This window comes from Coprococcus sp. AM11-30B, from assembly GCF_027674365.1.
Taxonomy (GTDB): Bacteria; Bacillota; Clostridia; order Lachnospirales; family Lachnospiraceae; genus Allocoprococcus; species Allocoprococcus comes.
The window spans coordinates 285-45,529 of the sequence record NZ_JAQDVB010000028.1 but is presented as its reverse complement, the minus strand read 5'-3'; the positions used below and the strand labels follow the sequence as shown (position 1 = coordinate 45,529).

General features: G+C 47.9%; 62 protein-coding genes. 56 read left to right on the top strand and 6 right to left on the bottom strand.

The window, feature by feature from the left end:
* Nucleotides 1-68: 68 nt before the first annotated feature.
* From PGU50_RS15850 to PGU50_RS15835, 4 genes are all read left to right on the top strand, one after another.
* Complete coding sequence (locus tag PGU50_RS15850; RefSeq protein WP_055260894.1) at nt 69-947, top strand: GIY-YIG nuclease family protein; 879 nt, start codon at nt 69-71, stop codon at nt 945-947.
* Nucleotides 948-1,037: 90 nt separating this feature from the next.
* Nucleotides 1,038-1,325 (top strand): hypothetical protein, encoded by a 288-nt coding sequence (locus PGU50_RS15845; RefSeq protein WP_330672582.1) that lies wholly within the window; start codon nt 1,038-1,040, stop codon nt 1,323-1,325.
* Between the two features lie 128 nt (nt 1,326-1,453).
* Nucleotides 1,454-1,951: a YaiI/YqxD family protein gene (locus PGU50_RS15840; RefSeq protein ID WP_270247394.1), complete on the top strand. Its 498-nt coding sequence runs from the start codon at nt 1,454-1,456 to the stop codon at nt 1,949-1,951.
* Entirely contained in the window at nt 1,948-2,379 is a 432-nt protein-coding gene (locus PGU50_RS15835) for a flavodoxin family protein (RefSeq protein ID WP_270247393.1), read from the top strand. Before PGU50_RS15840 ends, PGU50_RS15835 begins: the two co-directional genes overlap by 4 nt.
* Nucleotides 2,380-2,925: 546 nt before the next feature.
* Here the strand turns inward: PGU50_RS15835 and PGU50_RS15830 are convergent.
* Nucleotides 2,926-4,194 (bottom strand): tyrosine-type recombinase/integrase, encoded by a 1,269-nt coding sequence (locus PGU50_RS15830; protein ID WP_158571924.1) that lies wholly within the window; start codon nt 4,192-4,194, stop codon nt 2,926-2,928.
* Between the two features lie 404 nt (nt 4,195-4,598).
* On the opposite strand from PGU50_RS15830, the gene PGU50_RS15825 reads away from it, so the two are divergent.
* The 3 genes from PGU50_RS15825 (at nt 4,599) to PGU50_RS15815 (ending at nt 6,573) form a co-directional block, all read left to right on the top strand.
* Complete coding sequence (locus PGU50_RS15825) at nt 4,599-5,762, top strand: DUF3102 domain-containing protein (RefSeq protein WP_118372781.1); 1,164 nt, start codon at nt 4,599-4,601, stop codon at nt 5,760-5,762.
* A 206-nt stretch (nt 5,763-5,968) separates the two neighbouring features.
* The gene (locus tag PGU50_RS15820) at nt 5,969-6,151 is read left to right on the top strand and encodes a type II toxin-antitoxin system HicA family toxin (protein WP_008370780.1); all 183 of its coding nucleotides are present in this window, start codon (nt 5,969-5,971) and stop codon (nt 6,149-6,151) included.
* Between the two features lie 23 nt (nt 6,152-6,174).
* Nucleotides 6,175-6,573, top strand: coding sequence for a type II toxin-antitoxin system HicB family antitoxin (locus tag PGU50_RS15815; RefSeq protein ID WP_118218867.1), 399 nt, complete (start codon nt 6,175-6,177; stop codon nt 6,571-6,573).
* Nucleotides 6,574-6,642: 69 nt separating this feature from the next.
* On the opposite strand, the gene PGU50_RS15810 is transcribed toward PGU50_RS15815, so the two are convergent.
* From PGU50_RS15810 to PGU50_RS15800, 3 genes are all read right to left on the bottom strand, one after another.
* Complete coding sequence (locus PGU50_RS15810) at nt 6,643-6,786, bottom strand: hypothetical protein (protein WP_158571922.1); 144 nt, start codon at nt 6,784-6,786, stop codon at nt 6,643-6,645.
* 147 nt (nt 6,787-6,933) lie between these two features.
* Nucleotides 6,934-7,185: a helix-turn-helix domain-containing protein gene (locus PGU50_RS15805; protein WP_118218865.1), complete on the bottom strand. Its 252-nt coding sequence runs from the start codon at nt 7,183-7,185 to the stop codon at nt 6,934-6,936.
* Nucleotides 7,185-7,619 (bottom strand): RNA polymerase sigma factor, encoded by a 435-nt coding sequence (locus tag PGU50_RS15800; protein WP_118372780.1) that lies wholly within the window; start codon nt 7,617-7,619, stop codon nt 7,185-7,187. The genes PGU50_RS15805 and PGU50_RS15800 overlap by 1 nt, the downstream gene beginning before the upstream one ends.
* A 364-nt stretch (nt 7,620-7,983) precedes the next feature.
* Between PGU50_RS15800 and PGU50_RS15795 the strand changes: the two genes are divergently transcribed.
* From PGU50_RS15795 to PGU50_RS15560, 48 genes are all read left to right on the top strand, one after another.
* Complete coding sequence (locus PGU50_RS15795) at nt 7,984-8,226, top strand: hypothetical protein (protein ID WP_118372779.1); 243 nt, start codon at nt 7,984-7,986, stop codon at nt 8,224-8,226.
* 23 nt (nt 8,227-8,249) lie between these two features.
* Complete coding sequence (locus tag PGU50_RS15790) at nt 8,250-8,921, top strand: hypothetical protein (protein WP_118372778.1); 672 nt, start codon at nt 8,250-8,252, stop codon at nt 8,919-8,921.
* 558 nt (nt 8,922-9,479) lie between these two features.
* A complete protein-coding gene (locus tag PGU50_RS15785) occupies nt 9,480-10,148 on the top strand; it encodes a DNA-processing protein DprA (RefSeq protein ID WP_118372777.1) in 669 nt (222 codons plus the stop codon).
* Nucleotides 10,149-10,250: 102 nt separating this feature from the next.
* Nucleotides 10,251-10,640: a DUF2493 domain-containing protein gene (locus PGU50_RS15780; RefSeq protein WP_118218855.1), complete on the top strand. Its 390-nt coding sequence runs from the start codon at nt 10,251-10,253 to the stop codon at nt 10,638-10,640.
* A 61-nt stretch (nt 10,641-10,701) separates the two neighbouring features.
* Nucleotides 10,702-11,148: a hypothetical protein gene (locus PGU50_RS15775; protein ID WP_118218852.1), complete on the top strand. Its 447-nt coding sequence runs from the start codon at nt 10,702-10,704 to the stop codon at nt 11,146-11,148.
* Between the two features lie 65 nt (nt 11,149-11,213).
* Complete coding sequence (locus tag PGU50_RS15770) at nt 11,214-11,741, top strand: hypothetical protein (RefSeq protein WP_270247390.1); 528 nt, start codon at nt 11,214-11,216, stop codon at nt 11,739-11,741.
* A 417-nt stretch (nt 11,742-12,158) separates the two neighbouring features.
* Nucleotides 12,159-12,428, top strand: coding sequence for a hypothetical protein (locus PGU50_RS15765; RefSeq protein WP_118218847.1), 270 nt, complete (start codon nt 12,159-12,161; stop codon nt 12,426-12,428).
* Nucleotides 12,429-12,689: 261 nt separating this feature from the next.
* Complete coding sequence (locus tag PGU50_RS15760; protein WP_270247389.1) at nt 12,690-13,322, top strand: hypothetical protein; 633 nt, start codon at nt 12,690-12,692, stop codon at nt 13,320-13,322.
* A 118-nt stretch (nt 13,323-13,440) separates the two neighbouring features.
* Nucleotides 13,441-13,713 carry a hypothetical protein gene (locus tag PGU50_RS15755; RefSeq protein ID WP_118218843.1) on the top strand — a complete coding sequence of 91 codons (273 nt, stop codon included), beginning with the start codon at nt 13,441-13,443 and terminating at the stop codon, nt 13,711-13,713.
* Between the two features lie 150 nt (nt 13,714-13,863).
* Nucleotides 13,864-14,019: a hypothetical protein gene (locus tag PGU50_RS15750; RefSeq protein WP_182451001.1), complete on the top strand. Its 156-nt coding sequence runs from the start codon at nt 13,864-13,866 to the stop codon at nt 14,017-14,019.
* 70 nt (nt 14,020-14,089) lie between these two features.
* Entirely contained in the window at nt 14,090-14,377 is a 288-nt protein-coding gene (locus PGU50_RS15745) for a hypothetical protein (protein WP_118218841.1), read from the top strand.
* Nucleotides 14,378-14,496: 119 nt separating this feature from the next.
* Nucleotides 14,497-14,790: a hypothetical protein gene (locus PGU50_RS15740; RefSeq protein WP_118218839.1), complete on the top strand. Its 294-nt coding sequence runs from the start codon at nt 14,497-14,499 to the stop codon at nt 14,788-14,790.
* 419 nt (nt 14,791-15,209) lie between these two features.
* The gene (locus PGU50_RS15735) at nt 15,210-15,392 is read left to right on the top strand and encodes a hypothetical protein (RefSeq protein ID WP_118218835.1); all 183 of its coding nucleotides are present in this window, start codon (nt 15,210-15,212) and stop codon (nt 15,390-15,392) included.
* A gap of 492 nt (nt 15,393-15,884) precedes the next feature.
* Entirely contained in the window at nt 15,885-16,226 is a 342-nt protein-coding gene (locus PGU50_RS15730; protein WP_118218833.1) for a single-stranded DNA-binding protein, read from the top strand.
* 249 nt (nt 16,227-16,475) lie between these two features.
* Entirely contained in the window at nt 16,476-16,994 is a 519-nt protein-coding gene (locus PGU50_RS15725) for a hypothetical protein (RefSeq protein WP_270247388.1), read from the top strand.
* Nucleotides 16,995-17,148: 154 nt separating this feature from the next.
* Nucleotides 17,149-17,436 (top strand): hypothetical protein, encoded by a 288-nt coding sequence (locus PGU50_RS15720; protein WP_270247386.1) that lies wholly within the window; start codon nt 17,149-17,151, stop codon nt 17,434-17,436.
* A 486-nt stretch (nt 17,437-17,922) separates the two neighbouring features.
* A complete protein-coding gene (locus tag PGU50_RS15715; RefSeq protein WP_118218825.1) occupies nt 17,923-18,636 on the top strand; it encodes a DUF2786 domain-containing protein in 714 nt (237 codons plus the stop codon).
* 63 nt (nt 18,637-18,699) lie between these two features.
* Entirely contained in the window at nt 18,700-18,978 is a 279-nt protein-coding gene (locus PGU50_RS15710; RefSeq protein WP_118218823.1) for a DUF5983 family protein, read from the top strand.
* A 366-nt stretch (nt 18,979-19,344) separates the two neighbouring features.
* Nucleotides 19,345-19,566 (top strand): hypothetical protein, encoded by a 222-nt coding sequence (locus PGU50_RS15705; protein ID WP_270247383.1) that lies wholly within the window; start codon nt 19,345-19,347, stop codon nt 19,564-19,566.
* A 28-nt stretch (nt 19,567-19,594) separates the two neighbouring features.
* Nucleotides 19,595-20,005 (top strand): hypothetical protein, encoded by a 411-nt coding sequence (locus tag PGU50_RS15700; protein WP_118218819.1) that lies wholly within the window; start codon nt 19,595-19,597, stop codon nt 20,003-20,005.
* Between the two features lie 111 nt (nt 20,006-20,116).
* Nucleotides 20,117-20,659 carry a hypothetical protein gene (locus PGU50_RS15695; RefSeq protein ID WP_270247381.1) on the top strand — a complete coding sequence of 181 codons (543 nt, stop codon included), beginning with the start codon at nt 20,117-20,119 and terminating at the stop codon, nt 20,657-20,659.
* A 176-nt stretch (nt 20,660-20,835) separates the two neighbouring features.
* Complete coding sequence (locus tag PGU50_RS15690) at nt 20,836-21,384, top strand: hypothetical protein (protein WP_270247380.1); 549 nt, start codon at nt 20,836-20,838, stop codon at nt 21,382-21,384.
* Between the two features lie 143 nt (nt 21,385-21,527).
* Entirely contained in the window at nt 21,528-22,112 is a 585-nt protein-coding gene (locus PGU50_RS15685; protein WP_270247379.1) for a hypothetical protein, read from the top strand.
* A gap of 58 nt (nt 22,113-22,170) precedes the next feature.
* Complete coding sequence (locus tag PGU50_RS15680; protein WP_270247378.1) at nt 22,171-22,347, top strand: hypothetical protein; 177 nt, start codon at nt 22,171-22,173, stop codon at nt 22,345-22,347.
* A gap of 393 nt (nt 22,348-22,740) precedes the next feature.
* Nucleotides 22,741-23,166, top strand: a complete 426-nt coding sequence (locus PGU50_RS15675) for a hypothetical protein (protein ID WP_215634420.1) — start codon at nt 22,741-22,743, stop codon at nt 23,164-23,166.
* A gap of 246 nt (nt 23,167-23,412) precedes the next feature.
* A complete protein-coding gene (locus PGU50_RS15670) occupies nt 23,413-23,565 on the top strand; it encodes a hypothetical protein (protein WP_173826424.1) in 153 nt (50 codons plus the stop codon).
* A gap of 55 nt (nt 23,566-23,620) precedes the next feature.
* Complete coding sequence (locus PGU50_RS15665) at nt 23,621-23,797, top strand: hypothetical protein (RefSeq protein WP_158571920.1); 177 nt, start codon at nt 23,621-23,623, stop codon at nt 23,795-23,797.
* 120 nt (nt 23,798-23,917) lie between these two features.
* The gene (locus PGU50_RS15660) at nt 23,918-24,739 is read left to right on the top strand and encodes a helix-turn-helix transcriptional regulator (protein ID WP_147357708.1); all 822 of its coding nucleotides are present in this window, start codon (nt 23,918-23,920) and stop codon (nt 24,737-24,739) included.
* A gap of 21 nt (nt 24,740-24,760) precedes the next feature.
* Nucleotides 24,761-25,321 (top strand): hypothetical protein, encoded by a 561-nt coding sequence (locus PGU50_RS15655; protein WP_118199879.1) that lies wholly within the window; start codon nt 24,761-24,763, stop codon nt 25,319-25,321.
* Between the two features lie 158 nt (nt 25,322-25,479).
* Nucleotides 25,480-25,701 (top strand): hypothetical protein, encoded by a 222-nt coding sequence (locus PGU50_RS15650; protein WP_118199878.1) that lies wholly within the window; start codon nt 25,480-25,482, stop codon nt 25,699-25,701.
* Nucleotides 25,702-25,771: 70 nt separating this feature from the next.
* Nucleotides 25,772-26,029, top strand: a complete 258-nt coding sequence (locus tag PGU50_RS15645) for a hypothetical protein (protein ID WP_118199877.1) — start codon at nt 25,772-25,774, stop codon at nt 26,027-26,029.
* Nucleotides 26,030-26,338: 309 nt separating this feature from the next.
* Complete coding sequence (locus PGU50_RS15640) at nt 26,339-26,665, top strand: hypothetical protein (protein WP_173826426.1); 327 nt, start codon at nt 26,339-26,341, stop codon at nt 26,663-26,665.
* Between the two features lie 115 nt (nt 26,666-26,780).
* Nucleotides 26,781-27,638, top strand: a complete 858-nt coding sequence (locus tag PGU50_RS15635; RefSeq protein ID WP_173700105.1) for a hypothetical protein — start codon at nt 26,781-26,783, stop codon at nt 27,636-27,638.
* A gap of 108 nt (nt 27,639-27,746) precedes the next feature.
* The gene (locus PGU50_RS15630; protein ID WP_270247376.1) at nt 27,747-29,534 is read left to right on the top strand and encodes a hypothetical protein; all 1,788 of its coding nucleotides are present in this window, start codon (nt 27,747-27,749) and stop codon (nt 29,532-29,534) included.
* Nucleotides 29,535-29,652: 118 nt separating this feature from the next.
* Nucleotides 29,653-30,945, top strand: coding sequence for a DEAD/DEAH box helicase (locus PGU50_RS15625; protein ID WP_270247375.1), 1,293 nt, complete (start codon nt 29,653-29,655; stop codon nt 30,943-30,945).
* Between the two features lie 3 nt (nt 30,946-30,948).
* Entirely contained in the window at nt 30,949-32,295 is a 1,347-nt protein-coding gene (locus PGU50_RS15620) for a hypothetical protein (RefSeq protein ID WP_270247373.1), read from the top strand.
* A gap of 2 nt (nt 32,296-32,297) precedes the next feature.
* On the top strand, nt 32,298-33,764 hold the full coding sequence (locus PGU50_RS15615) for a hypothetical protein (protein WP_270247372.1): 1,467 nt from the start codon (nt 32,298-32,300) through the stop codon (nt 33,762-33,764).
* Between the two features lie 218 nt (nt 33,765-33,982).
* Nucleotides 33,983-34,831, top strand: a complete 849-nt coding sequence (locus tag PGU50_RS15610; RefSeq protein ID WP_173826431.1) for a Fic family protein — start codon at nt 33,983-33,985, stop codon at nt 34,829-34,831.
* A 223-nt stretch (nt 34,832-35,054) separates the two neighbouring features.
* Nucleotides 35,055-35,498 carry a single-stranded DNA-binding protein gene (locus PGU50_RS15605; protein ID WP_173826432.1) on the top strand — a complete coding sequence of 148 codons (444 nt, stop codon included), beginning with the start codon at nt 35,055-35,057 and terminating at the stop codon, nt 35,496-35,498.
* Between the two features lie 259 nt (nt 35,499-35,757).
* Complete coding sequence (locus PGU50_RS15600; RefSeq protein ID WP_195501574.1) at nt 35,758-36,042, top strand: hypothetical protein; 285 nt, start codon at nt 35,758-35,760, stop codon at nt 36,040-36,042.
* Complete coding sequence (locus tag PGU50_RS15595) at nt 36,020-36,793, top strand: ParA family protein (RefSeq protein WP_270247371.1); 774 nt, start codon at nt 36,020-36,022, stop codon at nt 36,791-36,793. The genes PGU50_RS15600 and PGU50_RS15595 overlap by 23 nt, the downstream gene beginning before the upstream one ends.
* A 1-nt stretch (nt 36,794) precedes the next feature.
* Nucleotides 36,795-37,172, top strand: a complete 378-nt coding sequence (locus tag PGU50_RS15590; protein ID WP_044998682.1) for a zinc ribbon domain-containing protein — start codon at nt 36,795-36,797, stop codon at nt 37,170-37,172.
* Between the two features lie 62 nt (nt 37,173-37,234).
* Nucleotides 37,235-37,873, top strand: coding sequence for a hypothetical protein (locus PGU50_RS15585; RefSeq protein WP_173826435.1), 639 nt, complete (start codon nt 37,235-37,237; stop codon nt 37,871-37,873).
* Nucleotides 37,874-37,918: 45 nt separating this feature from the next.
* Nucleotides 37,919-38,353, top strand: a complete 435-nt coding sequence (locus PGU50_RS15580) for a hypothetical protein (RefSeq protein ID WP_118199792.1) — start codon at nt 37,919-37,921, stop codon at nt 38,351-38,353.
* A 32-nt stretch (nt 38,354-38,385) separates the two neighbouring features.
* Complete coding sequence (gene mihF, locus PGU50_RS15575) at nt 38,386-38,697, top strand: integration host factor, actinobacterial type (protein WP_270247370.1); 312 nt, start codon at nt 38,386-38,388, stop codon at nt 38,695-38,697.
* A 1,097-nt stretch (nt 38,698-39,794) separates the two neighbouring features.
* Entirely contained in the window at nt 39,795-40,448 is a 654-nt protein-coding gene (locus PGU50_RS15570) for a plasmid mobilization protein (RefSeq protein ID WP_118218784.1), read from the top strand.
* 130 nt (nt 40,449-40,578) lie between these two features.
* A complete protein-coding gene (locus tag PGU50_RS15565; RefSeq protein ID WP_158571912.1) occupies nt 40,579-41,775 on the top strand; it encodes a relaxase/mobilization nuclease domain-containing protein in 1,197 nt (398 codons plus the stop codon).
* 35 nt (nt 41,776-41,810) lie between these two features.
* Nucleotides 41,811-42,587: a hypothetical protein gene (locus tag PGU50_RS15560; protein ID WP_270247369.1), complete on the top strand. Its 777-nt coding sequence runs from the start codon at nt 41,811-41,813 to the stop codon at nt 42,585-42,587.
* Between the two features lie 112 nt (nt 42,588-42,699).
* Here PGU50_RS15560 and PGU50_RS15555 read toward each other — a convergent pair whose 3' ends face one another.
* Entirely contained in the window at nt 42,700-43,146 is a 447-nt protein-coding gene (locus PGU50_RS15555) for a hypothetical protein (protein ID WP_270247367.1), read from the bottom strand.
* Nucleotides 43,147-43,192: 46 nt separating this feature from the next.
* On the bottom strand, nt 43,193-43,594 hold the full coding sequence (locus PGU50_RS15550) for a hypothetical protein (protein WP_118199927.1): 402 nt from the start codon (nt 43,592-43,594) through the stop codon (nt 43,193-43,195).
* A 294-nt stretch (nt 43,595-43,888) separates the two neighbouring features.
* Here PGU50_RS15550 and tnpB point away from each other — a divergent pair, with 294 nt between their 5' ends.
* Entirely contained in the window at nt 43,889-45,064 is a 1,176-nt protein-coding gene (tnpB, locus tag PGU50_RS15545; protein WP_270247365.1) for an IS200/IS605 family element RNA-guided endonuclease TnpB, read from the top strand.
* Nucleotides 45,065-45,245: the final 181 nt, after the last annotated feature.

Below are 45,245 nucleotides of genomic sequence, written 5' to 3'. Positions count from 1 at the left end.
CGTTGAAGTAGGAATGAAACATAGAAGTTTGTAACTTTTTATAAGTTTTCAGTAACGGAGAAATAGCAATGGCGTATGGAAAGTCTATAGAGCTGTTTTTGGTCAATGGAACAGCGGATAGCTTGACTATAGCGGAGCTGTCAAATTGGAATGGAAAAGCAATTAAGATACCAAGAATTGAAGTGTCTTCGTGCTATAGAGAGGATATTGCTCAAGCGGGAGTATATTTCCTCTTTTGCAAAGAAGATGATGGAACAGATTCAGTATATATCGGAGAAGCGGAAAATGTAAAAGAACGTTTGTTGCAACATTTGCGAGACTATCAAGCTGAAAAAGAGAAATATTATTGGACCACGGCAGTGATTTTTATAGGGAGAGACCTGAACAAGGCATTGATTCGTTATCTTGAAAATCGATTTGTAGACATTGCAAGACAGTGTAAACGGTATCTGGTGCTTACAAAAAACACATATCGAAATACGGTGATGAAGGAATCGCAAATAGCAGTCATGGAAGAATTTATTGATAATGTGAGAATTTTGATAAGTGTTTTAGGATACAAAGTATTGGAACCTGTCAATAAACCAGCAACTATAGAAGAAAATGATGGTAACGAAATTGAAAAAGAAGAAATAAAGTTGCACTTAGAGAGAACGGTGAAGGGAATAGGAAAGATAGAAGCTGATGGTATTCGTACATCTGAAGGCTTTGTAGTGCTAAACGGGAGTCATATTGCTCCAGAGGATGATGAGACGATCTCAGCAGGTATTAAAGAAAAGAGAAATAAAGCTAATATTGTAGAGGGTATTCTACAGGAAGATGTTTTGTTTTCAAGTCCATCTGGTGCAGCAATGTTTGTGGTAGGTAAGAGTGCTAACGGATTGACAAGCTGGAAAAATGCAGACGGTATTACACTTAAAGATATTGAAAGCGATGAAACAAAATGAAACTAATGTTATTGCGAATCGGATGAGAATTGAATGTGACTTTGTTTAAGTTTACGAATGAAATTCTTGGAGTATAGGAGCAAGATGGATGTGTGGAATGACATATATAAGCCTGATTCGATTGGAAGTGAGGGCGGTACGATTATTGCAGATGAGGAATATAAAGAATCGTGCAGGATAACCTTGGAAAGATGTGAAAGGTATGATGCAATTACATGTGGTGTATACGGAAGTATGATGCATACAACTTTTTGTGATAAAAGTCATAGTCAGGAAGTATTTGATAACATGAAAAGAGATCTACAGGAATTTATTGATAAGGATACAACAGCTGAGAAAGAAGATATTTTCTATGAAGAGTTTACAAGTAAATATTGATTGGAAGATTGGTTTGATGACAGGAAAATGGAACAGATTCTGCATCAGAAACCGGTTCAGTTGAAGCGAGAGGCAGAATACGAACAGCAGAGCTTATTCTTATAATGGTTCAGAGGAGGAATAGAAAGATGCAAATATTTGTTGATGCAGATGCCTGCCCAGTGGTTGCAATCATTGAAAAGATTGCAAAAGAAAATAGTATTCCGGTAACGTTGTTGTGTGATACGAATCATGTTCTGTCATCGGCTTATAGTGAAGTGATTGCAGTAGGGGCAGGAGCAGATGCAGTAGATTATAAACTGATCAGTATCTGCCATAAAGGAGATATTGTCGTATCACAGGACTATGGTGTTGCAGCAATGGCATTGGGAAAAGGTGCTTATGCCATTCATCAATCGGGCAAATGGTACACGAATGACAATATTGATCAGATGCTCATGGAACGTCATTTGAATAAAAAAGCCAGAAGAAGTTCCCATAAGAATCATATCAAGGGACCGAAAAAACGAACAGAAGAAGATGATGTAAGGTTTGCACAGTCTTTTGAAAAAATGCTCATGATGGTACAGGAGAAATTTCAAAAGAATACTAAAACAATGGAGACAGGCAGAAAGGAAAACAAATGAGAAAAGCAATCGTATATGCATCTGTACATCATGGAAATACAGAAAAACTAGTAAAGGGCATAGCAGAAGAATGCCAGGTCGATTTGATTGATGCTGTAAAACAGCCAGATGTAGATCTGTGCAGTTATGATATGATTGGATTTGCATCAGGAATCTATTTTTCAAAATTTCATCAGTCGATATTGGGATTTGCAGAGAAGAATCTACCGGACGATAAAAAGGTATTTCTGATCTGTACTTATGGTGGAAGTGCGAATTATAAATCCATAGAGCAGATTTTGGACGAGAAGCGTTCTAAAGTGATAGGAAAATTCGGATGCAAGGGTTATGACACATTTGGTCCATTTAAACTGATGGGTGGTATTGCAAAAGGACATCCGGATGAGGAAGATATAAAAAATACAGTTGAGTTTGTAAAAGGATTATAAGTAGCCCGCAAATAAAAAGTCAAGGTTAAATGGTTGCTTTTTTGTTTGAGTTTCTGTTTGAGTTTCTAAACTTTTATGTGACAAACGTAGCTGTCTGTGATATTATTAAGATAATATAAGCGAAAAAGACTTTTGCGGAAACGAAAGTATCTTCAAATTTTATTTTACGAATGTACTTCCTATAATAAAACTAATTACTTGCAAAATTGATAACTAATATTTTTTCTGCTATTACAGGTACAATAAGAACATGTAATAACAGAAATGAGGTATAGTTACTTGCAGATAGAGAAGTATATCGCAGATGAAATAACATCTTTATGTGAGAAGCGTGATATCAGTAAACACAGATTATCGCAGCTGCCGGGAATTTCTCAGTCGTCACTGAGAGAATCATGACGTAGGAAACAGTAATGTCAATGTTGCGTGGACTTTGGAAGTAGGAGAACAGTTCGAGTATATGTCCCGGCAATCGATAATGGCATATTTCCTTGAAACCCTTGATTTATAAGGGTTTCAAGGAAATATTTTTCCGAACAAACTTGATTACTCTTGATTACTCGATAGTTTTTCAACATCGGTGTTGTCATTATTATTGATGGTCCGCTGATTTATTTTTGAAACCATTTCCAGCTTATAGTCTTTAGTGGAAACATCGTATGTGTAGAAGGTTTCATTTACCAGTTCGGTGTTTCCTATCAGTGCACAGCACATAGCTCTTGGGGCGCCAGAGGCAATCAATTCGGAATTTAAGGTTCTTCTCGCGGTGTGTATGCTTTTTGGGTTTGTGAATCCGTCACCAGATGTGCGGGCGATCATATATCTCGAAATATCCATTTTATGAATTCTGCCGTTGGGTCCAGAAAATACAAATTCAGTTAGATAACCATATTTTGATTCTACCTCTCTGACATTTTTTAGAAGCGCGGCGATCTCAGCTGTAAGCGGGAAGACACGTGTTTTTCCGTTTTTAGGAGTTGAGACGAAAAAAGTTTTTTTCAATGCGTTATATTTTTCACTGTGCTGGATGTTGATGCACTGTCTGGTTTCATCTATGTCCTCCCACATCAATCCCGAAAGTTCACCTACACGCATTCCTGTATAAAGTGCGAGTTCGATTGCATATGGTCGAACATCATCAGGATATTTTTTTAGCTTTTCTTTTAAAGAATTCATCAGTTTGTTTTTTTCAATTTGAGAGAACGTTCGTTCTTCAGCAGTTTTGATAATCGGCTGTCTGCATTTGCTTTTCAAGAGAGGATAATCAATTTTTAAACATGGGTTGTTTTCGATTATCCCGTCTCTAATGGATTTATCGAACGTCCCTCTGAAGTAGCCAAGTAGCTCTTTTAACGTTTGATACCGCACGCTATTTTCTTCAAGTATCTTGTTGAAATATAATTCGAGATATTCTTCGTCAATGGTTCTTATATCCCTATTTTCGATATCATGCCCTTTCAAAAATCGCGCATATTCAGTTTTATATCTGTATAAAGTGTTATCACTAACACCTTTTAGTTTTTGCCGTTCGGCCCAAATCTTAAATCTTTCTTTGAAAGATAGTTTTGAATGTTTCATCCAATAATCTATTACTGTCTTTTCAAGATCATCCCTCGCTTTCTTTTTAATTTGTCTTCTTTTTCCTTTTTCCCCTGGAAGATATGTACGGTAATATCCATCCTGGCTATGGGTGATGGCATATGGATGCATCGCTAAATATTCATTTGTTTTCATTGATTCGATTTTATTTACCGCATCTACTATATTCATAATAGCATATTTAATAGTATCATCATATCTTTCAATGTTGTTCATTCTATACATCTCCTTCTTTTTTATTTTTCTTTTCGCAGACATTTACGTGTCGCTTAAAGAAAATGCAAGTCCTCATCTTGATACCACAGTACGCTAGTATCGCCTGAATTATGTCGGGCTCAATCGGCGCCGGCCTTTTTGGAAAAAAGGAAAGTTCCCTCTGGGATCGGGAACTGGGCCTATCCGAGGCATTGGCATTCTATGCCGCTCCTGCGCTTGACCATCAAGGGTGCCTGCGCATCTTTCTGCAACTTTTTCCTCCGCATGCTCCGTAAAAACTGGCAGAAAGACTTCGCCCTTGATTCGCGCCCTCGCTCCACTACGTTGCATTCATGCCCGGTATAGGCACAGCAGAACAGACAAGCTGTTCAGCCTAAATCATTTAAAAATAGGAGGAAAACAAGATGGGAAGAGCGAAGAAAAACGTAGAGGTCGAGGCTCAGGTGATCGCAAGGGGAAATGTCGTTCCGATGATGACTGAAGCGGAGAGTGCGGAGACAGTCCAGTATGTCTCCGACGAGGATGCTGCGAGGGAGGATAGGCTGGTTTCAGAGATCCGGATGATTACGGAACAGACGAAACAGGTCGTCCTGTTCAACTCAATCGAGATCGGCCGGCGCCTGACCGAGGCGAAAGCTATGGTGAAGCGCGGCACGTGGGGAACGTGGCTTAAGGAAAGGGTCGATTACAGCCAGAGGACGGCGAACAACTTCATGAAGATCTATCAGGAGTACGGTCGGAACGGGTTGGCAGAGAAATCGCAAGCGCTTGCGAATTTGAGCTACACGCAGGCTTTGGCTTTGATTGACCTTCCGGAAGACGAGCGTGCGAGATTTGCAGAGGAACGTAAAGCTGGAGAGATGGCGCTTCGTAAGCTCCAGGAGGAGGTGAGACAGGAGAAGGAAAAGGTCACAGCCGTTAAAGAGCTTGCAAACAGGAACGCAGCCGAGGCGGAAGCCAAGTTCGCTGACGAGCTGAAACAAAAGGATACTCAAATGGCGAAATTGACTGCCGAGAAAGCCAAGGTTGCTGCTCAGATCGAGGTATTGGAGAAACGGGCGGCAGAGGCCGAGAAATCCAACCAGAAGCGGCAGAAAGAGGCAATCGGTATTGCCCTTGAAGAGGAGCGGAAGAAACTCGATGCCGCCGCCGAAAAGCAGTCGGAACTGCTTAAACAGATCGACGAACTGAATGGACAGAGAGATCGACAGGTTGCCGAGGCCCGACGAAAAGCCGAAGAGGAGATGAACGCCAAGTTTGCAAAGGAACGTGCCGAACTTGAGGAAAAGGAGAGGGCGGCGAAAGCCGTTGCAGACGTCGCACGGAAACAGATCGATGCCGCCAAACGCCAAGTGACTGAGGCGATCGAGAACAGGGAGCTGACCGGAGCTATTGCGAGAGCCAAGTTCGCAATCGAATCCGCGCTCGACGCATATTCTAGGGCGGCCGACACGGTGATCGAGGTCGGCAGGCTCGACAAGGTGGAGGCGTCAAAACTCCTCGATGACATGGCGGAATCCAGCCAGAGTATTGTGGCGAAGTTCGTGAAGACTCTTAAATCTGAATAGCATTACGGTACTATGCTACCGAGATACCAGTAACCCGTAGTCGGAATGCACAGAAAATGATATATCACAAACCAGCAGGCAGGACGCGCAAAAAGCGTCCAGCCTTGCAAAAGATCGGTGTTATCGGTAGTAGTTTCGTACCGTAGTAGTATGGTATTTACACCACGTATTACACGTGCTATAATTAGAGAAAGGGTAAACGGAAGATGAGGTTTCGGGAGCTTGAAAGGCTGATTGTCGCGGATGGCTGGATTCGGTGTGATGTGAAAGGATCGCACTACCAGTACCGGCATCCGTTGAAGAAAGGGAAGGTCACGATACCGAGGCATGGCGGCGACATTCCGTTGAGGGTCGCGATTTCCGTGCTGAGGCAGGCGGGGCTGAAGTAGTTTTTGATTAAGGAGGAAACGGTATGTGCTATATCTATCCGGCGGTGTTCTATAAAGAAGCGGACGGTCGCTATTCGGTTATTTTTCCAGATCTGAATGATTTGGCGACTTACGGAAATGATTTTGCAGATGCGTTTACAATGGCCCAGGAGGCATGTGGACAGTATCTCTTCAATGAATTGAAGGAAGGCAATGTTCTTCCGGTGGCTTCCTCCATTGAGGATGTCATTGCGGAGGAAGAGGGGGCGATCGTCAATATGGTCGACATCGATCTCAAGGCATTCGAGCGGAAATATGGGGAGAAGTCGGTAAAGAAGACATTGACGATTCCTGGGTGGCTGAATGCATCATGTGAGGAACGCGGAATCAATTTTTCCAAAGTCCTGCAGGAGGCGTTGATTGCCCGCCTTCAGGCAAGATAGGTAGACGAAAGGGCTGATAGCGGTTATCCACTATCAGCCCTTACCATGTCCAGTCGGCTGTTCCGCGATTCAGTCCCCTATCGGGTCGATCACATCAAGTCCGAGATTTCTGGCATAGTCTTCATTTTGCCTACGTTGCTCATCCTCGCTTTTCGGCATTTCAGGAATTTTAGGATCGTCTTCCAAAGCGAGCGTTTTGGTATTGTTCTCCATTGGATTGCCTCCGTGACTGTATTATTGTATGGTAGTATTATACCACAGCGGGATCAGGTTGTACAACGTAACCAAGGGGAGACCGGTTCGCGGTCTCCCCTGCTATCTTTAGGTTTTAAGAGTCGTGTTTCGATTTTGGTTTACGTGTTACGTTTTGTATGTCCTCTCTCTGATATCGAACAGCAGGATTTTTGCCATCAGCTTCGCTTCCAGTCGCAGTTTCAGTTCGTTGTCGCATACGATGGAGACGTTGCCGTTTTCCGCAATGTATTCCCGGCGGCAGAGTGAAAGTATGTACGGTCTGTAATGTCGTATAACCTGTTCTAATGCCTGTGGGTCGCCCTGCGTTGCGAGGACGATGGTTTCGAATGGAACGAGTTTGTTTTTTCGCTTGCTCATCAGTATTCCTCACTTTCCTGTTCGAGCGTCTTTCGCATCATTGCGAGCGCACGTGAGCGATGGTATTGGACATTGGCGCGTCCGGTGCCGAGCGCGTCGCCGATTTCGCGGTCGTTCATCTCTCCGAAGTAGGATAGAAGGATGATCTTTCTTTTTGCCCCGGGAAGGGTCATGAGCGCATCGTATACGCCCTGGTCGCACACAATGAAATGCAAACCGTCTTCCACGATATCCCGTTCGAATTGGAAATACCGGTCTGTCGTGATGAGCTTGTTCAGCTCTTCAGGCGACATCTCTCCGAAGAGCTGTTCGCGTTTCAGTTTGCGTTTACGCTGGTCGTATGCGTCCCTCGCCTCATTTCTGAGGATTACTTTGCAGTAGGCGTCAAACGCGCATTGGTTTGACTTCTCGAAGTCCTTGTCGCTGTTACCCATAGGTTTCACCTCCTTTCGATCTGTCGAGACGGCAAGAGAGGTGCAGTCCGCATCGGCTGGATGGCGGAAAAGGACATGATGTTTTCCGCCTACAACGATGACGAACGCTCTATGTAAAGCGCAAAGCCTTCGGAAGACATATTTGATTATCTGGCTATAAAAAGGCGGAGGCACCACCTGGAAAGGAATCAGGTGGTGCCTCCTCGTTAAGCGACAATAAGACTATAGCACGATTCAACTTTAGTATCATCGAAAATTTTAGTAATTTTTCCCCTTGTATGACAATGTGTTTTCGATTGAGCGATCACTTAGTATGCTACTGTGGTATATTGATATTACGGCACCACGAGAGAAGGGAATAAGAATGATGCTGTATCGATTCGAGGTCGGTTACACCGTTCCCGGGAAAATGGGAAACAAGAATTACGTGACGGCGGTGGCGGCCACCGATGCCGCCCATGCGAGAATGGAGGCCGGGAAGATCTTCGAGGGTTTGAAAGAGGACTATGGCTACGATAAGGCCCTCGGGAAACTGTACAGTGCGAGCGGCATCTGCAAGTGCATAGCAGAGTTCAATGAGCCTGCCGCGCAGATGTTAGAAGCCTAATTGACTGAATTGAAGGAAAAAAAATGACTGACGAAGAGGTTATGGAAGAGCTCCTTAACAGCGATGGATATTCATTTCCGACATGGACGCTAACGCTAGGCCTCCCTACTTATGAGATGCGCGATGTCATGTCGTTGATTGCCAGTGACAAGGGGCCGATTCCAGATGATGCCACGTTCATTTCAGAGTACTTGCATATGGACGGGGCTGTAGTGGAATCTTCGGTTAAAGAGCTTCTTGATCGCAGACTCGTTTACAGGAGGGGTTCATATCTTATTCCTGATTTGGAGATGTGCGATCGAATTTATGAAGCTAACATTGCCGGTAGAAAAGCTAAGGTGGCATTTGATATCGATGAGGCTTCTTGCCCGCCGATTCCCTTGGCTGCCATGCGGGCTGGTGAGGTATATCCGGATTCATCCCTGATTGCCCGACTTGTCCTCGGATTCATTTCTGCGTGGAGCTTCGAGGCAGATTTTTGCCCGTATTGTCAGCACGACATCGCTAAGCTGCTCGGGTTGGACGAGTCGGATGTCGAGGACGCGATTGCCTTTTGGGGTGAAAAGGGTCTGGTTGATCGTGCGTGCGGCCCACTCTTCAACAAAGAGCGTCTGAACGTGAATCTCTTCGCTTGGAATGATCTTTACGGTGCGCTGGACTGGGGGGAGGAATGGGAGAAGTTCGGTTTGTGCTAAAATATCTCTAGGCATCTTTACTCCTATGGAAAAGGCTCTTGTCCTTTGGACGGGAGCCTTTTCCATGTCTAAATATCAGTTAGGTAGCTAAATGTAAGCAGACATCAAATTCGCAAGCGTTTGCGAATTTGACCATTGGTAGACTTTGCATTAGGTGCTACAACCATAAAGATTTTCGACATGAGGGAACCGCCGGTTTAGGATGATTCTCTTATATTTGTCCATTTTCAAAAGAGTCCGCTGACGCGGACAGGAGGCAGGTTTCCGACAAATTCAACAGCGCTACGAGCCTCACCCAGGGACTCTCCGCGCCATTGAAATTGTCGAAAACCTGCCTACTTAGTCGTAACGATAACAGCCGATGGCTCACGCTCCGCGTGACCACGCGCACCATCCATAATCCACTGGGAAAGGTATTAAAGAAAACTCAGGGAGATAAGGGTATTAGCTCTCGGTTGAGTGGAAATCGGTTCGGAGAAATCGCCATTCTCGTTAGCCATACTACGGTACTATGGTATACTATAGGTATGTTAAGCGAACGGGAGAAAGGAACCCGAAATGAGCGCAAGTGACTTCGAGCGTTATGAGATCGAGATTGACAATCCGTTGTATCCGATTGCTTTGAAGGACATGAACGAGCCGCCTGAAAAACTCTATGTGATCGGCAACCCGAGTGTGTTGAGTGCCAAGTCTATAGCTGTTACGGGAACTCGGAGGTCTTCTCCCTATGGAGAGGAAGCTTCAAAGATTGTTGCAAATGAAGCATTAGCTGCTTTTGTTCCCGTTATCACGGGTGGTGCTGTTGGTTGTGAGAGCGTTGCTGCAAGGACTGTTCTTGAAAACGGAGGTCTTCATATTGCGGTGGTTGGCACAGGAGCAGATGTAGATTATCCAAGTTCGAATGTCGACATGTTTGAGTTGACGGTCGAAACTGGTGGAGCGATTGTTTCCATTTCTCCTTGGGGCAAAGGACCTACGAGGGCAGGTTTTGCCAGGCGTCGGAAGGTTATCGCTGCGCTGTCACAAATGATGGTGGTTGTGGAAGCAGGGTTCCCATCGGGCGTTTTCTCCACGGCCGAATGTGCAATGGAACTTGGTAGGGAAGTATGGGCATGTCCAGGAGGATTTTTCGCTCCTGAATCGCGTGGATGCAATATGCTTATCGAAGGTGGTGCAAAGATTATTTGCGATTCGTCTTCGATTTCTCGGGCTATTTCAAGTCTTTAATTTTAGAAACTGGGCGTTCCTAGATGGAGTGCCCAGTTTTTCCTCTTAATACTATGGTAGTGTAGTATATTTGGTTTGATATTATGATAGAAGGGAGCCGATATGTCAGATGCAGAAGCATTTTACTGCCTAATGGTCGGATCCCGTTCCTTTTCTGATTACGAGTTTTTCGTAACGAAATGCGATCACCTCTTAAGGAACTGGAAGAACATCATCATTGTTTCTGGTGGCGCATACGGTACGGATGCCTTGGCAAAACGATATGCAGCGGATCGGCATTATGCCTACAAAGAGTTTCCCGCTGATTGGGACACTTATGGAAAACGTGCAGGTTACATTCGGAACCGTTTGATGCATGAGTATATTTCGAAGCATGTAAATCGCGGTGTCATTGCCTTTTGGGATGGAAAGAGCCGCGGAACGCTTCAAAGCTTTTCACTTGCTGAATCTTATTCCAATCCGTTGAGAATCATCCACGTTCCGGTACCATAGATCAGCGGTTCCATTATCTTCAAGATTATGGTATTATGGTATCATAAGGAGAATGTAGACAATGGATAAAAAACAAATATGTTCGAAGTTTGCGAGGGAGATCTGTACGATTTTGCAGATTGAGATGCCCGCGATCCGCTTTGTGTCAATCGACCGACTACGGACTGATACGCAAATTGCCGCTTTGACACCTGATGGCGTACTGATCAGAAATGACATAGGTGTGACGCCTGAATTGTTCTTCGCGATAGCGCATGAGCTTCGTCATGCGTATCAGCTGGAAAACGATCGGAGTTTGCACGATTACCATACAAGCGATCAGTTGGATATTGACGAGTATAACGCCCAGCCGCTCGAGGTTGATGCAAATGCGTTCGCGGCTGTGATCATGGCGGAGTTTTTCGGAATTTCCCGTCAATTTTTAAATATGCCTGAGAGTGTTCGCCAATTGGTTGGCAAGCGTAAACGGCAGATTCAAAACGAACTAATGGACGGGAAGGATTTCTAAACGTAGTACTACGGTATTATGCTATACTAGTAGCTGTAAGCGATCCACAAGAGAAAGGAAATGTAATGGGATGCTTTATGGGCGGAGAGGGAACTGTCAAGATTGACTGGGCCCGCTACAATGATATTCTTCGGAAACTTGGCTTCGATGGGCCATTTCGGGAGCTGATGTGTAGCCATGGTTTTGAGCCGACTTTTGAGGGCGATAGCCTTGTGGGATTGTATCTGCCATACGAAAAACATCCTCTCGCTACGGAGGATTTGCTTGTAGACCTGAAGCCGTATGTAGAGTCTGGCAGCTGGTTTCGATGGGAGTATGAGGACGGTACGGTTGAAATTGAGGATTTCGACAATCCGGAGCATCTTGCAAGGGCATTTGCCGATGATGCGGTCGAGCCTGCAAATACCAATCCGAGTTTTGTATATGCGACTCTGGAAGCATCGAAAAGGCTGGGCGTTGGTATTGCTCAACCGCTTGACGAATCAGGAAACGCGGCCGATCCGTTGGTCTTTATCGGTCTAACCGATTTCGGGTTTTCTTGGAAAGGCACCTATAGCGAGCTTGCCGATCGTTTAGGAAAAGGCGTTGCCTAGGGTTTTAGAGTATAGGGGAAACCGTCCGAATTGAGCGGTTTCCCCTATTTCGAGGTTTTGAAAAATCCGTATCGGCAAATCCGATACTTTTTAATGAGTCCGCTATCGCGGACAGGGGGCGAGTTTCCGACAAATCCAACAGCGCTATGAGCCTCACCCAGGGGCTCTCCGCGCCATTGAAATTGTCGAAAACTCGCCTACTTCGTCGTAACGATAGCAGCCGATGGCTCACGCTCCGCGTGACCACGCGCACCATCCACAATCCACTGGGAATGGTGTAAGAGAGAACTCAGGAAGATAAAGAGGGTCAATTCTCGGTCGGGCCGGAAATCATTTCAGAAAATCGCTATTCTCGGTAATTATACTACGGTACTATGGTATACTTTAACCACGTTAAGCACAGGGAAAGGAACTGATATGTGCAAGCCTATTTACGCTATCGACACGCCCGCTGGTCGGATCGGGATTTTCGAGGGCGATGAGAGTGAGGACTATCACGGCATCAGGATTTTCTGGATTGACGAAAACGATGCGGTGATCGACCTCATTGCCATGGTTGAGGGGGAGAGTGCAAAACACCTTGAGTGCAACTATCCCGCGTTTGTGACTTACGGGTATCGAGCAGATGCAGAAGAGCCGACTCCAGTTCCATTTTTTGTTAAATCGGCTGTTGCTAAAAGCGAGTAGGCAATCTGGCCTGTGCGCTTTAGCGCAATCGAGCAATGAATGCAGTGTAGGTGGGGCGATGTTCTATCTGTTTACAGAAGTTACCTTCGACAACTATCTTATGAAATGCGATAAGGCATTGTCGGATTGATATAAAGACCTTGAAGGGCGATCTGGAACGGTCGCCCTTTTTGATTAAACATTTTCTCATTCTCGCTAATTGTACTACGGTACTATGGTATACTAACCTTACGTTAGGCGAACGGGAGAAAGGAACCCGAAATGGCAACTGATGTTACAGGAGTAGAGAACGTTATGGGGGAAGTCGCCCTTTTTTGGCAGCTTCGCAAGTTTCAATTTATCGAGGAAGCCACTGATTTTTGGATGAACGCTGTTGCTCCGAAAGAGTGCTTCGGTGACGAAGATCCCGACCTTGATACGACGCTCTTACTCAATCAGTTCTTTACTGAATGGCTTCTGTTTGAGATGCCCTATCAGGAGAGCACTCTTGTTGGGATAACGGCGCTGCGTGACGAAATCAGCGCGGAATCGAGGAATGTGCTGAAACAGATTGCCGAGACGCAGCGTTTCAGCTCGTTCAAGATGCAGTGGCTCAATCCAGATACCTCTATGGTGCAGTTGCGCGATGTATATAGCGGGAAATGCTATATCGTGGAAAGCGCACATCTTGCCGATAAGACCGGTTGGCTAGAAGGTACGGTTTCTTGCCGTATTGCCTATGTTGACGGGGGTTGGTGCTGCCCGGGACAGGTGTTTTTGCACGATGGGGCCGATTGGAACGAGGTCGATCAGAGCAATTACGTTTCGGCTGATACATATGGCTATTATGTCGGACTGTGTCGTGAAGTTCTCGGGCGGGATGGAAAATATCGTAAAAGCCTTCGCGTGCACTGATTTTTTTAAAAAGGGGAGATCTCGTTTGGTCTCCCCTATTTTTCATCTATTGATGCATGTACTACGGTACTATGGTATACTAACCTTACATTAAGCGTACGGAAGAAAGGAACCTGGGATGTATATTCTAGTCAACTACACGAAAGAATGGGGAATTGCGGAAGTGGGCAGGTTCGACACGTGGCAGGATGCCGCAAGGGAAATTGCCAAGGGTATTCGAAATGTCTTTGGGATTGAAGTCGATATTGATGAGTTTCTTTCACGAGAGCGAGATTATGATAACGGCGATTATCGCATGAATGAAAAGGGCTGTCGAATTTGGTTTGATAACTATACTTGTTACTGTGAGGGGGATAGCCATAAAGATGAATGGTTGATTTTGCCTGTCTGACGCTTTGGAATTAAATACCAGCAGAGTAGTTTGTGGCGATCGGCAACGGTCGCCCTTTTTGTTTAAGCTATTTTTCATTCTCGTTAGTTATACTACGGTACTATGGTATACTAACCTTACGTTAAACGAACGGGAGAAAGGACCTCGAATATGATTGACGTCAACGAAATCAACCTTGATGCGATCCGCTCGACAATTACGTTTCTATCTGAGAACGAGGAGTACGGGGATGATTGGTCGACGGAGATTGCAACCTTAGATAAGGTGATCGATTTCTGCCTTGAGCATGGTCACAGGGACGAATAGGCAGACATTGGATAGGGCAGCTTATCAGGATGTTCCATCTTACGGTAAGTTTCGGGTGAAAGGCTGATACATGGAAAGGGTAATCGGATATACGGAGTCGTTCTGGGTATCTGCGATGCAGTTTATTGCTGAGTGTACTGCGAAGAGAAAGGAGATTCTTGATGCCGCGAAGGACACAGCGGATGATACAGAGCTTCCCGATATAGAAGCGCTTGTAGATGATGCACTTTCCTTCGGTCCGGACGAGGATGGACTATGTTTCAATTGTTGGGGTGTGACTGATAACTATGAATCCGATCGTCCGTTTGCCTGTGTGGTGATTGATTACGGGGAGGGAATCATTTTAGACGCTGCATAGGAAAAGGGCGATCGGCAACGGTCGCCCTTTTTGGTGGAAAAATCTTATCTTATCCGTAGTACTACGGTATTGTGGTATACTAACCTTATGTTAAGCTGGCGGGAAGAAAGGAACCCGAAATGAAAAAAAGCGTGATGTATTCCGAGACGCGGACGTGGTTTTTCGATCTGGATATGGCAGAGGGAGCGGATCTGGACGAGGTAATGAGTGTCTTGAGGGGTACGGATGGGTTTTATCGCTATGTTGATGATGGCATGTCAGAAGAGATTGAGTGCGAGTGGAGTGACGTGTCGGAGGACTGGAATGGGGACGATGATTCGGATTATACCGAGGAGTTCCGCGAGGTTGCCGAAAGGGAGCTTGATGGGAAGGAAAGGCATATGGTATTGTCTGCGCTCGTGAAAAAGGGCTGATAGTGTAACGATGGACGGCATTTCGGAAAGCGAGGTGCCGTTTTTATTTTTCAAGGCGGAGGATCGAGTGCAAGGGCTTTTCACATCAAAACTTTGGTTTCTCGGCGATAGTACTATGTCGCTGTGGTATTATAGTACTACTACATAATACCAATTCGAACACGGAGATTGCGATGGATGTCACTTGGCTGGTTGATGAATATCTCGGTAATGGCAAGGTAAGGCACGCGGCGTTCAGTTCGAAGAGACGTGCGGTCGAGGTCGCGGAAAGGAGCTGTGATCATTCGAGCAAGGTGATTCTTGTTGAATGGACGTATTGCCGTCCCCTGAGCGCCCAACAGCTATTTCCTGTTAGGACGGATCCTGTTGTGTATGAAAGTTCCTCGGTTTACGCGATTTCCTAGAGACGGAGTTACATCATGAAGGACGTAATCAAGCGCAAGACTGCAATCAACGCCAAGGGCTTTACCGGAGTTTACGGCTGTACGGATTTTGTCGGTGCGGGTCATTCCGGTCGGATTGCAGACGAGAAGCGCAAAGAAAAGCGCCGCGCTAGGCGTTCCGTGAAACAGGCACTTCATCAGGGTGTCTATGATTTTTAAGGGTTTTAGTCAGGCGGTGCTGACAGGACGATTGATTTGTTCCGTCAGCACCGTTTTTTTGTAGAAGGGTAATTCGTACTTGTAATTCTGAAGGATTTCCATCGAGTCCGCTACCGCGGACAGGGGGCGAGTTTCCGACAAATCCAACAGCGCTACGAGCCTCACCCAGGGACTCTCCGCGCCATTGAAATTGTCGAAAACTCGCCGACTTGCTCCGAAAGACCCCAGCCGGCGGCTCACGCTCCGCGTGACCACGGCGACAAACACAAATATTCGGAAGGTTGTAAAGAGGGCACGGAAGAAAGGATTGAATGGTGATCTATAGTGAGTAAGCACTATACCTGCAAACATTTATCGGCGATCGGGCTGTTGCGTACGTGATCTGTTTGGATGTTTCTTTATTTTGGTTCAATTTGATATTTACGGTCTTGGTACTACGGTATTATGGTATACTAGTAGCTGCAAGCGACCCCACAAGGGAAAGGAAATGAAATGTCTATCAACCACGTCACCGTTTCCGGCAACCTCACGCGCGATCCTGAGGTTCGCACGACCGCGAGCGGCAAGCCCGTCATGTCGCTTGGCATTGCCGTGAACGACCGCCGCCGCAACCCCGAGACGGGTGAGTGGGAGGAGTTCCCCAACTTCTTCAATTGCACCATGTTCGGCACGCGAGGTGAGCAGCTTGGCGAACTTCTTGCTAAGGGTGATAAGGTCGTGATCGAGGGAAGCCTTCGCTACAGCCAGTGGGAGACGAAGGACGGCGAGCGCCGTTCAAATATCGAAATCATCATCGAAGAGGTCGAGTTCTTGCGTATTCACGCGTTCGAGTAACGTTTGCAGTGTAGACGGAGCGAGGTTCGGAAATGGAATAAGATTTACATGGGGCGATCGGCAACGGTCGCCCTTTTTGTTTAAGCTATTTCTCATTCTCGATGGTTATACTATCGTACTATGGTATACTATAGTTACGTTAAGCGAACGGGAGAAAGGAACCCGAATATGAGCCATGCTATCAACTATGCGGTGTATGAGCGAAACGTATCGCGTAAGGCGGTTCTCGCGGAGATACAGGAGGAAGTCATGCATGAGGACTGGCAAGAGGGAGGTTGGTATCCAGACAGTCAGTTAAAGTGGCATGAGGATCATGTTTTTGAAACAAGGGAAGACGCGGAGAGGTTTTTAGAGAGATATGAGGGCGAATATGACGACCATGCTGTGCTGTTCCGCAATACGGATCGCATCACTCTAAAGAAGTCTGCGGAGGAAACCAAGCTTGAGGAACGGCTGAATCGCCTTAAGGCAGAACTATCGGCAATTGAAGGTGGGGCTGCTATCTCGAATCGCAAGTCGGCTTTTATCGGTTGTCCGTCTTGCGGAAGTAAGCTCGAAAGGGTGGGACTTTACAGGAAGTTTGGAAATGTCTGTCCGATTTGCAGTACCGACCTTCGCAGCAAGACCGACCGTAACCGGGTCGCCGCGAAGAAGAAAGGCATCCGTGAGACCGAAAAGCGCTTGGAGCAGAAACGGTATGAAATGAAGGTGAAGGCGTCTAGGAGTGCGCCGATCTGCTGGCTCGTCAAATACGAGTACCATGTCTAATTCAAAGAACGGGGTAGCCGATTATCGGTTGTCCCGTTCTTTTTTAGGAGGTTATAACCTGATTTTTCGTTGGAAATTAAGTTCATGAATGTCAGTACTACGGTACTATGATATACTTTAATAACGTTAAGCGAACGGGAGAAGGGAACCAGAAATGACAGAAGCAGAACTCCGCGCTATGATTGATGAAGGTAAGCCACTTAGCGAGATCGCATCGGAAATGGCAGATGGGGAGTATGACGTTTGCAGTCGTGAAACCCTCTTGAGCTATGCGATTAGTGAGATCGAAAACGATAGGCTGTTTCTTGCACGTCATATTCTTGACGCGGTGGATAGTGGCGAGTATGCAGATTTCTATTTCTATGACATAACGATGGGAACGCTTGACACGCCCTTGGCGATTGAGGGCATCGGGGATCTTGTTGACCATATCGCCGAGTAGTTGAAATAAAGGGCGATCGGCTGCAAACACCATTTGCTATTGGACGCGAAGAACCCGTATAGCAATTTATAGGTTAGTGATATATAGAACGGAGAAAAAATGCTTGCACACATTTATCGTGCGGATGGGCGAGAGGAAGATATTGAACTCGATTATTGCTACAGTGACGAGGAAGTGGCTATTGCCGTTTGCGAGGACGGGGACTTTGGTAGCGGCGATCGGGCTATTGTGTGCGTTACCAGATGGGATAGCACACGGCAGCGGTTCAGGCACCGCATGGTTCGTGTTGCGGTAAAGGGCAATGAGATTCATCTCGTTTCCAATACCGTTGATCGTTTCGTTGGCACGATTGAATGACAAGGTTCTTAAATAGGCATCCGGTTGGGTGCCTATTTATTTTGGTTCAATTTGCTATTTACGGTCTTAGTACTACGGCACTATGATATACTTAAACCACGTTAAGCGGACGGGAGAAAGGAACCCGAAATGGCAACGGTGAACGACAAGATTAAGAAGATCCTCGCTATGATTGACGGAGCCACAACGGAGGGCGAAGCACGAGCGGCATCCCTTGCGCTTCAGCGTCTTCTTGTAGCCAATGACATGACGCTTGACGAGATTTCATTATCCGATGATGCACCCGAGATCAATGAGACGGGCGAAGATGTCGGTAAGCGCGTGGCGATCTGGGTGAAGGCGCTGGCGTATGTCATTGCCAGCAACTATCGTTGTGAGTCCTATTTTCATGTACGCCATGAGCGTGATTTTTGGACGAATCGTCAAAAGATTACGAGCAAGCAGATTGTTTTCGTTGGCGAAGCAGAGGACAGCGTGGTTGCGGCAGGTTGTTTTCGTGCCACTAGGCATGCGATCGAGAGGTGCTTTACGTCATATGTGGATCGCCGTTTCCGTGAGACTGGCGAGCGCATCGGAAAGCAAAGCGGAAGCAAGAACAGCTATTGTCTCGGTTTCGTTGAGGGCTTGAAACAGGCTTACGGCGAGCAGGTGGCGGCGGACGAGTCTTTCGCGCTTGCGGTTGTCGTTCCCGAGAGTGTCACCCGTTTCATCAACGAACAGCACGACATTAAGACGGAGCCGAAGCAGCGCTATATCGTCTCGCAGGATACATCCATCCATGATGCAGGAGCCGAAGATGGATACGGTTACGGTAAGGGAGACCGAATTGCCGATGTGGCCTAACTGATATAAGGGTAGAGGGGATCGCCCCTCTACCTGATCATGTTCATAGGAGGTTCTCATATTATGGGAGTTTGCAAGTATCTCGATCTTTCGACCTCGCATCTAAGCGCGATGGGGAGACTGTTTCTCGCTAATCCGGAGAAGTTCGAGAAAGAGGGAGAGGTGGTTGTCTGCCCGAAAAGTTACGGGTGGATTATTCTCTACTGGGAAAATGTCTACGGGAAGGACATCCCAGCTTGCCTACAGGACATTTTCAGGTTAGCGGATAAGGAGAATTGCAATTTAGTGGTTCTCGATCGGGACGCAGACGTATTGCCGTCTTTGCCTACATATAGTTGGTAATTATACTGGGCGATCCGAATAGGAGCCCAGTATTTTTTTGCGAGTCCGCTAGCGCGGACAGGGGGCGAGTTTCCGACAAATCCAACAGCGCTACGAGCCTCACCCAGGGACTCTCCGCGCCATTGAAATTGTCGAAAACTCGCCGACTTGGTCCGAAAGACCCCAGCCGACGGCTCACGCTCCGCGTGACCGCGGCGATAAACACAAACTCTTGTAAGGTCTTAAAGAGACATCCGGGAGACGGAGGGTCTATTTTGCGTCCTGAGAAGGAAAATCTTTTCGGGAAGATTGTTTTTCCGTTATTGGTACTACGGTACTATGGTATACTATAGGAACGTTAAGCGAGCGGGAGAAAGGTATCTGAATATGTCTATCAACCAGACGTCTATTACCAAAGCAGACTGTCTCAAAGCTGCAAAGTCTCTCAGGGCATGGGAGGAAGACGATTTTATTGACGAGGATCCTATGGCACTTCTCGCATGGCGGGTGCTTGGCTTCCCGTCTGGAGAGGAATTCAAGGTCAATGACGTTTTTAATCGTCTTGCCGATTTTATTGATCCAGACCGTGCCGCCGTCTGGGATTTTTAGGTAGATCGAAGAAGAAAGGAACGCGAACATGAGTTGCGATATTGTTTCAGATCTTACGATTTCGGCGATTGTTTGTGCGATGGCTGGAACTGAATATGGGGCGGCAGGTCTGCACGATGAGGATGATGGAACTTTCTATAGCGCTGCGACATGCAGTCAGAAAGTTGGGCAAATGCTACTTGATGCAAATTTTGCATCCGTGAACGAGCGTTACAATGAGAACGCTCCCGTTCGAGTTTTCAAGATGAAAAGCAAACCTGATGGGGATCCTTTTACACTTGGGGAGCGGTATGGCTGTATTACAAGCTACGAAAACCAAACCTGTACTGCACCTGGGTACAATGAATCGGAAATTCACTGCGTCCTTTCTCATGTTAAGGATGATCTGGCCGAGAAAATGATTGTAAGGCTCGGCGATCAGCCGTCTGGAGGATTATAAGTCTGAGAGGTTGTCTATTTATTTAGGCTAATTTGATATTTCTGGTTTTGGTACTACGGTACTATGGTATACTATAGGAACGTTAAGCGAGCGGGAGAAAGGAACCCGAACATGTCTATCAACCACGCTACCATCGGTATCCCAACTTTTGGTCGGCTTCAGACGGCTGTAAAGGCTCTGGGATATGATGTTTTCGACTGTATTGACCATGCAAAAAAGGCTGGTGTGGCGGATTGGATGGATCCTGATGCACTCCGTTATGCCCGTGAGTTTGTCCCGTTCATCGAAGAGGTCGCTCCGAAGGGAAAACTGTCCCTCGGGACGAAAGTTTGGTTCAAGTGTCTCAACTATAGCAGTGGCACGCGCCACGGCGCGTGCGGTGCTATGTGTTTCACTTGGGGAGACAAGTCGCATAGCTTGACGCTTAAGCATAATGATCCCAACTACGATCACGAATGGGTTGTAGTGATGGACAGCACCGAGCGTGTGGAGCGACTGAAAACGCCAGAAGAAAGGAATCTTCCGAGCCTTATCGGACACATTCCAGGCGAAAATGATAAGTACACCTTTGACGAGCGAACTCTAACCGATAGGAAAATCTTCGAGACCGATGATTTCGATGATCTCCTTGACTGGTTCGAAGCCGATTTTTAATTTCAGTCTGTGTATCAGGGCATCTTCAAAATTGGAGGTGCCTTTTTCTTATTCTCAGTCTTGATACTACGGTACTATGGTATACTGTAGGAACGTTAAGCGAACGGGAGGAAAGGAACCCGAACATGCCGAACTGGTGCAGCACTTTTCTTGAGATCGAGACGGGAGACGAAAGCTTGGCCAAGAAAGTCTCGGATAAGATTGAATCTTGGTGCCATGAATGCGGAGTAGAAAACGGATTCGGTGATAGCTGGCTTGGGAATATAGCCGTTAATTCCAGCGCGTTTTCAAATTATTCGGATGTCAGTTGTCGAGGTACGTTAGAGGAAGTGCGGGTAGAGGGGACGAAAGTCCATTGTATTGTGTATAGCGCCTGGGCACCGCAATTGGGAGCGATTGTATGTGGGGTAAACCATGCCTTTCCCGAGGAAACTTTTGAATATCATTACGATGCTGAGGAACCAGGCTGCTGTTTTTACTATACGAATCGCAGTGAACTAGTTGGTCAGTATCACGTTGATACTTTCGGCATTGAAAATGAAGCACTGCTTGAACAAATCGGTGACGGGCAATATGATGCAGACCGCAAATGGCTGACTGGTATCTTGCAGAAGTTTTATCGGTCGCATGAATCACTGGAAATTCTCATAGATCGTGTTGAGGATGAAGAGGGGGGATGTATCACCCGTTGGGAGTTTGAACCTATCGGTTCATACATAGAATAAGTGGATAGGTTGGGCGTCTGCAATTTTGCAGGCGCCCTTTTCAGTACGGGGAAATTTATTCAATTGCGCAATTTTACCAAGGTGACGCCGTAGTATTGTGGTATGATAGTATCACGTTAAGCCCCAACAGGAAGGAACTAACAATGGGTACGCGCGGTCTGTACGGATTCCATAAGAACGGGATCGACAAGTTGACCTACAACCATCTTGACAGCTATCCCGATTGGCTTGGGAAGAAGATTGTCGAGTTTTGCAAATGTGCAGGCAGGGACGGAATGAACTCACTGTTTGACCATATTGAGCTGGTGTCTGAGGATGCCATGCCGAGCCCGAAGCAGATCGAGTATTGCATGGAGCACGATTTGGGTGTTGACGGTGGCGACTGGTATTGGACTTTGCGTCCAAACCAAGGTTGTCCCGAGAATTGGTTGCCCTTTATTGATAGCGGATCGAAGGTCTACATGATTGACAACTCGTCTTTCATTAAGGATTCGCTGTTCTGTGAGTACGCATATATTGTCAATTTAGACACGGATCAGCTCGAATTCTATTGTGGTTTTCAGCACAAGCCTGACGAGACGAACCGTTACGGATGTGAGGAAGATCAGGGGTATTATCCGTGTCGTATGGTGGCGTGTTTTCCTCTTGACGTCATTGCCCATGGCACGGTGGAAGAGATCGTCAAGCAGATGAACCGTGCTGACCATCAAGACGATGAAGAGGCGTAGTGACCGATAGCGCCCAGATTATGGGCGCTATTTTTATTGATGGATTGAGGGGAAATAAATGCCTAGCGTTGTTATTGAGCTTGTGAACGGTTCCATCGCTGCCGTTTATGGTAGCAATCCTGATATAGAGGTCACAGTCGAGAACGGAAATATAGAGCTTACGGATGAACAGGAGAGTGAGATCGAGCTGGAAGTAGCGATGCATCCGTTCATACTCTACCGTAAGGAAGATTAAAGAGAAATCTGAGGGCGATCGGTAACGGTCGCCCATTTTTGTATCGGCGATGCCGATTTTTGGTGAGTCCGCTGGCGCGGACAGGGGGCGAGTTTCCGACAAATCCAACAGCGCTACGAGCCTCACCCAGGGACTCTCCGCGCCATTGAAATTGTCGAAAACTCGCCGACTTGCTTCGAAAGACCCCAGCCGACGGCTCACGCTTCGCGTGACCGCGCGCACCATCCGTAATTCACTTGAAAATCTTAAAAGGTACATCAGGGAAAAGGAAGGTCGGTTTTAGCGACCTGAACAGGGAAATCTTTTCAGGAATACCGGTTTTCTCAGCAATGCACCCCTGTCCACTATGGTATACTATAGGAACGTTAAGCGAACGGGAGGAAAGGAACTGAAATGGGTTATTACGTTCGCATCGAGGAAACCGCTTCGAACTTCAAGATTAAGAAGGAGAATTTCGAACGCGGTTATGAAATCGTCTGCGACCTCAACAGGCACGACTACCTCAAGCACGGCGGGAAGTTCGGCGGCGACCCGACGCCTAAGCCTGCAGATTCCAAGTCGTGTGCCGGCAATCCAGACGTCTGGTTCTCGTGGATGCCTTGGAACTATGACGAGCTGTGCGGCAATCTTGTTGAAGTTCTCGAAATGGTCGGTTTCGGGGTCGAATTTGACGACGCCGGAAACATTTCCGGATTGTCGTATGACGACAAGACGGGGTGCGAGGAAACTTTTCTCAACGCCTTGAAGCCCGTTATCGAGGAAGGGTCTTATCTCACGTGGGTAGGCGAGGAAGGAGGGGAATGGGGAATGGTTTTCTAGCCTGTCGAGGAAAGGGCGACCGATAACGGCCGCCCTTCTTTGTATCGGCGATGCCGATTTTTGGTCGAGCCCGCTAGCGCGGACAGGGGGCGAGTTTCCGACAAATCCAACAGCGCTACGAGCCTTACCCAGGGACTCTCCGCGCCATTGAAATTGTCGAAAACTCGCCGACTTACTCCGAAAGACCCCAGCCGACGGCTCACGCTTTGCGTGACCGCGGCGGCAAGTGATGGAGGCAGGAGAAAAATGAAGAAAATCGATCACGGAGTGTGTTGCCTATCGAAGCCGCCGAACCCTCTGGTCTCCACAATGGGAAGGGGTGAGGCGATTCCGTTTCTTTCAAAGCTGATCATCAAGTTGTTAGCAGACAGGCTGAGCGTCTATTATTTAGAGCAATAGTACCGTGATATTGTGGTATACTTTAAACACGTTAAGCGCAGGGAAAGGAACTGACATGTTTACCGAAAATACAGTTTGGAAAGCCGTGGAGCGGCTGCTCAACGCCAATGTCGCCCTCGACTGCGACGGATTAAGTCCGTACGTATCCGGTTACGTCAACGGATACAATGATGCTTTAGTCAATTTGCTCAACGCGCTGAATATTGAGCATGATTTTCACCATTTTGATTAGGTTTCTGTTGCGGGACGATCGTAATGGTCGTCCCGTTTCTAAGCAGATACTTTTTCATAGTGCGAGCCGGTACTACTGTACTATGGTATACTATACCTATACGTAAACAAGAGAAAGGATGTGGCGATGGGGACGAATTTTGCGGTCGCGCCCGGTGAATATCTACAGGAGTGGATCGATGGCAACGGAATGTCCGTTGGGGAGTTTGCGGTAGAGTTGGGCGTTACTGTTGCCGAGATTGAAGATCTCCTGACTGGAAAGGAAGCCATCGGAAGGGAAATTGCCTGTCAGCTCGAACGGGTCACCTCTATTCCATCTGACAGCTGGATCCGGTTCGAGCTGAAATATCGTGAGGACCTGAAACGGATGTCCGTCGGATCAGAGGAATCCCGCACTTCCTCCATTCATGACGAGCTTGCGAGTCTTTTCAGGCAAGGAGGTCGGTCATGGGTGCCGGTTTATCTACTGATGAGGGACGTGTCGGAAAACGAGCTGTATAAACCGGAATACAGTTCATTTTCCGCTTGGCTTAAAGACGAGGCGGCACGATGCGGCGTAACGGAGACCTTGTTGTGGCAGCGCAAAAGTGCCGGCGATTTCTATCATGAGTGGTCTAGCGGAAAAACAGGTGTACCGAGTCTCGAAGATGGAAAACATCTGTCTGAGCTAAATCTTAACCTCGTGCGCAAGATTGCAAAAATCGATCCTTCCCGTGGCGACGAGTTGATGTATGAAATGATCGAAGCCGGTTTAAGCACGAAGATGCTCCGAAGTGAATGGCGGGCAGTCAGGAGCCATGAGGACGGCAAGGGCATCGGCGATGCTACGAAAACGTGTTATGCCGATGCAGTTGGAAGAAAGATTTCATGCTCCGATTCGGAGACTTTCGAAGAAATCGTTAATATCCTGCGATCCACAGGATATGAGGTTTGCGGCGTTTAGCGAAAGGAAAGGAAGGTTGATATGGCCAATTGGATTAAAGCCATATATTTCGTAGTTATTTTGGCTTGGGTGATTTACGTGTTGAGTGACGATGCGGTGAAGTACAAGTCATTCCCAAGGCGATTCGGTCTGTCTGTCGCTCTGACTGTCATCATAGGATTGGCCGGCTTTGCTTTATGGCATGCAGTTGTTCCTACGAGTATCAAATTGCTCAGCGAAGATTCCGAGGTCGCTGAGAGCCATTCCCTGGCTTCGCTCAAGACCGGATCTCACCTCGACGGCAAGGCGGCGCTCTCCTTCGGCTACCTCACGGAACAGGATGAGTACGTCGTGATGATGAGACAGGATGATGGAGGCTATCGTAGAAAGAGCTACCCTGCCGATGGAACGGTGGTGTATGAGGATGCGGAAGCCGATGATGCGAGAGTCGAAGTAGTCGATCAATATGTGGTCATCCGTGAAACCCACGAGTTTCCTATAGTAGGTGAGTGGACACGTGATCGGCGAAAGTTCTTAAAGTGCGAGATACGTATCCATGTCCCCGCGGGAAGCATCGCACAGGGCGAATATGACATTTCCTAGCTGTTTGCAAATGCAGCAGAGTCCGTAAAATAAAGATTTTGAATGGCGATCGGTGACGGTCGCCATTTTTGTTTAAACTATTTTTTTTCTCGTTGGTCATACTACGGTATTGTGGTACGATAGCCTTACGTTAGGCGGTTTACAGAAAGGGTTATTCCATGTCCGATAAGTGCATTTTTTTGGAAACCATGTTCGATGACTTCACCCCAGATTCCGTGAGTCGTGAGGAGCTGATTTCCATCCTTCTCGACGATCTTATGGTTGTCGCAAGGGATAACCTGTCGATCGAGTATCTTGAGAATGGCGGGGATGAGGAGGAAGCGCTCAAGTCGTTCAATGTTGAGATGCGCAAAAACCTTGAGAAGCGAATCATCGCGTAGTTAAGCACCAAGTGCCCGGCGCTAAAGTATCTGGTGTCTGGCGCTTGATAGATTGGAGTAAAGAGACAGCATGGCACAGAAGACTTTTTTCGCTGTCAAGGATTTAGATGGCGACGGGAAGCACTATTGCGCGGTTGCTTTTGAGAGCAAGTTGGCGCGGGAAGCTTTCTGCGAGCTGAATGGATATGAACCGGTCTTGGTCAAGTGGGCACTCGATAATCTTGCTGTGAGTGTCTACAACGATATCCGACACTACCCGAATATCATCGTAGACAACTCCTTGCGCAAACCGATCGGGTTTGTTCTTGAAGACGGTTCGATTAGCTAGGATGCGGCACGGTAGGGTGAAGTTGGTGAGTTTCACTACGTACATATTTGACCTAGCTTGTGAAGGGGAAGCAGAAATGCATCCCCTTTTTTTAGAAATCAATCAGCGACCGTAGGGAGCGGATCATAGGTGCCGTCAGGCACCGCATGAATAGCGTATTGTAAGCAAATCGTCGTTCGCATCGCTTGCTCGTGACGTTCAAGGTTTGTTGCGGAGAGTTATCAAGTATGATTTTCAACTTTTTCTGCAATAGTACTAGGATACTATGGTATACTAACCTTACGTTAAGTGAACGGGAGAAAGGAACCCATGATGAACGGTAAGCATCGCGCCCCGAGAACGTATACGCATATTGAGAAGATTCGTATCATGAATGACGTTATCGTATTCATGTTTGGATGCATGACGCTTGTCTGCGAGATCAGGGTGGGTAGTTTCCTGTTTTTCGAGATGAATGTGCTCCTACTTCTTCTGGGAACGGCCGAGATCTGCCTTGCATGTTTCATGTACTACCAGGAGTTTATGCTTCCCGAAGTTAAGGCGTGTCGCGAGCGCGAAGCAAAGCGCCGCGCCGAACGCCTTATGCGTCAGGCTGAACGCGACATCCGTAAAGAGTGGGCCCTCTACGACAAGTAAGGCTCTGAAGAAAGAATCGATTCAAAAAGGAGTTCGGGCGAGCGGGCTCCTTTTTCGTTAACGATATATTGCACTATGGTATATTGGTACTATCCGATTATAGGAAAGGAGCTTTATGTATGGAAAGCGGTTTGTGACCGGTGATCGACAGAAAGCCTGCCTGTTTGAACAAAAGGGTTCATATATGGCGAGCATCAAGGATTCAAATGGGCAATTCAAGACGTTGCAGCTTGGAACCAATCGACCCGTGGCGTTCAAGCAGTTTTTCGCTGCCGCGTCCGCTGCCGGATACGACATGCGGTCCGTTGCCAAGGAGCAGGGAGTAGATCCGGAGGTGAAGCTGAATCGAGAGCAGCGCCGGAAGCTTGAAAAGGAAAACCGCCATATGAGCAATAAGGCAAAGAACCGAAAGCAAAGTGAAAGGCTGCCTGAAAGCGAAATGAGCGGACGGGAGGCACAAAAGCAACCTCCTGCTCCACAGGAACCTGAGGCTCTATGCGTGCTTGAACATGGATGCTTGACAAGACACCAGACGTCTCACGGTAGGTTTCTTTTCACCTACGCGCCGGCAGACGGCAGTGACGAGGTGGTCAAGAGTGTTCGCGGGCGACGCTCTGAGATCGTCGCCAGTTTCAATGAGTGGTACGCGGAGCAGGAAAAAGCTCATGAGGAGTCGCCTAAATGCCCTGCAAAAGTCTCATGCGGACATGAGGCTGATTCTGTAAGTTCAGATGCGAAAAAGGAGAATTCCGTTATGTCTGGAAAGGAACGCAACGACACGGAAAACAAGATCGACTCGACAGACGAGACCGTGTTTTCGATTATGGCAAACGGTCCGGAAAGCTCGAAACCGATCATGGCGTTCCGAAGTAGAGAAGATGCAGCTTATTTTCTAGAGTGTCTTCAGCAGGCATCGGGAATAATGGGAGGGGATACCACCTACAGTATCGTTGATCTCATTTTAAAGAATTGAAGGAATTGGGAGCGGAGAGGGCAACCGCCGCTCGCCCTCTGTTCCGGCAAGACGGAGGTTTCGTGTGGAACGGAAAAGAAAGCACCAGCCGTGCTGGAGACGGCCGGATTGGATTCAGCCGTTCTCGATGCGGGTATAGCCGCCCAGCAGCTTCAACTGGTAAATGCGATCGTAGACGAGGACAGACAATACGCGACACGCTTGACGATCACCAGAACCGACAATGAAAATGTCAGTGAGTCGGTGATCTCGACTGTCATATCCTGGCTAATGAAAAAAAAGGTCCTATCGAAAGAGCACTGTGATTCTTTCCGAGAGGGTACCTATTCGACACCTGATGGTTGGAATGGAACAACTGAACTTGAACAGGGAAAGACCGCCCTTGCATCAAAGCGCAACAGTGGCGTCCCGGGCTGTGTCGTGTGGGCGATGGAACTTGACGAGCAGGATCACAGATTGATCTACGGCCGTTGGCATACGAGGCTCGGTATTATCGGAAATGCCGATTCCTGTATCGTCAACATCCAATTGAGCCGTTATATCGTCAGGGGGTTCATTGGGGAGGCTGCGCCGCCGATACCGTCTACGCCGCGGATCGTGAAGATGCTTTTTAGCGATGAGGCGAACGTCGTTCGCGTTGGCTCGACTTTTTTGAACGATAAGCCGATATACCTGACTTCCGAGACATTGACGAGCAAGTTCATACCGGATCTGACCGATCCGAATCGAACTCTTTCCTTAATCTTAATCACCACCGACGAAGAATCGAAACTGCCGGTCAGGAACCTGAAAAATCTGACCAAGCAGCTTTTCGGGATGGCAGATATATATGTCCTTGACTGGCACGACCGTGCCCTTATGGACACTTATCGAGAGGCATTTCTGAAGAACACACCGGCTTATGATTACGGCATAGAATGCTCAAGCCTGAAGATTTACTGTAAGCCGGTCGATCTCACGGTCCCAGCTGACAATGAAATGGGAATGGCTTATGCCAAGTATCTGATCGATCGATATACGCGGCACGGTGAAAACCGATTCATAAATGTCCTTCGTCAGGGGATCTGCCGTGCGAGCGACAGGGTGGCTGGGGATATCCTGAGTATCGCCGATGTCCGATGGTTAGATGGAATCGATGAGGCCAAACGCCTCAGTTCACGGATTAAGAAGCTGAAGCAGCGGGTGAAAGGCGATTCCGGTGGAAACGAAACGGTCGATTCGCTTCGCGATGAGATAAGCGGTCTTCAAAAGGATATCGCGGACTGGGAGGAAATTGCGAGCGAGCTGGAGACTTCGAATTCGGAGGCGGCTGCAAAAATCGACATGCTCACGCGCGATGCGATGCGACTTGAAAACGAGAAGAGGGCCGTCGAGCGTAAGCTCGAAATGACGGAGCTCGAGCAGCTAAACGCCAATGCGTTGAACGGCATCCGCAAGGCGCTTACGGTAGTGCCTGAAAACCTTACACAGCTGCTTGATTTGGCGAAGGTGCTCTATTCGGACAGAATCGTGATTCTTCCCGATGCCTACAGGAGCGCCAAGAAATTTGACGGCATTTTGACGGAAGAGTGGGAAATCTTGGTTGCCGTCGCGACGACGCTCTGGGATCTATGTTTTAAGGAGACGGTGAACGACAGGCTTGGTTCTGAGTTCAAGAAACGGACCGGATATGAGCTGGCTCGCGGAGAGTCTGGAACGACTTGTGCCATGCCCAACTTGATGAAGCTCCGCAAGCGGATGTACAAAGGCAATGAGATCGATATCTCGCCGCATGTCAAGGGAAGGAACATCAAGGCCGCCTTCCGGCTCCACTTCTATATCGACAGGGATGAGGAGAAGATCGTGATCGGCCACGCGGGGGAGCACATGGATACCGCAGGGACTCCACGTCGATAACCCCCCTTTCACAAGAAGGTGCAATCTGTTAATTGTCCAGATTGTACCTTCTTTTATGTTTCTGCGTAGCATTATGGTATACTAGTACCGTGGTTACATGAGCACGAAGGGGATTGAGATGCCGAACGAACTGGAACTGTATCCACATAACGAAAAGGCGTATCGCAAACTACTGGATATGCTGTCTGAGACCAGGCGTGCGTGCATCATTCATCCTACCGGGACAGGCAAGGCGTTTATAGCATACCGTTATGCCTTCGATCATCCGAAGGAGCGAATCCTCTGGATGTCACCCTCGACCTATATCGAACAGGAGCAGGAAGCTTCCATCAGGCGTGAACTGCCGAATTATGAATTCAAGAACATCGAGCGCATGACGTATCAGACTGCCATGCATCGAGCGCAAAAGGGAAACCTTGATATCCATGCCGATACGGTTATTTTCGATGAGTTCCATCATACGGGGGCACCGCAGTGGTCCCGTGGTGTTGAAGGGGTCATCGAATGCAATCCCGACGCCAATTTGATCGGGTTGAGCGCGACTTCGATTCGATACAGCGATAGTGGTCGAGATATGTCCGATGAACTTTTTGATGGTCATATCGCCTCATATATGTCGTTGACGGATTGCTGGGTTCTCGGCATCCTGCCTGTCCCGACGTATGTAACCGCCGGGTACAGCATCAACGGATACATTGAAGACCTCGGTGAGCGCATCGCAAAGGAAGAGAGTGCAGGCAGGCGGGCAGAGTTGCTGGCTGATTTTAACGAGCTGAGAGATTGCGCGAGCAGGGCAGCGAACCTTCCGGCCATTTTTCAAAAGTACTTTGAGGGAATAGAGAAAGTGATTGTTTTTTGCCCGAATGTCTTCGAGCTGAATGAAATCGAGAAGATGTGCCCGTGGTGGTTTTCCCGAGTAAACGGTAACGTTCATACCTATGTTGTCCATAGCTCGAATCCCTTCGGGACGAGTGAATACGATGGATTCAAAGAGGACGATGATGAGACCGCAATCAAGCTTTTGCTTTGCGTCAACCAGCTTAACGAGGGGGTTCACATCAAGGGCGTGGATGCCGTCATTATGGTACGGCGTACCTCGTCGCCGACGATTTTCTATCAGCAGCTTGGGCGTGCATTGACCGCCGCAGGCAACTTCGAACCGCTGGTTATCGATCTAGTCGATAATTTCGAGATGATCGGAATTGAGCAGATCGTAAGCATGATGTCGGAAAGCTACGCCCGGCTATCTGGAGAAAATGATCCGGAAGAACTCATTCCGCCTTCAGCTTTCAAGGTCATCAATCATGAGAAGGACGCAAGGCATTTGGCAAAAAACCTTGAACGACGGCTCGCATTAAGATCCGAGAAACTGACAATTGATGAGAAGATAGCGCTGTGGAAGGGGCTTTAGCAGATGACTGATGGGAAAAAGGACCAGCTCAAACGGAAAAAGACTCTGGAATATGAGCTTCGCCGCCTTTATCGCGCGGGAGAGCTGACCGAGCAGCAGATTGCCGAGTTGAAGGAAGCCGAGTTTCCATTCGATACTCCTGTTCGCAGAACGGCAAAATCGGTTGTTCGAATCGACGATGGCAAGAAGTGGCCGAGCTGTAGTGCAGCGGAAAAAGAGCTTGGGATCACCCAGGGCTGGATGTCGGATGTGTGCAATATGGCCCAGAACGGCAAATGGGTCGCGATCAAAAATCAGTTCTATTGTTTTGAGTCGATGTATTCGCCGGATATGGATCTGACAGAGATTCGAGGGCTTGCCGGATGGATCGTCATATTGGAAACGGGAGAGATGTTCCCGACTACGGGCGCAGCGGCAAAGGCTGCCGGCACAAGCAGGTCGGTAGTTCTAGACCATGTGAAAAACAAGGTCAAGCCTCAGAATAAGAGGTTTTCGTATGTGAGGGATTGGGACGGGAAAGTAGGAAGACTTGTAGATTTGAATGTGCAGATGATTTGTCTTGAGACGGACACCATCTATCACAGTTATGACGAGATCTGTGCTGCAATATGGTCCGATGGATATGACTGGGCAACGCGAAAAAAGATTGTTCAGAAGGTCGGAGATGCCATACGGCATGGATGCCCTGCCTTTGATATGCATTGGGCAAACGGTGAGAACCTTGAAGAGAGAAAAGAAGCCTACATGGAGGAGAAAAGGCTGTGCGCTCGTCCGGTTATCGAGTTGACAACGATGCGCGAGTACGCAGATGTGCACGACGCGCTGAAATTCGGCTCACGTTATGTCGACTGGAAGAAGATCGTTGCAATCTGTGATGCGAAGGGCGAGCCGACCAGCGAGGCGACTCGCTGGAGGGGTGAACGATGGTTTTGGAAGGATGATTGGAATAAAAATATCAAACTGAAGTCTGGCGAGCGTATTAAGGACATGCAGCCGGTGATTTGCTATGAGCGGGGAAGGTGCGATTATTCGGTTCTTGATCTAACGAATTATCACGGGTTTTACCATAAGTCTTTGCTGAATTCAGGCAAGAAGGGAATCGTTTTTGACGGTCTGACTTGGAGGCTTTTGCGATACGACGTGGATTTCAAGAAAAGGCTAAAGGAAACGCCTTTAATCTGTCGAGAGACCGGGAAGACATTCGATACATTATCCGATTTGCAGGATTGGCTGGAGAGGGAGCATGAATGTTGTATGTACGATCTTCAGCGTGCGATCGAGGGCGGTTGGGAGTACAAGGGTTTTCACTTCGAATACATGGTTCCACCTTCCGTATCAGGAGAACGTTAATTGTGTTTTGTCTCAACATTAAGTCTCAACATACACCTGTTCGATCTCTCTCCTTCTGTATTCTATCGACGGCCTTACTGGTGGTTTTGAGCATTCGCTCCCTACAAGGAGAGCTGTTCATAACCGATGCGCAGTATATGGTTGCCGCCGGCCGTTGGATTATAGCCAACGGTCATCTGCCGACAACCGATCCGTTATCGATCCATTCGGAATTGACCTATATCTGCCAGCAATATCCTATCTGCATATTAGTTGCAGTTCTCTACGACACTTTTGGAGAGATGTCGGTTCGGCTGTTTTTTGCGCTGTTGGACATGGTGGCGGTTCTCTTCATTTGGTACCAAACTTTTCCAAAAGCTGGAAACCGCATTCTTCACTGTGCTGTTTCATGCGTATTCGGAGCGGTAATCGTTTATAGCCTTCGGTCGACACCGCGTGCGCTCGATATCCTGTGCCTGGCTGTTTCCTGGGAGTTGATGGAGAAATACATTGAAAGCCGCGATATTAGATTTCTGTTTGGTTTTCCATTCCTAGGGATTTTTATAGCCAATCTGCACGGTGCGCTTTGGCCCTGCGCAATCATGTTGCCGCTTGCCGCTTTATTAGATAGTAAGCTGGATTCGAATGCGCGGGCCGCATTGGCTGTGACGATCTTACTTACGATCGCTTCCGCAATGTTGAATCCATACGGATTAGACGTGCTGTCGCTTCCGTTTAAGACAATAGGCACGTCGGATGTCGCCACGGTTGCCGTGCCGGAACTGAAACCGATGTTCTCCATCGTTCCGGTTGAGGCAGTGATACTCATTGTTATCTCGGTCATGCCGGTGATCTTCCATGCCAAGTGCTTGGGATTTAAAAAGACGGTATTTTCGTTCGAGACGATGATGATCTCAGGACTGCTCTTTCTATCCCTGATGACATGGCGAAACGAACTTTTGCTGCTTGGCATATTGATGATCGTCTACAGCACGTGGTGCTGGAAGATTGAGCCAAAATGCAAGGCGAGCTCGAAGATGTTAAGCAGGATAGTCTTATTTTCAATCTCTGTGGTTGCACTTGAGTTTGGAGCGGTTCTGTTTTATAACACGCTGTCTGCGACCGATCAAAAGTCCATCTCGCTTGAAAGGGCGTTTCAGGCAATGAGAGAGGATGGCGCCGTATCGGGGACGGCAGTCTTGACGGACATCGACCCAGGATGCCGAGCGGAGCTAAACGGGTTCAAGCCGTATCTTGATACCAGAATTGAGGTGTTCAATGGGCAGAACGGGCAGAAGAATGTGCTTGCCGAGGCAGGAAAGGCGCTTTCTTCTGGAAGCCTATCGGCTATTTGCGATGACTATGGAATGGATTACGCTGTACTGAATTACGGCATCAATGATGTCGGTATTCAAGATTTGAAGGAATCGGGATTCAAGCCGGTCTATAGCGACAATCTGACTGTCTGTTTAAAAAGAAGCACTGTCTAGGAAATCTATCAGCGACCACGGGGAGCGGATCAATAGGTGCCGTAGGGCACCGCATGAAAAGCGCATCGCCATACGTCCTGCAAGTCGACTCACCGTCGACTCGCAGGACGACTTGATAGCGCTTCGTAGATTACATGATGCAATATGTTAGTATTATGGTATAATATAAAAAGGGAGAATTCCCTAAATATCGAATTGAAAAGAAGAGGCAGGACTTTATGAATTCAGATAGACAATACGAGCGCACTATGGAATTGTGGCGTAGTTACAGTATCGCTACGTCGCTTGAGTTGGCAGCGCACCTGGAAAATTTTGCAATATTATTCTCTTACAACTCAGGGAAAATCGAGAATAGGGAAATCACTTACCATGATACGCACGAGATTTTTAAGAATGGCCGTGTATGCGGTTACACAGGAGACCTGCGGACGCTTTACGAGATTAAGAATCTGAAAGACGCAAGTGAGCTGATGTACCGGTGGTTCGATGAGCGTAAACCTATCACGCTCGATTCCATTCGGGAGATGCAGTTTGAACTGACGAAAGGCACTTACAACGAGCGGCGTTGGGAACTTGGGGAAAGACCTGGGGAATTCAAGAAAAACGATTTATGGGGAGTCGGCATGCATGATGTTGCCGCTCCTGTAGATGAGATCGAGGACGACCTTCAGCAGGACCTTGATGAGGTTTCCGAGTTTGGAGATGAAAATCCTCTGGTGGCAGCTGCGTTTTGGCACGCGAGGTTTGAGGGCGTTCATGCTTTTGCAGACGGGAACGGCAGGACTGGTAGAGCGATGATGAATTACTATCTACTATTGCACAACCATCCTCCGATCGTAATTTTCGATGAAGACCGGAAAGACTATTATGCGGCACTGGACGGTTTCGACATGACGGGTGACCTGAAACCGCTGATCGGTTTTTTACGTCGGGAGACATGTAAGACATGGGAGAGTGCAGTACAGAGAGAAGATCGGTCCCATCAGATGTCGCTCGAAAAGAAGAGAGATACTGTGAGTAGAAGAGTCAGTCTAGATGAGATAAATAATAACTTTAATGCTCGGTAGGCGCAGTAAATTGAGAAGAAAGGCGGATAGGCAATTCCGCTATCGGTGGAAAATTAAATAGCAGAATGACGACGCATTACGCCAACTGAAAATAGGTGGAAGGAGTATAAACAGCTCTTTCTGCCTATTTTTCTTTAAAAAAATCGTCATTTTCACGCGTAATACTGAAGTGTTGTGGTATCTTAGTATCAGTCAATAACCAAGAGGAGAAAGGACCTCGAACATGTCTATCAACCGCGTCAACATTTCCGGTCATCTTACGCGCGATCCGGAGCTTCGCATGACTCCGAAGGGGACGCAGGTTCTCTCTTTCGGTATTGCCGTCAACGATCGCCGACTCAATCGCGAGACCAACCAGTGGGAGGACTATCCGAATTTCGTCGAGTGCACCATGTTCGGCACGCGTGCCGAGGCCGTGGGCCGTATCGTTCGAAAGGGTATGAAGGTCAGCATTGACGGCAAGCTTCGCTTTAACCAGTGGGAGACGAAGGACGGTCAGAAGCGTTCTCGCCTTACCGTCGTCGTAGATACAATCGACTTCATGAGCCAGGGGAACCAGTCTCAGAATACTTCCGCTAACAGGCCGGCGGCACAGACTCAGCAGGCGCCTGTTGTTCCGGATGTTCCCGCAGTGATGGACGTCTACGATGAGGATATCCCGTTCTAATCCTTTGCATTGCGCGTAAATAACGCGTAATAGATAAAGGAGAGAGGGTGGCGAAAGGAAAAACTTGCAACCGACGCAAGAACAAAAAGGAAAGCGCCGCCACCCTCTCATCACATCGATTATACCAACTTCAAGTTAATTAGACAGGTTTATTGCTGAATGATTGGGCAATAGGATTGTTTTGTGAATACAAGTACTATGTTGTCATCATAGTATACGCATGTTGGTATTATCGTATTGTGGAAGGAGGGATCAACCTGTGAACCAGCTGAAAGAAAATCTGATTTGGATCGCTCTAGGTATTCCGGGAATGGTGTTGATTGGCCTTGTGCTACATAGTCTCGTTCATTTCGAAACGGGCGTTCTTGTTATCACCTCGATGATTCTCGGAACGCTTTTAATGGTATTTTGTGAAGCTTTGTGCAAGGCGGCACATGATGGCGAGTTACTTTCAGAGATGAAAAAGGCTGCAACGAAATCAAATTTTGATCTTGATGGGAAAGGAAAGTTGGGAGAGGAAAATGAAGACGATTGCGATTTGTAATCACAAGGGAGGCGTTGGCAAGACCGCACTGTCCATGGCGATTGCAGAGGGGCTGCATCGTAAGGGCAAGCGCACGCTGCTCGTTGATCTTGATCAGCAGATGAACGCAACGCAACAGGCAAAAATTGACACGACGGATGAAGTGACGGTTTACGATCTTCTCACTTCGTTCGATTACACGGCGAAAGACGGAATCAAACATTTCGACGGTGGCGATATTATTCCCGGCGATGTCCTTGTTTCGAATGCCGAAAGCGATATGGCGAAACTGGATACGCGCCTTACGATGCTTGCCGATGCAATGGAAGGTATCGATGATGACTATGATTACGCAATCATTGATTGCCCGCCGTCACTTGGATTGGTAACGCGCAATGCGATGGTTGCTGCGGATGAGCTGATCGTTCCGGTAATCCCGAACCGTTCATCCCTAAAAGGATTTACCAATATCCAGAAATGCGTCAACTCGGTTCGCCGCAACAAGCGTCTGAATCCGAATCTCCGCATTGCCGGTATTGTCGTCAACATGTTTGATGGTCGCACGAGTCTTTCGCGCGGTGTGGTTAATGAGCTTCCATCGATCGCACGTGCCGCTAACACAAAGATGTTCCACTCGATTATTCGAAAGTGCGAGGCTGTAAATAAAGCGCAGTCTGCTAACGTTTCGATTTTCGATTACGATCCGAACTGCAACGCGGTTGCGGACTTTACTGACTTTGTAAATGAGTATCTTGAAGGAGAGGATTACTAGAATGGCTAAGAGCAAGAAAACTTCCGACGCATTCGACATGGCTGATGATATCCGCAAGGAGGTTGCCGCCGAGTCTGTTGCCGATGCGTGCAGCACCTCTGTGCCGGCGATCTACTCTCTCGCAAAGGGAGATAACCCTCGTCGTGCGAAATACGACAAGAATGCAGACGTGATCGGCTACAACCTTCGCCTGCCTGCGAATATTCATCGTCTCTTGAAGCGTCACTGCATGGAGACGAACGAAAGTATGAATAACGTTGTGCTGGTTGCTCTTTATAGGGACATGAAGAATTGGGAGGATCTTGCTCCTTGCCCGCATTGCGGCGCTATTCTTCCTGTCGGTGCGCAGTTCTGCCCGGATTGCGGCAAGGAGATTTAGAAGTCGGGTAGGAAGAAGATGTCCTGACGATTCTGTTGAAAAAAGAGGGGAGTGGATGAAGGGTGCAAAAGCTAAGCGCCTACAATTTGGCACAAAATAATAACTGTGGATTGATTACTTGTTCCATTTGCGGTAGGTCGTATCGGATAACGGAATTCGGAACCGATGCGGATTGTCAGAGTAATAGTCCATCTGCATCGAATCCGAATTTCTGCCCGTATTGCGCATCGCCGTTTGAACGTTCTTTGACGCGAGTTAGAAATCAAGAGATTGAGGACTACATTCTGGATACGATTCGCATCGGAATGAAGTCTGATACAGTGCTTGATCCAGAAACTGTTATCGATTTCCTTTGCAACATAAGCGATGGCGGGTTCGAGCTTTATGATCCAAAGTTTGAAATTTATTTCAACAGCGGAATAACTTATGGTGCGGACAATCTTGAATTGCTTCATGTCACAAAACATGAAATCGATCTGACCGTGCAGCGCGGAGGCGTTATTTTTCAAGATGTTTTGAAAGACTGGTCGATTGAACCGGACGCAACGATCCATGTCTGGCGTTTTCCTGAATCAGAAAGTGATGTAATGACTTCCGAATTCAGTCTATTTATGTTGGGGCTTCTTGCAAAAATTAAAGCAGGAACTATTTGGAAGAGTTCTTTATTTATTTTGAGCTGTCTCAGCGATCATCAGGTTTAATTTTCGCAAGCGCTTGCGAAATCCAATAACAGAAAGGATGAACTAATGGAGGAAAACGAGAAGAGGCGCAATGTCGAGCTTGCGTATCTTTCGCTTATGCTTTCAGGAAAGAAGGTCAGCGAGTGCGAGCTTGCATCCGAGGTTTTGAAGATTTCTCGCGCTAAAGGCGAGAAATCCCTTGCGATGCTCGTGCAGTCTTCTATTAAGATTACCGTCAAAGTGCTTAGCGTCGTACTTGAAGAGTCTTCAAAGCGCTATGTCATCACGTTCCGTCAACTTGGCGGAGATTCGGATGAGACGATTCGAAGCGAACGTACTGACGGTCGACGCGGCAAGGAGGTCATGCAACTCTGGGGACGTGATCTGAAGGATCATATCTGCATTCTCTTCAAGCACAACGAGGAATCGAAGGACTCGAGCAAGAGCGGCGGATATCGAGTTGCGCCGTATGTAATCGATCTTGGTTTGGAAAAGAATTAAAAACAGTTTGAAAGTTGAAAGAAGGAGATATCATGGCACTTCCGAATTTCACGCCTGAAGAGCGTGCAAAGGCGCTTGAGAAGGCAGCGCAGGTACGTAAAGCGCGTAAAGAGCTCAAGAAGAACATTAAGTCCGGCAAAACTGATCCGGCTTCTGTTCTTAAGACTCGTAAGGACGATCCGCTCGTCAGTAAAATGAAGGTTAAGGAATTCCTTCAGGCCATTCCCGGCATTGGCGGCGCGAAGGCGGATAAGATTATGCATGACGCCAACATTCCAGGCAATCGTCGTCTTGGCGGACTTGGTATTCGTCAGGTGGAAGCTTTGCTTGAATACCTTAGTTAGGGTATGCCGTTAGATTTAAAATTGATGCCTGGGTACAAGTGCATCGGACATCAAAACTGTTTAGGGCTTCTCGAATGAGGAGCCCTTTTTAATCGAGATTTTCCAATGTGACGATCAAAACGATTTCTTGGTAATAGCTGATTTCACTTTATGTTTTAGTTGCTTACTATCTAAGAAATATCTTTATCGATAGTGCCGTAAAGTATGGCGAGTCTTTTATGGCGAGTCTTTTATGGCGAGTCTTGAAAAGGGATTGAGTAGAAGATCGCGAAGTCGAGTTCGTTTTTTAATTTGCTTGCTTTGATGACAAAAATGGAGCGGCCGGTTTTCGACAAATTCAACAGCGCTACGAATTACTCCCTTCGGATTCTCCGCGCCATTGAAATTATCGAAAACCGGAAACTGTGTTGAAAAGTTTCCAAAACATACTTAAAGACATCTTGCAATTCAGAATGTGATGAATTCAATATCATAGCGCCCAACGGGCGCGATAAATCGACGCCGCAGGCGGCGTGCGAAAATCTATTCGTTGATCGTATCGCTACTCAAATCGCGCCACCTTTCGACAGTCCAACAACGCTACGAGTCTCACTAAAGACTCTTCGCGTCATTGAAATGTCGAAAGCTGTCTATCTCAGCAGAAGCCATCACGAAAAAATCCGGCGGTGCCGGATGCTCCGACCAAAACCTTCCGCGATCGGTGAGGCCTCTCACCGATTCGCTCCAGGCCTTGCCCGGAGCCCGCTGCGCGGTACTTCAAATACTCGGCATCCCTCGCATTCGCAGTACCGCTTCGCTCTCGCTTGGAATGAGGCCTCTCATTCCACGTCTACACTGCGTTTCGCCCAATCACCGTTCCGGAGATTGCAAGATGTACGTAAATCATGATAACCGGGCCCGTGGTCCCTGTTATCATGATTTACGAATCTTGCTTTTCTCCTGTCACGGAGAAAAGGGAAAGAGTGAACTGCAGCACGCTTTTTGCGTGTTGGTTTCACTCTTTCTAAGAAATTGGGCAACCATAGCAAGAGGAGACGGATGCCAATCCTCAATTTCTAGCTTACTTTTCCGGAGGCCGCTCCGGAGAAAGGAGAAAAATGGCACGAAATGAATTCGTAAAGGCTCGTGTTTCTCCTGAAGAGAAGGAGATCTATCAACAACTTTGTGAACAAGCCGGTTGTACGGAAGCAGAGTTGATTCGATCTGTGTTGATTCATCGGGAAATCTCACTCGATGATCTTGATGATGAAATGCAAGTTCTCGGTCGGAAGAAAAAGGCTCTCCATAAGCAACAGGAGAATTACAGAAGAGCACAAGCATCGCGTGAAACTGATGAAAGTGGCGAGCCCATTTCTGAAAAAAGGAGTATTCCGTTCCAAGTAATGCTCACTGCTCCAGAAAAGAAGGCAATTGAGCAACGTGCGGAGGCGCTTGGCATCTCTGTAAGCGAACTGGTTCGCCGCAGCGCAATTTACGGAAAGATCGAATCATTCAATTTCGATATCGCTGAAGTTGAAAAGCTTCATCACGAGTTATTGAAGGAAGGAACGAACCTCAATCAGCTGATGTACTTCGTGAACGCCCAAGGGCTTCCCGCGTACAATGAGAAAGCTGTTTTCCGAACGCTTGAAAAGGTTTACCAAAACGCCCGAAAGGTCGACCGGTTTATCGAGGAACTTGAAAAGCGTTATCACGTTGACTATGTTCCCCACGACTATCTGGCAGATGAACCAGACAACAGAAATCTTTAAGACGGAACGCAGCTAGATCAGTTTCGCAATTTTAAAAATGGCTTCTGAAAAAAGAAAGGAATGATTTTATATATCTGAGAACGTTCAGTTATAACTACTGCTTAAAATCGAAAGGAGATGGCAGAAGAGATTGACAGTCATTAAACAGAAAGCAGTCAGCTCGTCGCGGCACGCGAAAAACGTTCGTAAATACATCAACGGAAAAGATGCGCTTGCACGTGGCGGCTGGAATCTTCCATATAACAAATATTGGTACGCAAAAATGGCACGGACGCGAAAATCTTTTGGTCATGATAAACCGGCACGTGCCGGTGCGAAGAACACGATTATGTATCATCAGGTTCTTGCGTTTCTTCCTGAGGAGTGCAGCTGCAACGGAGGCAAGATGACTCCCGATGCATGTATGGCCTACGCGGAGCAATGGCTTGCGAAGCACTATCCGCATCAACAAGTGATTCTCGCGTTGCATGAGGAAAGCGATAAGGAGGGAAAACGATTTGCGGTCCATATGGCGATCAATCGCACGGATCTTCTGACAGGAAAACGTCTTTGGGAGGGAACGGGAGCGCAGGCGAAGCATAAGCGCGCTTCATGGGTTCGTGAAATGGACGAGGCTTGGAATCTTACTCAACTTGAAAAGGGAAAGAAAAATTCAAAGATTCGAGATCGACAGCCGCGCGATATTGAAAAGGAGATTGTCGATCGTGGAGAGTACAGTTATAAAAACAATCTGCGCGAGTTGATCCATATTGCAATCAGCGACTATCACCCGAAGAATATGGAGCAGTTCAAGAAATTACTTGCCTCATGGGGTGTAGATATTTTCATCAAGAACAATCGAGTCTATGCGACAGATCTCGATATCAAAGAGGCCGGCAACCCGAAATGCACTTTCAACCTGACTCGTCTTGACGGGCGCTTCGCGTTGAAGTCATTGCAGACGGCTTTCGAAACAGGAACTACGGAAAGTGAGAAACCGATGACATTCGAACAGCGTCGAGATGTTTATATCCAACGACTTAAGAAAGCTTACTCGGCGTGGGTTGAGCAGGCAAAGGCGAGCAAGGGCGTGGCCTATAACGCATTCCCGAAATTCGTTGCTCCGAAGTGTGACGATGACCTGCTCGAAGATCCCGCTGTACGCGATGAGCTTCTTGCCCGGCGCGGTTACGCAAAAGAGATTCGCAACCGTTATGCCAGTGCCGTGCCAGATTATGGTGAGGACAATGTTCGTGCTGCCGGTCAGGCGGGAACGCACTCTGTTCAGCAGCCGGTTATTGAAAGCGGTCGCACTCGCGAACAGAGCGATAAGAATGTCGAGCATTAAATAAAATGTTAAATTGAAACAGGAGGTAGATGCTTATGGCAAAGCCAGCTTGTGGCGCAAGGAAACCTATTAAGAATCAGGAAGGACAGGGCATGCTGGACATCGACGAGAATTCATCTGTTGAAGACGATATGTTTGAAAACGTGAAGACCGATGAGGATATGGATCACGAGATGGAAGAGGAGGAGGGTGGTTCGGCGTTCGAGGAAGAAATCGACTCTGACGAGAGCGATCAACAGGAGCAGGCAGTTATTCCAAAAAGTCAGACCCCGTTTCTAAGTGATAAAGACACTCCGGAATCTTACGGTGAGCTTATCGGATTCATGGAAAAGTTCATTGAAGATCAGAAAGCCGAGAACGATGCGTTCCGGAAGGAGGTTAAGGACTCACTGTCTTCTACTGCAACAGATTTCAAACAACGTACGGATTTGATTCTCGACGAGATGAAATCAATCCAAAGCGATATGAAGCGAGAGGCGAGCGCCACGCGTCGCGCTCAAAACAGTCTCAGTAAAATGGTTGCCAGTTTCGAGCAGGGTGATAAGTATGCTGAGACCGTGACGAAAGCTGTGACTGACGGTGCGACGCAAGCTGTAGAGGAAACCGTACAAGCGGGAACGAAAGCGATCAATGAAGTCGCGAAGAAAAGCGCCAAGTCAATCGAAAAGCTTGAACAGGCTGCCAATGCGAGAGCGAAGCGTTTCATGCGTATCACAAAACCGGAAGTGATGGTGAACATCGCGATCTGGATTGCAGTCGCCGTTGCTTCCGCGATTATCTTGTCCTTCTGCTATGAGTTCTTTACGAAATAGCAAAAGCGTTTATAATCGTTATTGCTTCGATATCGACCTGAACTTGTGAAGCAAACGAAAAAGGGGAGACGTGAATCTCCCCTTTTTCATGTCTATATATTGTCGGTTTAGATCAGCGATCCAGACTGCCGGTGCTGTCTGCATTGAAAACTTCAGTCCTGGTTCCATTCTCGTCGAGGACGAGATTGACGATCTGAGAAATATCCCCGCCAGTGATCTTATATTGGGTAAGTACGAGATCCATCGACTGAACTTCACTGTTGCCATTATCGACATAGACGATGAGCGTTCCCTTTTTTTGTTTCACTTTCGCAATCTTGCGATCCGGGATGGAGCTGCCGGAAAGCTGGAGATGAATGTAATCGTCGCATCGTTTCCAGCCGGATCCGGAAAGGGGAGTCGCCTTGCCCTCTGAGATTTCAAAGGCCAGGGGTTTGAGTTTATCGTCTTTTTCCACGGTCCACTCGGGTTCTTTTTTCTTGCATCCGGGAAGTGCTGTATTAACGGCAACGCAGACGGCGAGACCGATGAATTGGCGTCGGTTGAAATTGGGATTCATTGCGTTTTCCTTTTAGATTCTGTCAGTCAGCTAGCAGGGGAGCGGATCAATAGGCGCCGTAGGGCACCGCATAGGAATCAACCTGCGTATCGTCCTGTTCAGACGAATCGCTATCCGACTCGGGTTCGTCTCGATCGTTCGTCTTCTTACGCGTCTTCTTATGCTTCTTGGCGAACTGTTTGTTGCGCTTCAAAGCATCATCCAGATCCGTTTCAGAAGTCGAGCAGGAGGTTACGATTTCGTCTGCATGCTCGGAAATATACATGGCAAAAAGATCAAGGTCGATACTGGTCCAGTTATCGAACGCATTGACAACCTCTTCACCAATAAGCTCTTTACAGGAGCGAAGACCTTCACGCTTTTTCTGGGCGATTTGCGCTTGCTGCCGTTTTTTCTGTTCCTTCAGGGCGGCGATTTGGCGATCGATGTCTTCGATACTCTTTGGCATGGTACTTTCCTTTCTTTTGAATATTACAGTTCACTGAGTTCATTTTAGCGGATTGACCCTTACCGAAACCGTCGTAAAGCCCCTGGATTTATCTATGGGGATATAAGACGGTAGATATTATGCAGTTCAATACTGCGTAATATCTATACTATGCGTACAGGAGTAGCTGCAATATAGTTTTCTCCTGCAGCCACCATGCGGTCTTCTGCCCGAAGTACTGCTGGCCCTTTCTTATGGACGACGTCGATGATCGTTTTAAGGAAGTACATCGAGGACCAGAAGGAGGTCTAGCCGATGGAGCGCGGGTTCAAATACCGAATCTACCCGAACGCATGCCAGCGCGAGCAGATCGCGCGGACGCTCGGTTGCTGCCGTTTCGTGTACAAACGCGCCCTCGACGTCAAGAAGTCCGCTTATGCGAAGACGGGCAAGACGGTCTCGTGGGCGGAGCTCTCCCGAATGCTCCCGGCGTGGAAGCGCGACTCTGAGACCTCCTGGCTCGCGCAAGCGGACTCCATGGCGCTCCAGCAGTCCGTCCGCGACCTCGACCGCGCCTACAAGAATTTCTTCCGACGCGTGCGCGAGGGCGGGAAGCCGGGCTTCCCCAAGTTCAAGTCGCGCCGGCACAGCCGGCAGTCCTATCGCACCAACGGCGGCAAGATCGTCGACCGCAACCATATCGCGCTGCCAAAGCTCGGGACTGTCCGGGCTAAGGTATCCCGACCGCTCCAGGGGCGTTTCATGTCGGTCACGGTCTCCCTGGACGCAGCCGGCCGCTACTTCGCCACCTTTCTCTGCACCGACGTGCCGACCAAGAACACGCCCGCGACCGACCGGGAAGTCGGAATCGACCTCGGCGTCGAGACGCTTGCGACGCTTTCGGACGGCCGCAAGATCGGGAATCCGCGCCATCTCAAGAAATATGAGCGCAAGCTCGCGCGGGAGCAGCGCAGGCTTTCCCGCAGGAAGGGCGCCCGCAGGGACGAGAAGCCGAGCGACAGGTACCTGAAGCAGCGGAAGAGGGTTGCCAGGATCCATGCGAAGATCGCCGATGCCAGGACCGATGCCCTGCACAAGGTCACTACCATGCTCGCGGACGAGAACCAAGTCCTGTGCATGGAGGACCTGAATGCGAAGGGCATGGTGCGAAACCATCATCTGGCGAAAGCCGTGTCGGATGCCTCGTTCGGTGAATTCGCGCGGCTGCTTGAGTACAAGTGCGCCGAGCGCGGGCGCACCCTCGTCAAGGTCGGCCGGTTCTACCCGTCGAGCAAGACCTGTTCGGCCTGCGGGCACAGGCTCGACGCCCTGCCGCTGTCGGTGCGGGTATGGGACTGCCCTGCGTGCGGTGCGCACCACGACCGCGACGTCAACGCGGCAAGGAATATACTGGCGGAGGGGAAGCGCGTCCTCTCCAACACGGAAGGTACCGCGGGGCACGCGGGAACCGTGGCGGCTACAGTCGCCTAAACGCTCGTGGAGAGGACGTAAGACCCGAGGGGACCGTAACGGTCCCCGACGGCAGACCTCGCAGAACCGAGAATCCCCTGGTTTCAACTATGGGGAGTGTCAACATTGCTAAAACCAATGGTTTTACAACCGTTTTGGTAAATTATAAGCTGTATAGGACGGTAGTATTATGCTATAATAG

What these genes read in the sequence shown, in the direction of transcription:
- PGU50_RS15850 (WP_055260894.1), top strand. Translation starts at nt 69, where the DNA reads ATGGCGTATGGAAAGTCTATAGAGCTGTTTTTGGTCAATGGAACAGCG.
- PGU50_RS15840 (WP_270247394.1), top strand. Translation starts at nt 1,454, where the DNA reads ATGCAAATATTTGTTGATGCAGATGCCTGCCCAGTGGTTGCAATCATT.
- PGU50_RS15835 (WP_270247393.1), top strand. Translation starts at nt 1,948, where the DNA reads ATGAGAAAAGCAATCGTATATGCATCTGTACATCATGGAAATACAGAA.
- PGU50_RS15830 (WP_158571924.1), bottom strand. Translation starts at nt 4,194, where the DNA reads ATGAACAACATTGAAAGATATGATGATACTATTAAATATGCTATTATG.
- PGU50_RS15825 (WP_118372781.1), top strand. Translation starts at nt 4,599, where the DNA reads ATGGGAAGAGCGAAGAAAAACGTAGAGGTCGAGGCTCAGGTGATCGCA.
- PGU50_RS15820 (WP_008370780.1), top strand. Translation starts at nt 5,969, where the DNA reads ATGAGGTTTCGGGAGCTTGAAAGGCTGATTGTCGCGGATGGCTGGATT.
- PGU50_RS15815 (WP_118218867.1), top strand. Translation starts at nt 6,175, where the DNA reads ATGTGCTATATCTATCCGGCGGTGTTCTATAAAGAAGCGGACGGTCGC.
- PGU50_RS15810 (WP_158571922.1), bottom strand. Translation starts at nt 6,786, where the DNA reads ATGGAGAACAATACCAAAACGCTCGCTTTGGAAGACGATCCTAAAATT.
- PGU50_RS15805 (WP_118218865.1), bottom strand. Translation starts at nt 7,185, where the DNA reads ATGAGCAAGCGAAAAAACAAACTCGTTCCATTCGAAACCATCGTCCTC.
- PGU50_RS15800 (WP_118372780.1), bottom strand. Translation starts at nt 7,619, where the DNA reads ATGGGTAACAGCGACAAGGACTTCGAGAAGTCAAACCAATGCGCGTTT.
- PGU50_RS15795 (WP_118372779.1), top strand. Translation starts at nt 7,984, where the DNA reads ATGATGCTGTATCGATTCGAGGTCGGTTACACCGTTCCCGGGAAAATG.
- PGU50_RS15790 (WP_118372778.1), top strand. Translation starts at nt 8,250, where the DNA reads ATGACTGACGAAGAGGTTATGGAAGAGCTCCTTAACAGCGATGGATAT.
- PGU50_RS15785 (WP_118372777.1), top strand. Translation starts at nt 9,480, where the DNA reads ATGAGCGCAAGTGACTTCGAGCGTTATGAGATCGAGATTGACAATCCG.
- PGU50_RS15780 (WP_118218855.1), top strand. Translation starts at nt 10,251, where the DNA reads ATGTCAGATGCAGAAGCATTTTACTGCCTAATGGTCGGATCCCGTTCC.
- PGU50_RS15775 (WP_118218852.1), top strand. Translation starts at nt 10,702, where the DNA reads ATGGATAAAAAACAAATATGTTCGAAGTTTGCGAGGGAGATCTGTACG.
- PGU50_RS15770 (WP_270247390.1), top strand. Translation starts at nt 11,214, where the DNA reads ATGGGATGCTTTATGGGCGGAGAGGGAACTGTCAAGATTGACTGGGCC.
- PGU50_RS15765 (WP_118218847.1), top strand. Translation starts at nt 12,159, where the DNA reads ATGTGCAAGCCTATTTACGCTATCGACACGCCCGCTGGTCGGATCGGG.
- PGU50_RS15760 (WP_270247389.1), top strand. Translation starts at nt 12,690, where the DNA reads ATGGCAACTGATGTTACAGGAGTAGAGAACGTTATGGGGGAAGTCGCC.
- PGU50_RS15755 (WP_118218843.1), top strand. Translation starts at nt 13,441, where the DNA reads ATGTATATTCTAGTCAACTACACGAAAGAATGGGGAATTGCGGAAGTG.
- PGU50_RS15750 (WP_182451001.1), top strand. Translation starts at nt 13,864, where the DNA reads ATGATTGACGTCAACGAAATCAACCTTGATGCGATCCGCTCGACAATT.
- PGU50_RS15745 (WP_118218841.1), top strand. Translation starts at nt 14,090, where the DNA reads ATGGAAAGGGTAATCGGATATACGGAGTCGTTCTGGGTATCTGCGATG.
- PGU50_RS15740 (WP_118218839.1), top strand. Translation starts at nt 14,497, where the DNA reads ATGAAAAAAAGCGTGATGTATTCCGAGACGCGGACGTGGTTTTTCGAT.
- PGU50_RS15735 (WP_118218835.1), top strand. Translation starts at nt 15,210, where the DNA reads ATGAAGGACGTAATCAAGCGCAAGACTGCAATCAACGCCAAGGGCTTT.
- PGU50_RS15730 (WP_118218833.1), top strand. Translation starts at nt 15,885, where the DNA reads ATGTCTATCAACCACGTCACCGTTTCCGGCAACCTCACGCGCGATCCT.
- PGU50_RS15725 (WP_270247388.1), top strand. Translation starts at nt 16,476, where the DNA reads ATGCATGAGGACTGGCAAGAGGGAGGTTGGTATCCAGACAGTCAGTTA.
- PGU50_RS15720 (WP_270247386.1), top strand. Translation starts at nt 17,149, where the DNA reads ATGACAGAAGCAGAACTCCGCGCTATGATTGATGAAGGTAAGCCACTT.
- PGU50_RS15715 (WP_118218825.1), top strand. Translation starts at nt 17,923, where the DNA reads ATGGCAACGGTGAACGACAAGATTAAGAAGATCCTCGCTATGATTGAC.
- PGU50_RS15710 (WP_118218823.1), top strand. Translation starts at nt 18,700, where the DNA reads ATGGGAGTTTGCAAGTATCTCGATCTTTCGACCTCGCATCTAAGCGCG.
- PGU50_RS15705 (WP_270247383.1), top strand. Translation starts at nt 19,345, where the DNA reads ATGTCTATCAACCAGACGTCTATTACCAAAGCAGACTGTCTCAAAGCT.
- PGU50_RS15700 (WP_118218819.1), top strand. Translation starts at nt 19,595, where the DNA reads ATGAGTTGCGATATTGTTTCAGATCTTACGATTTCGGCGATTGTTTGT.
- PGU50_RS15695 (WP_270247381.1), top strand. Translation starts at nt 20,117, where the DNA reads ATGTCTATCAACCACGCTACCATCGGTATCCCAACTTTTGGTCGGCTT.
- PGU50_RS15685 (WP_270247379.1), top strand. Translation starts at nt 21,528, where the DNA reads ATGGGTACGCGCGGTCTGTACGGATTCCATAAGAACGGGATCGACAAG.
- PGU50_RS15680 (WP_270247378.1), top strand. Translation starts at nt 22,171, where the DNA reads ATGCCTAGCGTTGTTATTGAGCTTGTGAACGGTTCCATCGCTGCCGTT.
- PGU50_RS15675 (WP_215634420.1), top strand. Translation starts at nt 22,741, where the DNA reads ATGGGTTATTACGTTCGCATCGAGGAAACCGCTTCGAACTTCAAGATT.
- PGU50_RS15670 (WP_173826424.1), top strand. Translation starts at nt 23,413, where the DNA reads ATGAAGAAAATCGATCACGGAGTGTGTTGCCTATCGAAGCCGCCGAAC.
- PGU50_RS15665 (WP_158571920.1), top strand. Translation starts at nt 23,621, where the DNA reads ATGTTTACCGAAAATACAGTTTGGAAAGCCGTGGAGCGGCTGCTCAAC.
- PGU50_RS15655 (WP_118199879.1), top strand. Translation starts at nt 24,761, where the DNA reads ATGGCCAATTGGATTAAAGCCATATATTTCGTAGTTATTTTGGCTTGG.
- PGU50_RS15650 (WP_118199878.1), top strand. Translation starts at nt 25,480, where the DNA reads ATGTCCGATAAGTGCATTTTTTTGGAAACCATGTTCGATGACTTCACC.
- PGU50_RS15645 (WP_118199877.1), top strand. Translation starts at nt 25,772, where the DNA reads ATGGCACAGAAGACTTTTTTCGCTGTCAAGGATTTAGATGGCGACGGG.
- PGU50_RS15640 (WP_173826426.1), top strand. Translation starts at nt 26,339, where the DNA reads ATGATGAACGGTAAGCATCGCGCCCCGAGAACGTATACGCATATTGAG.
- PGU50_RS15635 (WP_173700105.1), top strand. Translation starts at nt 26,781, where the DNA reads ATGTATGGAAAGCGGTTTGTGACCGGTGATCGACAGAAAGCCTGCCTG.
- PGU50_RS15625 (WP_270247375.1), top strand. Translation starts at nt 29,653, where the DNA reads ATGCCGAACGAACTGGAACTGTATCCACATAACGAAAAGGCGTATCGC.
- PGU50_RS15620 (WP_270247373.1), top strand. Translation starts at nt 30,949, where the DNA reads ATGACTGATGGGAAAAAGGACCAGCTCAAACGGAAAAAGACTCTGGAA.
- PGU50_RS15610 (WP_173826431.1), top strand. Translation starts at nt 33,983, where the DNA reads ATGAATTCAGATAGACAATACGAGCGCACTATGGAATTGTGGCGTAGT.
- PGU50_RS15605 (WP_173826432.1), top strand. Translation starts at nt 35,055, where the DNA reads ATGTCTATCAACCGCGTCAACATTTCCGGTCATCTTACGCGCGATCCG.
- PGU50_RS15595 (WP_270247371.1), top strand. Translation starts at nt 36,020, where the DNA reads ATGAAGACGATTGCGATTTGTAATCACAAGGGAGGCGTTGGCAAGACC.
- PGU50_RS15590 (WP_044998682.1), top strand. Translation starts at nt 36,795, where the DNA reads ATGGCTAAGAGCAAGAAAACTTCCGACGCATTCGACATGGCTGATGAT.
- PGU50_RS15580 (WP_118199792.1), top strand. Translation starts at nt 37,919, where the DNA reads ATGGAGGAAAACGAGAAGAGGCGCAATGTCGAGCTTGCGTATCTTTCG.
- mihF (WP_270247370.1), top strand. Translation starts at nt 38,386, where the DNA reads ATGGCACTTCCGAATTTCACGCCTGAAGAGCGTGCAAAGGCGCTTGAG.
- PGU50_RS15570 (WP_118218784.1), top strand. Translation starts at nt 39,795, where the DNA reads ATGGCACGAAATGAATTCGTAAAGGCTCGTGTTTCTCCTGAAGAGAAG.
- PGU50_RS15560 (WP_270247369.1), top strand. Translation starts at nt 41,811, where the DNA reads ATGGCAAAGCCAGCTTGTGGCGCAAGGAAACCTATTAAGAATCAGGAA.
- PGU50_RS15555 (WP_270247367.1), bottom strand. Translation starts at nt 43,146, where the DNA reads ATGAATCCCAATTTCAACCGACGCCAATTCATCGGTCTCGCCGTCTGC.
- PGU50_RS15550 (WP_118199927.1), bottom strand. Translation starts at nt 43,594, where the DNA reads ATGCCAAAGAGTATCGAAGACATCGATCGCCAAATCGCCGCCCTGAAG.
- tnpB (WP_270247365.1), top strand. Translation starts at nt 43,889, where the DNA reads ATGGAGCGCGGGTTCAAATACCGAATCTACCCGAACGCATGCCAGCGC.